Annotated in this window: 40 protein-coding genes and 1 pseudogene (2 of these 41 running past the window's edge); 28 read left to right on the forward strand and 13 right to left on the reverse strand. The window is 32.4% G+C overall.

The window, feature by feature from the left end; genetic code table 11:
* From A6J74_RS00860 to folE, 11 genes are all read left to right on the forward strand, one after another.
* A protein-coding gene (locus A6J74_RS00860) for a DUF5591 domain-containing protein (protein ID WP_001246017.1) crosses the window boundary here: on the forward strand, positions 1 to 122 show its final stretch. It extends 637 nt beyond the left edge of the window; only the last 122 of its 759 coding nucleotides appear in the window; its start codon lies off the left edge, out of view; its stop codon occupies positions 120 to 122.
* Positions 88 to 867 carry a glycosyltransferase family 2 protein gene (locus tag A6J74_RS00865; RefSeq protein WP_000933535.1) on the forward strand — a complete coding sequence of 260 codons (780 nt, stop codon included), beginning with the start codon at positions 88 to 90 and terminating at the stop codon, positions 865 to 867. The genes A6J74_RS00860 and A6J74_RS00865 overlap by 35 nt, the downstream gene beginning before the upstream one ends.
* Positions 868 to 878: 11 nt before the next feature.
* Positions 879 to 1679, forward strand: coding sequence for a class I SAM-dependent methyltransferase (locus A6J74_RS00870; protein WP_001187390.1), 801 nt, complete (start codon positions 879 to 881; stop codon positions 1677 to 1679).
* Positions 1680 to 1804: 125 nt separating this feature from the next.
* Entirely contained in the window at positions 1805 to 2461 is a 657-nt protein-coding gene (locus tag A6J74_RS00875) for a PIG-L deacetylase family protein (RefSeq protein WP_000652093.1), read from the forward strand.
* 17 nt (positions 2462 to 2478) lie between these two features.
* Entirely contained in the window at positions 2479 to 3477 is a 999-nt protein-coding gene (locus A6J74_RS00880; protein WP_000351265.1) for an ABC transporter ATP-binding protein, read from the forward strand.
* Entirely contained in the window at positions 3474 to 4265 is a 792-nt protein-coding gene (locus A6J74_RS00885; protein ID WP_000760371.1) for an ABC transporter permease, read from the forward strand. Before A6J74_RS00880 ends, A6J74_RS00885 begins: the two co-directional genes overlap by 4 nt.
* A gap of 2 nt (positions 4266 to 4267) precedes the next feature.
* The gene (locus A6J74_RS00890; protein ID WP_000621952.1) at positions 4268 to 5056 is read left to right on the forward strand and encodes an ABC transporter permease; all 789 of its coding nucleotides are present in this window, start codon (positions 4268 to 4270) and stop codon (positions 5054 to 5056) included.
* 12 nt (positions 5057 to 5068) lie between these two features.
* Positions 5069 to 5734, forward strand: a complete 666-nt coding sequence (gene queC, locus A6J74_RS00895) for a 7-cyano-7-deazaguanine synthase QueC (RefSeq protein WP_000287174.1) — start codon at positions 5069 to 5071, stop codon at positions 5732 to 5734.
* The gene (queD, locus tag A6J74_RS00900; RefSeq protein ID WP_000426938.1) at positions 5734 to 6225 is read left to right on the forward strand and encodes a 6-carboxytetrahydropterin synthase QueD; all 492 of its coding nucleotides are present in this window, start codon (positions 5734 to 5736) and stop codon (positions 6223 to 6225) included. The genes queC and queD overlap by 1 nt, the downstream gene beginning before the upstream one ends.
* On the forward strand, positions 6218 to 6934 hold the full coding sequence (gene queE / locus A6J74_RS00905) for a 7-carboxy-7-deazaguanine synthase QueE (protein WP_000086945.1): 717 nt from the start codon (positions 6218 to 6220) through the stop codon (positions 6932 to 6934). Before queD ends, queE begins: the two co-directional genes overlap by 8 nt.
* Before the next feature lie 43 nt (positions 6935 to 6977).
* Positions 6978 to 7565: a GTP cyclohydrolase I FolE gene (folE, locus tag A6J74_RS00910; RefSeq protein WP_000054142.1), complete on the forward strand. Its 588-nt coding sequence runs from the start codon at positions 6978 to 6980 to the stop codon at positions 7563 to 7565.
* A gap of 127 nt (positions 7566 to 7692) precedes the next feature.
* Here the strand turns inward: folE and A6J74_RS00915 are convergent, their stop codons facing one another.
* Positions 7693 to 8853, reverse strand: coding sequence for a tyrosine-type recombinase/integrase (locus tag A6J74_RS00915; RefSeq protein WP_000667335.1), 1161 nt, complete (start codon positions 8851 to 8853; stop codon positions 7693 to 7695).
* A 355-nt stretch (positions 8854 to 9208) separates the two neighbouring features.
* Between A6J74_RS00915 and A6J74_RS00925 the strand changes: the two genes are divergently transcribed.
* From A6J74_RS00925 to A6J74_RS00935, 3 genes are all read left to right on the forward strand, one after another.
* Entirely contained in the window at positions 9209 to 10192 is a 984-nt protein-coding gene (locus A6J74_RS00925; protein ID WP_080609181.1) for a DNA-binding protein, read from the forward strand.
* A gap of 356 nt (positions 10193 to 10548) precedes the next feature.
* Positions 10549 to 10752, forward strand: coding sequence for a hypothetical protein (locus tag A6J74_RS30255; RefSeq protein ID WP_255410427.1), 204 nt, complete (start codon positions 10549 to 10551; stop codon positions 10750 to 10752).
* 12 nt (positions 10753 to 10764) lie between these two features.
* Positions 10765 to 11550: a hypothetical protein gene (locus tag A6J74_RS00935; RefSeq protein ID WP_080609183.1), complete on the forward strand. Its 786-nt coding sequence runs from the start codon at positions 10765 to 10767 to the stop codon at positions 11548 to 11550.
* Positions 11551 to 11820: 270 nt separating this feature from the next.
* Here A6J74_RS00935 and A6J74_RS00940 read toward each other — a convergent pair whose 3' ends face one another.
* Positions 11821 to 12237 (reverse strand): very short patch repair endonuclease, encoded by a 417-nt coding sequence (locus A6J74_RS00940; RefSeq protein WP_080609185.1) that lies wholly within the window; start codon positions 12235 to 12237, stop codon positions 11821 to 11823.
* 501 nt (positions 12238 to 12738) lie between these two features.
* On the opposite strand from A6J74_RS00940, the gene A6J74_RS00945 reads away from it, so the two are divergent.
* The 7 genes from A6J74_RS00945 to xerS all read left to right on the forward strand — a co-directional run bounded on the left by A6J74_RS00945 (position 12739) and on the right by xerS (position 23543).
* Positions 12739 to 13719, forward strand: coding sequence for a hypothetical protein (locus A6J74_RS00945; protein WP_080609188.1), 981 nt, complete (start codon positions 12739 to 12741; stop codon positions 13717 to 13719).
* A 5-nt stretch (positions 13720 to 13724) separates the two neighbouring features.
* Positions 13725 to 15248 carry a hypothetical protein gene (locus A6J74_RS00950; protein ID WP_080609190.1) on the forward strand — a complete coding sequence of 508 codons (1524 nt, stop codon included), beginning with the start codon at positions 13725 to 13727 and terminating at the stop codon, positions 15246 to 15248.
* A gap of 19 nt (positions 15249 to 15267) precedes the next feature.
* Positions 15268 to 18786, forward strand: coding sequence for a helicase-related protein (locus A6J74_RS00955; RefSeq protein WP_080609192.1), 3519 nt, complete (start codon positions 15268 to 15270; stop codon positions 18784 to 18786).
* The gene (gene drmB, locus A6J74_RS00960; RefSeq protein ID WP_080609194.1) at positions 18783 to 20681 is read left to right on the forward strand and encodes a DUF1998 domain-containing protein; all 1899 of its coding nucleotides are present in this window, start codon (positions 18783 to 18785) and stop codon (positions 20679 to 20681) included. Before A6J74_RS00955 ends, drmB begins: the two co-directional genes overlap by 4 nt.
* 68 nt (positions 20682 to 20749) lie before the next feature.
* On the forward strand, positions 20750 to 20968 hold the full coding sequence (locus tag A6J74_RS00965) for a hypothetical protein (protein ID WP_080609196.1): 219 nt from the start codon (positions 20750 to 20752) through the stop codon (positions 20966 to 20968).
* A 312-nt stretch (positions 20969 to 21280) separates the two neighbouring features.
* Positions 21281 to 21466: a Bsp6I family type II restriction endonuclease gene (locus A6J74_RS00970; RefSeq protein ID WP_080609198.1), complete on the forward strand. Its 186-nt coding sequence runs from the start codon at positions 21281 to 21283 to the stop codon at positions 21464 to 21466.
* Positions 21467 to 22466: 1000 nt separating this feature from the next.
* Positions 22467 to 23543: a tyrosine recombinase XerS gene (xerS, locus tag A6J74_RS00975; RefSeq protein ID WP_080609202.1), complete on the forward strand. Its 1077-nt coding sequence runs from the start codon at positions 22467 to 22469 to the stop codon at positions 23541 to 23543.
* A gap of 393 nt (positions 23544 to 23936) precedes the next feature.
* Here the strand turns inward: xerS and A6J74_RS00980 are convergent, their stop codons facing one another.
* The 3 genes from A6J74_RS00980 to A6J74_RS00990 all read right to left on the reverse strand — a co-directional run bounded on the left by A6J74_RS00980 (position 23937) and on the right by A6J74_RS00990 (position 28001).
* Positions 23937 to 24974 carry a serine hydrolase domain-containing protein gene (locus tag A6J74_RS00980; RefSeq protein ID WP_080609232.1) on the reverse strand — a complete coding sequence of 346 codons (1038 nt, stop codon included), beginning with the start codon at positions 24972 to 24974 and terminating at the stop codon, positions 23937 to 23939.
* Positions 24975 to 25615: 641 nt separating this feature from the next.
* Positions 25616 to 27406, reverse strand: coding sequence for a helix-turn-helix transcriptional regulator (locus A6J74_RS00985; RefSeq protein WP_080609204.1), 1791 nt, complete (start codon positions 27404 to 27406; stop codon positions 25616 to 25618).
* Positions 27407 to 27410: 4 nt separating this feature from the next.
* Positions 27411 to 28001 (reverse strand): sensor domain-containing protein, encoded by a 591-nt coding sequence (locus A6J74_RS00990; RefSeq protein ID WP_000158811.1) that lies wholly within the window; start codon positions 27999 to 28001, stop codon positions 27411 to 27413.
* Between the two features lie 278 nt (positions 28002 to 28279).
* Here A6J74_RS00990 and A6J74_RS00995 point away from each other — a divergent pair, with 278 nt between their 5' ends.
* Entirely contained in the window at positions 28280 to 30310 is a 2031-nt protein-coding gene (locus A6J74_RS00995) for a serine hydrolase domain-containing protein (protein ID WP_000806257.1), read from the forward strand.
* Between the two features lie 226 nt (positions 30311 to 30536).
* Here A6J74_RS00995 and A6J74_RS01000 read toward each other — a convergent pair whose 3' ends face one another.
* A complete protein-coding gene (locus A6J74_RS01000; RefSeq protein WP_080609206.1) occupies positions 30537 to 31403 on the reverse strand; it encodes a LysR family transcriptional regulator in 867 nt (288 codons plus the stop codon).
* A 314-nt stretch (positions 31404 to 31717) separates the two neighbouring features.
* On the opposite strand from A6J74_RS01000, the gene A6J74_RS01005 reads away from it, so the two are divergent.
* Entirely contained in the window at positions 31718 to 32884 is a 1167-nt protein-coding gene (locus A6J74_RS01005; protein ID WP_080609208.1) for an MFS transporter, read from the forward strand.
* A 650-nt stretch (positions 32885 to 33534) separates the two neighbouring features.
* Here the strand turns inward: A6J74_RS01005 and nheC are convergent.
* The 4 genes from nheC to A6J74_RS01025 form a co-directional block, all read right to left on the reverse strand.
* A complete protein-coding gene (nheC, locus tag A6J74_RS01010; RefSeq protein ID WP_001039031.1) occupies positions 33535 to 34623 on the reverse strand; it encodes a non-hemolytic enterotoxin subunit C in 1089 nt (362 codons plus the stop codon).
* 276 nt (positions 34624 to 34899) lie between these two features.
* The gene (gene nheB / locus A6J74_RS01015) at positions 34900 to 36027 is read right to left on the reverse strand and encodes a non-hemolytic enterotoxin subunit B (RefSeq protein WP_002154947.1); all 1128 of its coding nucleotides are present in this window, start codon (positions 36025 to 36027) and stop codon (positions 34900 to 34902) included.
* 54 nt (positions 36028 to 36081) lie between these two features.
* The gene (gene nheA, locus A6J74_RS01020) at positions 36082 to 37242 is read right to left on the reverse strand and encodes a non-hemolytic enterotoxin subunit A (RefSeq protein ID WP_000709943.1); all 1161 of its coding nucleotides are present in this window, start codon (positions 37240 to 37242) and stop codon (positions 36082 to 36084) included.
* Between the two features lie 583 nt (positions 37243 to 37825).
* The gene (locus A6J74_RS01025) at positions 37826 to 38266 is read right to left on the reverse strand and encodes a hypothetical protein (protein ID WP_000289511.1); all 441 of its coding nucleotides are present in this window, start codon (positions 38264 to 38266) and stop codon (positions 37826 to 37828) included.
* Positions 38267 to 38493: 227 nt separating this feature from the next.
* On the opposite strand from A6J74_RS01025, the gene A6J74_RS01030 reads away from it, so the two are divergent.
* Complete coding sequence (locus tag A6J74_RS01030) at positions 38494 to 39117, forward strand: recombinase family protein (protein WP_098155624.1); 624 nt, start codon at positions 38494 to 38496, stop codon at positions 39115 to 39117.
* Positions 39118 to 39289: 172 nt separating this feature from the next.
* On the opposite strand, the gene A6J74_RS30585 is transcribed toward A6J74_RS01030, so the two are convergent.
* A complete protein-coding gene (locus A6J74_RS30585; RefSeq protein ID WP_080609212.1) occupies positions 39290 to 39580 on the reverse strand; it encodes a hypothetical protein in 291 nt (96 codons plus the stop codon).
* 44 nt (positions 39581 to 39624) lie between these two features.
* Positions 39625 to 40059: pseudogene (locus A6J74_RS01040) on the reverse strand (RHS repeat-associated core domain-containing protein); the annotation flags it as partial.
* 809 nt (positions 40060 to 40868) lie between these two features.
* Between A6J74_RS01040 and A6J74_RS01045 the strand changes: the two are divergent.
* Complete coding sequence (locus A6J74_RS01045; protein ID WP_000899496.1) at positions 40869 to 43304, forward strand: PAS domain S-box protein; 2436 nt, start codon at positions 40869 to 40871, stop codon at positions 43302 to 43304.
* A gap of 187 nt (positions 43305 to 43491) precedes the next feature.
* Here the strand turns inward: A6J74_RS01045 and A6J74_RS01050 are convergent, their stop codons facing one another.
* A complete protein-coding gene (locus tag A6J74_RS01050) occupies positions 43492 to 50292 on the reverse strand; it encodes a Cna B-type domain-containing protein (protein ID WP_151458023.1) in 6801 nt (2266 codons plus the stop codon).
* A 2128-nt stretch (positions 50293 to 52420) separates the two neighbouring features.
* On the opposite strand from A6J74_RS01050, the gene A6J74_RS01055 reads away from it, so the two are divergent.
* From A6J74_RS01055 to A6J74_RS01070, 3 genes are all read left to right on the forward strand, one after another.
* On the forward strand, positions 52421 to 53212 hold the full coding sequence (locus tag A6J74_RS01055; protein ID WP_080609216.1) for a carbonic anhydrase: 792 nt from the start codon (positions 52421 to 52423) through the stop codon (positions 53210 to 53212).
* A 3320-nt stretch (positions 53213 to 56532) separates the two neighbouring features.
* Entirely contained in the window at positions 56533 to 57222 is a 690-nt protein-coding gene (locus A6J74_RS01065; RefSeq protein ID WP_000207753.1) for a response regulator transcription factor, read from the forward strand.
* Positions 57223 to 57416: 194 nt separating this feature from the next.
* Positions 57417 to 57671: the 5' portion of a hypothetical protein gene (locus A6J74_RS01070; protein WP_000806404.1), read on the forward strand. It continues 156 nt past the right edge of the window; only the first 255 of its 411 coding nucleotides appear in the window; its start codon is at positions 57417 to 57419; its stop codon lies off the right edge, out of view.

Below are 57671 nucleotides of genomic sequence, written 5' to 3' on the forward strand. Positions count from 1 at the left end.
TAGTCGAGTTAAAGGATTCAGGAGAATTTTATTGTTTAGATGAAGTTTTGAGTAGTATGGATAATTGTTTAAATAAGGTGAGTAGATATGTTGAATCTATCAATTGTAATACCGGCTTATAATGATGTTAGATTGGAAAAGTGTTTAAAAAGTATTGATGAAAATGTAGAGGTTGTCGTTGTCTTAAATGGTGCAACAGAAGAAGTAAAAAAAATCGCTTATTCTAGCAATGCAGTAATTGGGGAATTACCTACACCTAATTTAGCAAAAGCTTATAATTATGGAATTGAAATTTCTAGTAAAGATAATGTGTTAATTATGGATTCAGATTGTGTTTTTATGCCAGGTACCATCAATAAGTTATTCAAATTATTAGATGCAGGACCTTTGGCTAAAGGAAGGGTGATGTTTTCCTTTAACAGTAAAATTGGAAAAATCATTGCACGCGCAAGACATATACATACTTGCAAAAAAAATGCATATTCACCTCCATTGGCATTTAATAAAGCAATCTTAGCGAAGGTAAATGGATATTATTTTGATGAGAATTTATCTTGGACAGAGGATTATGATTTTGATATTAGAGTTAAATCTGCAAATCTTAAGATTTTATATGATGATAAAGCAAGAATTATTCATCCAGAGTTAAGCATTAAGCAAGATTTGAAAAGTTCATTTAATTATGGTGTAGGTCATGCACGTGGGGTTTTACACAAAAAAGATGGTTATTATGAACCTAAAAATAAAACGAAGTCCATTATTAACTCATATAAGTATATTAAAAAAAAATACGGTTATTTAACTGCTTTCTATCTCATATTTTGGCAGCTTGCCTTTTATAGGGGATATAAAAAAGAAATGCATTAAGGAGGAAAACAATGCAGCAACAATACGATGAAATTTCTGAATTATACGACATTATTATCCCAGAACCTGATGGTATTTTTGATTTTTACAGTGGTTTGGTAAAAGCAAATGATGAAGTTTTAGATTTGGGGTGCGGTACTGGTAGATTATCTTTTATTCTTGCTGAAAAAGGCGCGAATGTAACTAGTGTTGATATATCAGCAGGAATGATTGAAAAAGCCAGTAAGAAGTTAGATGAGATGCCAAATATTAAGGATAAAATAGAATTTAAGGTTTCTTCTGCTACAGATTTTAAGTCTGAAAGAAAATTTGATTTTATATTTATGTCTGGTGGTGTATTTGAATATTTACTTACATCGTCACAACAAAAATTAGCTCTTAGGAACATTAAATTACTATTAAAAGAAGACGGGATTTTTGTTTTCGATATTATTACACCTCCAACTATTCTTCCTTATTCTAAGAGAGTGAGTGATGGAGGAAATAGTCCTATTAAAGGGGAGAATTTTAAAAAATATAAAATTAAATCATGGGATGTCGTAAAAGCAGATCATTATAAGCAAATAGTTGAAACCACTTGTTATTTTGAGGTTTATGACATAACAGATAATTTTTTAAGTGAAAAAAATTTTAGATTTCTTGCAAAATATACTTTACCATCCGAAATGCAGTATCTCTTAGAAATAGAAGGATTCAGTATAAAAAATTTTTATGGTGATTACAATAAAAATCCTTTTGGGAGGAATAGTGAATTTATGGTGTACGAATGTAGGAAGCAAGGGGGAAATTTTAATGATATACAGTGTGAATAGACGCTCTTAAAAAGTATATTTTTCTAGTGAAAATAAAATGTATCCAGTTAGTATACTCCAGAGTAAATAATTTTTAATTAAAATAATAGGTAAATGATTTACCTATTCAATAAAGGTGATGCTGAATGAAGGATATTGTAAAAAAACATTTAGTTATAGCGCCACACCATGACGATGAAGTCATTGGCTGTGGTGGAACAATTGCTCAAGCTATTAGTAAGGGTGAACATATAAAAGTAATAATAATTACAAAAGGAGATTTATCTGGAGGAGTAGGAGATTTAAATGAAATTATTTCAAATAGAGAGAACGAGTGTATAAATGCTTGTAATACATTAGGGATAGAAAAAGGAGATATTAAATTTTTAAAGAAACCAGACAGATCACTTGTGTATTCTTTAGATTTTGTGGAAGAAATTATTCATGAAATCTCAAAATATAAGCCTAATTTTATTTATTTCCCCCATGATATGGAAAGTGATAGGGATCATCGAATAGTAAATGAAGTTGTATCAGAAGCAATATTCCTGTGTCAATCGGGGTTCTTAAAAGAGAATTTTGCTCCGATGTGTTTACAGTATGAAGTATGGACTCCCATGAAAAACTATCAGGTTGTAAAAGATATTACCAGGTTTATTGAACTGAAAAAAGCATCAATTAAAAAATATGAATCCCAACTTAAAACATTAAATTTGGTTGATGGAGTTTTGGGGCTGAATGCTTATAGGGGTATGCAGGCAGGAGTGCAATTTGCAGAAGTTTTTAGGGTGGTAAGTAAGTAGTAAAAAGGAGAGAGAAGATGGATATCATTGAAATTGAAAATGTATCAAAAACTTTTGAAAGAGTAAAAATTGAAGAAGGATTAATAAACTCTTTCAAGAGTTTATTTAAAAGAGAAAAGGTCACGGTTACTGCTTTAAGTGATGTGTCATTCAAAATAAAAGAAGGTAAAATAATAGGGCTTATTGGCGCGAATGGTGCTGGTAAGTCTACCCTAATGAAAGCCATGGTTGGGTTAATTAAACCAACTTCCGGGAGAATCTTGATAAATGGATTTAACCCTCATGATAAGAAGAAAGATTTTTTAAAGTCTATTGGCGTTGTTTTAGGACAAAAAAATCAGCTATGGTGGGATCTTTCCCCTTACGAAACATTTTTATTACATAAAGAAATATATGAGCTGTCTGATACAGAGTTCAGAAAGAATGTAGATGAATTAGCTAAAAATCTCGGGGTATCAGAAATTCTTAAATCGCCAGTAAGGAATCTATCGTTAGGAGAGAGAATGAAATGTGAGTTGATTGCTTCAATATTACACTCACCTAAAATATTATTTTTAGATGAACCGACTATTGGATTGGATTTTCTTGCTCAAAAGAATATCAGGAATTTCCTCAAAAATTATTGCAAAGAAAGAAATACAACAGTTGTAATAACTAGCCATTATTTCCCGGATATATATGAGCTATGTGAAGAATTAATAATATTGAAGAATGGAGAAGTTGTTTTTAATAACAATTTCAAAAAAATAAAAGAAGAAATTAAGAGTTATAAATATATATATCTTAGCTTTGAAAATGAAATAAATTCTCAAGATCTTAAGAAATATGGAGAAGTTAAAGAGTCGGATAAATTTAGTGTAACAATAAAAGTTCAAGATAAGTTAGTGAACGAGACCATATCTAGCATATTAAAAGAATTCAATGTTATTGACTACAATTTGACTGAAATGTCATCACAAGACCTCATTGAAGATATTTATTCAATGGAATCGACTGGAGTGAAAATAACAGTATGAAGAAGTATTTAAAACCAATGATGCTTTCATTTCAAGCAGTTTTTCAGTATCGCATGAATGTTGTATTATATATGATTTTTGGTTTAATACCGCTTGTGGCTTTAATACTATTGTGGCATTCTCTCTTTGAAACACAAAGCAATATTCAGGGTTATACTCTTGAAATGATGATTACTTATGTAATAATTGCTAAGTTAATTGAACTTTTACTAATTCCTGAAATGCACTGGTCGATAAATGAGGAAATACAATCCGGTGAATTATCAAAATATCTTATAAAACCATTTTCATATTTTGGATACTGGTTTAGCCATAATTTAGGTAACAAAATTATTCATTTACTGATGTCAGTGATACCGATAATACCGATAATATTCCTGAACAGGGATTATTTCCTTTTGCCTACTTTAAAATATACTTTCCTGTTCATTCTTTCAATAGTAGGAGCATCAATACTATATTATATGGTTTATTATTTGATATCACTCTTCTCATTTTACTTTGTAGAGATATCATCCTTTTTCTTTACTGTAGATATAGTATTAGAATTATTATCTGGATCGCTTATTCCGCTTGAATTTTTACCAGCTCCATTAAATACAATAACTCGTTTTTTACCTTTTTCATACTTAATTCACTTTCCGGTAAATGTATATTTAGGAAAGTTAAGTGGCACTGAAATTGTAAATGGATTAATTTCACAAGTGATATGGTCTTTAGTTTTCTATGTCCTTATTAGAATACTTTGGAAGAAGGGGTTAAATAAATATGAATCTGTTGGTGCATAAATATGATTAGATATTTAAAAATGTTAAAAGCAATTCTTAAAATTAATTTAAGTAATATTATGATGTATAGAGTTAACTTTTTTTTAAATATATTAGATAGCGTTGTTTGGTTCATTGTTACTTTAGTATTTTTTAATAGTATATTTGATAGTTTTGGTAATATTAATGGTTGGAATACAAATGATATTTATTTGTTAATTGGAACAAGTGAGTTGATAAAATCTTTGATGTTTACTCTTTTTATTAATAATCTACCGTATATACCGAGTTTAGTTAACCAAGGAAGTTTAGATCAGATATTGTTTAAACCTATTAATAGTCAGTTTCTAGTTTCATTAAGAAAGCTTGATTTAGGCAACTTAGGGAACTGTTTACCAGCCGTATTGTTAATTAGTTATGCATTATTACAAAAGGGAGAGAGTGTTAGTATTGTAAATGGATTTTCTTTCTTGGGTCTATTGTTTTTAGGGATTATACTCTCGTATTCTCTGTGGTTTATTTTAATGACTTTATCTATATGGTTAACCAAGGTTGAAGGTATGCATGAGTTATTTCTTGGTACTATGACATTACTTAGATACCCATCTTCCTTATATAAAGGAATAAGTCGATTTGTTTTTTTATTTGTTTTTCCTATTGTTATTGTTAGTAATATTCCAACTTATGCTTTAATTGGTCGATTAGAACTAAACGATGTATTCGTTTTATTGGGTTATTCTATTGGATTTTTTATTATTTCAATTTATTTTTGGAAGTTTGCCTTAAGATATTATAACAGTGCAAGTAGTTAAGGGGAGAATAAAATGTACTCTAATGATAAAGCAATAGTTGTTTTTAGTGGTGGACAAGATAGCACAACATGTTTATTTTGGGCAATGCAACAATTTGCAGAGGTGGAAGCTGTAACATTTAACTACAATCAACGTCATAAGTTAGAAATTGATTGTGCAGCGAAAATTGCGAACGAGCTTCGCATTAAACATAAAGTGATAGATATGAGCTTACTAAATCAGCTAGCCCCAAATGCGTTAACCAGAATAGATATGGAGATTACACATGAAGAAGGGGAATTACCATCGACATTTGTAGATGGGCGGAATTTACTATTCTTATCATTTGCTGCTGTATTAGCAAAACAAGTTGGAGCACGTCATATTGTAACGGGTGTATGTGAAACTGATTTTAGTGGTTATCCAGATTGCCGTGACGTGTTTGTGAAATCGTTAAACGTTACATTAAATTTATCTATGGATTATCCATTTGTCATCCATACACCACTTATGTGGATTGATAAAGCAGACACATGGAAATTATCTGATGAACTTGGCGCATTCGAGTTTGTTAGAGAAAAAACATTAACATGTTATAACGGAATCATTGGTGATGGTTGCGGTGAATGTCCAGCATGTCAACTTCGTAAAGTAGGATTAGATACGTACCTACAAGAACGCAAAGGGGAGAATGAATAATGGAAAATTTTTTCGGGTTTCACATTGTAGAAAATTTACAAAAAATGGACAAGGATATTCAGCTTGAGCAATTAAAATACCATAATAAAAGAGTAATGGTTAGCAAGGAATTTACATTTGATGCAGCACACCATTTGCACTGTTATGAAGGGAAATGCAAAAATTTACATGGTCATACATACAAAGTTGTATTTGGTATTAGTGGATATGTAAATGACATTGGACTTGTAATTGACTTTGGAGATATAAAAGAAATTTGGAAAAACGAAATAGAGATTTATTTGGATCATCGCTATTTAAATGAGACATTACCAGTGATGAATACGACTGCGGAAAATATGGTTGTCTGGATTTATGAAAAGATGGTAGAAGCATTAATAAAAGGGAATCGAGCAGAAGAATATAAAGGAGCTCGTGTCGAATTCGTACGTCTCTTTGAAACACCAACGAGTTATGCAGAAGTAAGACGGGAGTGGATACTTGATGAGTAGGATTCCTGTGTTGGAGATATTTGGCCCAACCATTCAAGGAGAAGGAATGGTTATCGGACAAAAAACGATGTTCATTCGCACAGCAGGTTGTGACTATAGCTGCTCTTGGTGCGATTCAGCCTTTACATGGGATGGCTCAGCAAAAGAACAAGTTAGACAAATGGCACCAGAAGAAATTTGGAATGAACTTGTTGGAATTGGTGGAGAAAATTTTTCTCACGTTACAATTTCAGGTGGAAATCCCGTTTTGCTGAAAAATATTCAGTTTCTTCTTACTGTATTAAAAGAGAATGGAATTCGTACAGCGATTGAGACGCAAGGGAGTAAGTGGCAAGAATGGTTGCTTCAAATTGAAGAAGTGACAATTTCGCCAAAACCACCAAGTTCGAAGATGAAAACAGATTTTACAATGCTAGATTCTGTTATCCATAAATTAGAAAGAAAAAATTTTAGTTTAAAAGTAGTTGTATTTGAAGATTACGATTTTGAATATGCAGTAAAGGTGCACAAGCGATATCCGCAAGTACCATTTTTCTTACAAGTTGGGAACGATGATACGAAAACGGTGGATGATGCAGCGCTTATTAAAAACTTATTACAGAAATATGAACGGTTGATTGAAAAAGTTGTACAGTGTAAAGAAATGAATGATGCAAAAGTATTACCTCAACTTCATGCTTTAGTATGGGGAAATAAACGAGGCGTATAAATAAGGGCATTTTATGAATAAATTAATAAGGTGGAGATAATATATGAGCTTAAAAACAATCCAAAGTGTAGAGATAGATACTGACAAAATTGAAGTAGCAGTAAAAATGATTCTTGAAGCAATTGGAGAAGATATTAATAGGGAGGGTATTTTGGAAACCCCAAAGCGAGTAGCAAAAATGTATAAGGAAGTTTTTCAAGGTTTAGGTCAAAACCCTTCTGAACATTTGTTAAAAATATTTAATGAAAATCATGAAGAATTGGTATTAGTTAAAGAAATTCCGTTCTATTCTATGTGTGAACATCATTTGGTACCTTTTTTTGGAATAGCTCACATAGGTTATATTCCTAATAATGGAAAAGTAACTGGGTTAAGCAAATTAGCTAGAGCTTTAGAAACCATATGCAAAAGACCACAGTTACAGGAAAGAATAACCAATGAATTAGCAAATGTAATTTTTGAAACTTTAGAGCCAAAAGGTGTAATTGTAGTAATTGAAGCTGAGCATATGTGTATGACAATGAGAGGTGTGAAAAAACCTGGTTCAATGACTATAACTTCATCATATAAAGGAATATTTAAAGATAATAGTACACTTCGAAGTGAAACCTTAAATTTGATAGAGAGATAGAATTATATTATTGATTGAAGTCTATGCAGTATAAATATTTAAAACAATTCAAACGGACAAGGTAAGGTGAAACGGGATATTTGTTTAACCTTGCCCTATTTCAATTTTATTATATGTTAATTACACATTAAAATTCATCATCACCAATTAAGTTACCTACATCATTATCCTTTGTAAGTCTTTGCTTCAAGTAATTTTCTTTTGTAGTTCTATCATTTTTATGCCCAACTGCAGCCGCTATGACATGAGGTGCTAGCCCCTTATAATCATATAAGTACTGTACATAAAAATGTCTAAAGAAGTGAGGGGTAATTCGTATATTCTCTGTAAAAGGTAACTTGGTGTCCTTTATAATTTTAGAAATATATTGTGACAAATAATTCTCTCTATAAGCAGTATGGTTCTTTGTTTGAAATATAGTCCCACCATTTTTATTCCCAATGTTTACAGGTAACCTTCTCCGGATTCGAAATGCAACAATACGGTTAAAAATGTCCTTATTAATAGAAACAATCCGTTCATTATCTCCCTTTGTATCAACTGTTAAATAGTAACGTCCACGTATAGCGTCATACTCAAGATCTTCCCATTTGGCATGAGCGACTTCTGCAACACGTAATCCGGTAGTAGCCAGGACCGATAATAAAGCGTAATTGATTTCATTGTCCTTATAGTAATGTAGCAGATGCTTCACTTCCTCATATGATAACTCGCGTTTGGGTTTATGTTGTTTATTAACGGTCGTACTTAGAATCTCTATATGAAGAGGTTCCCGGATATATTGAATTTCATACAACCATTTCAAGTAAGAGCGGATTACACCAAGTTTTCTACTAATCGTAGATGCTTTGTACTTTTCTTTTGATTGATAGGAGAATGCCTCCTGGGATAACCACTTTTGGTAGTTTCTGATATGTCGTTTTCTTAAATTCCTCCAAACTTGGCCAATTACATAATCTTTAACATCTTGCTGCAGAAATTCTGTACTTTGTTTGATAAAAAAATAGAACTGGCTTAGATCACGTGCATATAGAGTCCTGGATGCATCCTTTATACGTTTTTCTTGGTCAAAATGTGTTTGCCGATTTAAGTAGTAGTACAAAATTTCTTCATCTGAAAATCCCTCATATGTATATGAATCTTCTCTTTCGTTATTTTCCTTTTTAAATTCAGCTTCATTTATATAATCACGATTCCATAATGCAATTATGTTTGCGAAATTTTGTTTTTGTTTCTCTATATTTTCTAAAGAATTTCCACTATGAATTGTAATTAATTCAAATTTCATTGTTATTCAACTCCTTATTAATTTCTTTTGTATTTACTATTATACCTGAATTACATTCAAAATTATTTACATAGCAAAATTAAACTTTATAAAAATGAAAGTGTCATATAACCATAGAAAAACGCCCATTTTCTATGGTTATTATAAGTTTATTTTTATTAGTTCTTATTCATTTGTTTTATACCATAGTAAAAATGAATTTAATTATAAATTATATAACATTATTAGATATTACTTTAAATAATTATCTTTTTATTTATGTTATAATAAATTTAAATTTTCTATTTTATAAATTATAATTCACATAATAATATTATTTCTTATATATATAAATGGAAGTTTAGGAGGAACATAAATGCTTAGTACATATGAAATAAATATGACCACGAATGAAGTAAAAGAGTACTTAGATATTAGTCACTTCACATTTAATAATTTGATGAAACAGGGGCAACTAAATCCAATTAATAAGGATACATGGCGTTTAGATGGAAGTTTTTTATTTAAAAGAGAAGGGGTAGAGAAGTTAAAAGAAGAACTTGAGATAGAAGGAATTACTCTATATCAAGCAAGTAAAGCGAATCATATCAGTATGTATCAAATCGAAAAATGGATAGAAGAAGGAGAGTTAACTTGTACTATACAGGAGCATCGTAATCGTAAAACAAAATTTGTAAAAGAAGATGATATCCGTGAATTAGTACAACAAATAGAGCAAAAAAATACGATCTATACATACTCACAAAAGCATAATGTAGTATTCTTACAAAGGTTTATGAAAGGGAATACGTTAGCACGTATTATTTCGATTCCAAAACGTGGAGATATCATACTTCGTGATGAATTTGGGAATGACATGACGTTAGGGGATGCAATAAAAGTAGGATATGAGCCTGCCTATGTTTTATCTGATCAACCGCGAAGTCATCATCAAAGATTTGTGAAATTTCGATTTCCTAAATCTGATCAATTACGAAGTGATATTTTTCGATTTATCGATCTTATATTACAGTATGTGTCACCAAGAAACTTAAAAATATCAATAGAAGATGAATTTTGGTATTTTGATATTCGTCAATCTCTAGTATCTTTACCATCTGGAATGCAGACCGAATGGCTGGATAGTTTAGCACCCTATATAATAGAAGGAAAACTGATACAACGTGTTAATCATAGTGTATATTTAGATAGTAATACCGTAACAAAGCCGGTAACTCTCACACGTAACGAGTATAAATCTATAACAAAAATTGTAGAAGAAACAAACAGTTCCATCGAAGAATTTATTAAAGATGCAATTCGGGATAAAATTAATCAACACTTACTTAATCAAAAATAAAAAGGTTCCATTTGAACAAATTTTTCTTTTCTATGCGGATCACGCACCCTTTCTAGAGTAATCGTATCAGTATTTCCAAGGTTTATAGATTCATTGTAATTATCCTGAAGTTTTTGCACCAGAGCCAATCTTTTTATGAATTAAGAGGATTTATTTGTGAAAATATAAACTTTTCACAGGAGATTTTGATCTTGTAACTCAGTAACAAGGGCGCCACCTTGATAGGGAAACATTAGCATGTTGAAGGATTCTTCCCTTATAATCGCCACTCTGATGAAAAGGAACCGTTTATTTTAGTGCTTCCAGATGGGACAGAGATTGATGCAAAGGTATGCCAGTCAGGTGGAAAAGGGGTTATGTCTAATCCAAATCAATTATTAGGATATTGGATTCTTCGAACTATTCTACAAATTCCTATTGGTCAGCCAGTCACATACGGGAATCTAGATCACGTGGGGATAGATTCAGTACTAATCACTAAAGTAGGGGATTACCGTTTTAAGATTAACTTTGCAAGTAAAGGCTCATATACAGAATTCGAGGAAAAATATAAAAATTAGGGAGAATTCATTATGTCTATGAAAGTAAACAAACTTCGACAAACAACCGATAATGAGGGCAACAATATTTATAAATACACAAATCCTTTCTACTTTGCTAATTATGGAACACTTAAATATGAATATACAATTGCTAGTTATGCCTTTGCTTATGCGATGAGTTTTTCTGAAGAAGGACACCATAGAAGGACACGTTCTGGCGGAAGTAATAATAGGCGGAATGTTGAAGTGTTCTGTGATACCTTTTTAGGGAAATTAGGAGAATTTGCAGTTTATCAATACTTCAGACAACATGGAATTACAATTGATTATCCAGATGTTAGCATCATGGGTGTAGGTCTATGGGATAGTTATGATTTTGTTTATAAACGTAGAAAAATTGGAGTAAAAACAACAAAGAGTTTTGGTAATTTAATACTTCTTGAAACAAAAGATTGGAATCAAAATGCACAATATATTCCTAACCTAAATAGGGGCAGTGCAGACTATGACGATATGTTATTTGTGCGGGTTACTACTGACATAGTGGCTAACCTAAAATCACAAAAACTTTATTATCAAGATAATATTGACAAAAATGTTTTACAACAGGAGTTTAACAAAGGGAGATATCAGTATGATGTTTCTCATGTGCCAATTGATTTAATAAAACTGGCCATACAAAATAAATTAATTATTAATAAAAGTGATTATTTACAATCAAAAGAAACAAAAATGGATGCCCAGAATTATTACATTCAATCAAATGATATGTATGCTATTCAAGGATATATTAATTATCTAAAATCAATCCAGTAATTAGGGGCAGCCAAAATTGAACATATGTGATACAATAAAAAATATATCATGGATACGAGAACATATATTCTATTTTTGTGGGATGCCATATACAGTAGCATCTTTATTTGCCGGTATAGGTGGAATAGACAAAGGGTTTGAACAAGCAGGAAATGCAGTAAGTGTCCCTGTCATTAAAAGACTTGCTACAAATATGATAGCAGCACTTGATAGTGTATATGAAAGTACTGCAGTCAAAACAAGTAAAAAGAGATCCTTTGGGATCTCTTTTTACTTGTTTTGGGCGTCTTTTATAAACTCGGCTACCTCTTCTACAATCCTTTCCAAGTCATCTTTTACTTCATGTTCCCAAATTCGTTTTATATTCCAATTATTCTTTTTATAGTATTCATCAACTTCCTTGTCCCGCTCAATATTCCGCCCAAGTTTCTTAGACCAGTAATCAGTATTGCTCTTAGGCATATTCCCGTGGAAAGGACACTGATGCCAAAAACACGAGTCAATAAATATCACAACTCTATATTTTTTTATAGAAATGTCTGGTTTCCCAAATAATTCTTTTGAATTTCTTCTGAAGCGAAAACCATTCTTCCACAATTCTTTCGAAACAATGCTTTCCAGTTTGGATATTGATTTTATAGCCTGCATGTTTTTTCTTCTTTGTTCTTTTGTCATCATATCTGTCATATTAATGAACCTCCATTCGTAATTAATTATTACCTGTAAAAAATCTTTTACAAACTAAAATAATTTAGGAAGGTGTATTTTTGTAAAAGTCACATGAGCGATAATTCTAATAAAACACATAAAAAAAGAGACGCCTGAAAAATCAGGCGTCTCTTGTCATTTTTTTGTAAACAACCAAAAGTGAAGTGTAACAGGAGTATCTAGATAAGAACTTACTCAAAAGGATAAATACTCAATCCTTAGTTCTGCCCCAAAATATTGATGGATAAAATTATCTACATCTAATAATGGCCTCACTATTTCATAAACATGCCATCTTGTAAAAAAGTTGATCAGAAAGTTATTATCCAAGGGTAATCTATTTTCAATGTGTCAAATGTACTATATATAGTATCGGAAAAAGAATAAGTGTGGAAAATGATAAATTTTTTGTCAAATAATGTGATAAAATTACTAGCATAAGATAATGAACTATTTTGGGTTATGAAAGTGGTGAATGGAATGACCATTAAGAATTTAAAAGTTCTTAGTAGAAGGGGCCCCATAGATATACCTGATTGGATCAATTTTGCATTCGAATTAGGCGCTTATATAAACGACCATGGAATTAAGTATAAAAAGTCTATTAACCTTATACTATCTCTTCCCAGTGAACAGTTCTTTTCATTATTAATTGCAATGGGAATAGTAGACAAAACGTTTTCTAAAAATAAACAAATGCGGTCTATAAGAAAAACAGTAATTAATTTAGAAAAGGGCAGCCGAATTATTTATCAGGATGAACAATCTGCGAGAAAAGCATCAGTTATCTCTGTAGAACCTAGCCCTGTTTTTGAAAACGAAATGATACTTAAGATAAAAGACGGAAAGATTGAAAGAGGAATTCCTGAAAGATATTGGATTGATAGAGTTATTCTTTTAGATGAAGAATTTGATGAAATTAAAAGAACACGAAAGGTAAGTAAAAAGCAACAGGTAGGTCTAGATAATAGTCGATTGTTGAGGGTTTTGTATACATCAGACCAATTAAATAAAGTTGAGTTTTATCCAGGAGACTCACTTTATTTGGTTGGAAATGCGGGTCAAATTAATGAATTTATAGGTAATGAAATTTTTATTTATGAGGGTGTAAAGGGAACAATAAAAGACTTCCTTTATTTTGATAACAGCAATAGTTATACAAATGGGAAATTCTTTTCATCTCAGATGAAAAGAATTGACGTAGAAATTAATGATGAAGTTCCAGTTATTTATTCGGATTTATTTAGTTTTATTAAACAAGACAAGCAATTCACTAAAAACCCTAAAATTATTTTATCAAGCAGAACTGACAACGAAAATCGACTGCATGAGGTGAAGGAAGAATTAAGAAGAGAATTATTGCAGGGTGACCAAAAAATAGTTACTGAAGAAGTTGTCGACTATTTAAATTCCAATGAGGTTCAAATACCAATTGGAATTGAGTTCCTTGCCTGGAGGTAATGGTGATGAACTTTAATAATTTATTAGACTTATATAGTTTGGGTGATAAGACTGTTTTATTTAAGCATGTGGAAAGTAATGAATTATTGCTATTTGCTAACAGCATTGAAAAGTTTAGATTAGAGATTCAAAATAGATATGAGAATGACGATCATCTGTTAGAAGTTCTAAACCTGCTAAAGAAAGTGTTTTTTAAGTTAGCAAGTAGTTTACTTCCTTATAATGCAGTAATTAACAAGGATATTGAAGACCAGATCCTTTCAAACTTTATTCAGATTAAAAAGAGTTATCCTGAATTATTCACAAATGTTGTATTACAAATGGCAAAATCATTTAAGCAAGTGATAGAAGGTACAAATAATAATTTGTATGATTACCTATGCAATTATATTAATAGCAGGGCGGTAGCAGGTTTAAAAATAGCAATTGTTACAAAAAGGGCAATAACAATTGAGGAAAGATTTTTAATCATAGATGGGTTGAAATCATTCTTAAAGGAAAGTTTTTTTACTGAGAACAGTTTTAGGAAAGATATTGAAACCTTTGATGAAGTTGTTTTTGTAGGTAATGCCACTTATTTTGGCGAGTATGTTAAAAATACTTTTAAAGGTAAGACTGTTGCTTTTATATCCTATGATATTTTTACCAATTCCATAAGCCCTAACAAGATATTTGAGGATATAGACAAGAAAGGTGTGTATAGCACAATATTTGATAATATTTCCTTTGGAGAGCCCGTACAAAAGAAAAGTAATATTACTTTAGAACAAGCAGAGTTGGTAAATACAGCAGTAAGTAAGTTCCTAGAGGAACAGAAAAATGCATTAGAGGTAAACTCCCAGGATGGTGTTGAAGCGAGCATAGTTTATCTGGAGAATGGTCGTTTCTTATTTGCACCAAAAGATTCAAAAATCCGAGTTTTTTCCCCTAATGAAAAAAGTAATTTTATCAAACAACTTAATTTTAAGGATATAGAAGAAGATGACTTTATTGTAATGAGAAATGATAGAGATACCAAATTAATTGCGGAAGTTGCTGATCATGATGTTCTAAAGAAAAACGCTGAGAAATATCGCCTTCTTCAAAATGAGTGGAAGAATAAATTACGCTTTAATGTAAAGAAAAGAGGAATTAGAAAAGTAAGTGAAATATTGATTAACAAATATAATATTAACACTGCTTCTATGGCATCATTAAGGTCATGGTGTAATGAAGATTCAATTTGCCCAACTGAACTTCCGAAAATACTGAAGGCATTAAAGTATGATGATGAAATAATAAAAGAAATATATAATACTATGAAGATTATCCAACTTGCCCATAGACAAGCAGGAAGAATTATTTCTGAAAAATTAATGAGCGAACTTTCAAATGATATCTTAAAAGAATTACAAGAAAAAGGCTTCTACACGTTTATGTCAAAAGAGTTTAATGGGGCTTCTTTTAATATTGAAAGAATTGTATCAATAGATCGTTCAAGACATTTAATAGCACCATACAACCTTATGAAGCCAATGAATATAGATTAGTAGGGAAGGGATAATTGCTATGGCTATCTCATTAGATAAATCACTTAATAATCGTCAAAAAGTAATGAATAATGTCAAAGAAGAAATAATTGGTCCCGGTCAAATTAGGGACCATTATATAAAATTTAATCATATCGGTACTACAACATTTGAATCAAGAGATGAATTGTACAAACCTTATTATTGGGAAGTTGGTGGAATTAAAGAGGAGATTCTCCAAAGAGAAACACCAACTCAAAGATATGTAAGTGGCCATTTGTTTCCATTAGGTACAAGTGAAAATGGTGAAGTTTCCCTTGAAACCCCAATTGGTGAAGAACCTAATGAAGTACTTGAAGACGATAAAATAGATAAATTGTTTGAGCGTAAAGAAGGTATAGAAACGACTGAGGACGATGGTGAAGTAGAATTATTTCCGCAAAAAAATGACTTTATGCCTTCAACTATGGGGTTAACATTTTGTGTTAATAAAGATCTTCCTGAATTAAAAGTTAGAATAGAAGGCGGAACATATACTCCGCACAATGTAAAAGTTAAGGGTGAAAGTAACAGTGTACAATGGTGGCTGAGGGAAACTATAGAAGGAATATGGAATTTACCTTTAAGCGAACTTATTAGCCAAGGACAAATGGAAAAACAAGTTGAAATGAAAAATAAAAAAGACGAGAAAATCTCCCATTATCATATTCAATTTCAGGCTCGTCTTCGTGAAGTAAAGGATAAGTATATTATCACCATAAGTGTAACAAACCGTTCTTCGGTTCCGAAGTTTAATAGACAACAATTAATATTGTTTCAAGCAATCATGACTATAAGTACACCAGTTAAGTACTCTTTTTCTGTTTACCCAAAACAGTATGAAATGAAAAAGTTGATGAGTGATGAAGAGGCTTCAACTGAACTTCTTTATCGAAACGAAGGAGTATATGCATTTGGTCATGGATGCGCTGCAGACTGGGAGCAAAATTCAAAGAACGTCCAGCAATTATCTACAACTTTTATGCCGGAGTATGAAGCGCTAAGTATGACTCCAAACGTCTTCGTTAATCAAGATGGGAAAAAGGTTGAACTAGAAATTAAAATGAGTGATCTTGCCGGTCTTTCTAGTAATGAATCCCCTGAAAAAATACTAAATCCTTTAATTGAAGGTTATAGGGAATGGATAGAAAATAAATCAACAGAGGGTGATAATGTCCCAGTATTGTTGCAACCGGTTGCCGGAAAGCATTTAGAACTTTGTAAAGAAAGCCTAGATAGAATGGAAAAGGGTCTTAAATTGCTTAAGGATCCACAAATTTTAGAAGCATTTCGTTTAGCGAATACGGCAATACTCCTTCAACAAGTTAATGGTAAAGATAGACGTTTTGGGCGTATCGAGGATAAACAAATTATTTTTAATAAACCTTTTAAAGAAAGTGTTAATGATGAAACTAAACTTAAGAATGCTAGTAATACTTGGAGGGCATTCCAAATTGCTTTTATATTAATGTCTATTGAGTCATTAGTCTACGAAAAGTGCGATTCAAGAGAAATTGTTGATTTAATTTGGTTCCCTACAGGGGGAGGTAAAACGGAGGCATATTTAGGTGTTGCAGCCTTTCAAATGATACTAAGACGTCTAAAAAATCCATTGGATGCTGGTGTTGACGTTATGATGAGGTACACACTAAGACTTTTAACTGCTGACCAATTCCAACGATCTTCAAGGCTTATTTGTGCTATAGAGTATCTAAGAAGCAGAAACAGTAAAAAATTAGGTGATACACCGTTTTCTATAGGAATTTGGGTGGGCTCAAACACGACGCCTAATAGTAACAAGTCTGCAAAGACTTCTCTAAATAAACTTCAGAAAAACGAAAAAAATGCACAGCAATTTATTGTTAATAGTTGTTCATGGTGTGGAGCAAATTTAGGTTACTACGATGAAAAAGGCAGCAAGAAAAAGTACTACTTCGGGTACAAAATTAACAATGATAAGTTAGTTGTCCATTGTCCAGATAAAAATTGTCATTTCCACGATGAATTGCCTATTTATATTGTTGATGAAACTATATATGAGAAACGCCCAACTTTCTTAATTGGAACAGTTGACAAGTTTGTACAATTAGTATGGCAGCCCAAGGCAAGAGCGCTATTTGGTATCGACTCAAACGGAGAAAGGTTTATTAGTCCTCCATCATTAATAGTGCAAGATGAGTTACATTTAATTTCTGGGCCATTAGGAACATTAACAGGGCTATTTGAGACCTTAATTGAAGAATTATGTTTAAAGAATGTAGACGGAAAAGTAATCAAACCAAAAATTATTGCAGCAACTGCAACAATTAAACAATTTGAAGAACAAGCCCTTGCTTTATTCGGAAGAGAAAATTCAAGATTATTTCCAAGTCCGGGACTTGAAAATGAAGATTCCTTTTTTGCAACTCCAGCAATAAATAAGGAAACAGGCAAGCCGATGCCGGGACGGAAATATGTAGGAGTTTATACTACAACTGTTCGTATTATGATGTCACAGGTTATGGCGTTTTCATCTATTCTTCAATCTACTGCTGAAATTAATGAGCAGGAAAAAGACCCTTACTGGACCTTACTTACGTTCTATAATACGTTACGGGAATTAGGCGGTGGTCTGACATTAACTCAAACAGACATACCTCAATATTCAAGTTCAATGGCGATGAGAAAGGGACTTCAAAAGGATATAAGGTATATAAATAATATTCTTGAATTAACATCTAGAAAGCAAAGCCATGAAATCTCCAAAACTATTGATGATTTGAAAATAGAATATAGACCTAATAAAGATAAAAAAGATTTAAATTCAACAATTGATTTATGTCTGGCATCTAACATTATTGAGGTTGGAGTAGATATTGATCGTTTATCGGTAATGGCCATAGTAGGGCAACCAAAAATGACAGCGCAATATATTCAGGTCAGTGGTCGTGTTGGACGTCGCTGGCAGGAAAGACCGGGACTAATATTCACCTTATATTCAAACACAAAATCAAGAGACAAATCCCATTTTGAACATTTTAGAGAATACCATCAAAAATTATATGCTCAGGTAGAACCTACAAGTGTTACGCCTTTTTCTGATTCATGTTTAGATAGAGGTTTGCATGCACTTGTTGTTGGTTTTTTGCGCCAAGCATTAAATGATGATATTGCTAGAACTCCGGATTGGAAAGAAATCCAGAAGAATCTAAATAAAAAAATAGTCCCTTTTTATAATCGCTTAATAGAAAGAGCGACACTTGTTGATCCAGAACAAGTTGAAGAATTGAAAAGCAGGTTTATGGAGATATTGAAACGACTAGAAAAAGGAAATTATACTGCATGGAGAGTAGACCCTAAGGTAAATGGTTATATGTATTCGGCAGGTACTACGATTCCCCATACATTAAAAGTAAATGCCGAGTCGATGATTAATTCAATGAGAAATGTAGATTCAGAATGTAGAGGGCTTATTGCGACAATATATAACTCTAATAATAATGAGAATAATGAAAGTGGTTGGGAGGCTTTGTTTTCATGAAAGATTTACCTTTAAGAAGAGGGCAACTTGTTACAACATTTGGTCCCGGTGCTCTTGTTATTAGTCCTGAAGGGGAATCAGCAATGATTGGTGCCCTTGATAAATGGTATCATGACAAAAATGAATATCGTATTGAAACATTTGATGAATATGAAATACAAGAACCTAGATTAAGATCATTATTAAAGGTAAAACAATTACTGATGCCTCCAGATTTTAGACCGAGTTATCAATACAAAAATGCAGGAGGTGCGATAACTCAAACAAATACGGATTTGTATATCCCGTTGTTACGTTTTCCTACTTGGCACTATTGTCCAAAATGCAAAACATTACATCAAACTTCTATGTCATCAAGAACAAGTTGGTTAGATTGTAAAGAATGTAAAAAGCAAATGAAGATGATTCAAGTCCCATTTGTAATGGTCTGTAGTCAAGGTCACATATCTGATTTTCCATGGAGAGAATGGGTTCATGGTGACGAAAATACCGCTTGTGACGGGCAAATAAAACTTCTTTCAACAGGAGGGGCAACTCTCGATTCTCTCAAAGTTAAGTGTACTTGTAATAAAGAACGACCACTTAGAGGAATAATGTCCAGAAAAACTACTTCCGATTTGGATGAGGATCGAGTAAGTGAATTAAGTAAAATGCTAAATAAAAATGAAAAAAAGTTATACCAATGTCCTGGTCATAGACCATGGTTTGGTTCTGAAAATGATAAGGAAAGTTGCTCTTCTTATCCAATAGCAGTATTAAAAAATTCTATAAATGTGTATTACCCTAATACGATAAGTGCAATTCATTTACCGGGGGAAAATCCTGAAGCGGAAAAACTTATAGATATGTTTGAAAAAAATGGGGTTACCTCATCTTGGCTAGAAATGGCTGATAATATGGATGGGAAAATTAAGACAGTGAAAAAATTATGCCCGCCTGAAATACAAGAATATAATCAATCAGATATTGAACTTGCTATTTTGTACATCGAGGGAGGGATAGAGGAAGAGCAAACTCCTGAAAGAGTGAGTACTAGGAATGCAGAAAAGGAATTAAGGAAAAAGGAATTTGAAACACTAACACAAGAAATTGATACAAAAAACCTAAAGGTAAAAAAAGAATGGATTTGCGATGAAGTAAATGAAGAAGATACAACTACTTTCTTTAGCATGATAAATAGAGTAACTAAATTAAAAGAGACAATTGCTTTAACCGGATTTAATAGACTATCAACCAATGATGAAGAGGTTGCAAAGAACCAAATTACTAAAGGTAAACATTTATTATTTAAAGACCCAAATTTACCGGAAAATAATTGGTTACCGGCTTATAAGGTATATGGAGAAGGTATTTTCTTTACTATTAATTTTGAAAAATTGCAGTTATGGGAACAAAGAGGCGATGTTCAACATTATTTCAATAAGTTGCTTACTCGTGCTGAGAATAGAGGAACAAATGTTGATGAGGATATTTTAAAGCCAAGGAATGTTCTTCTTCATACACTGTCACACATTATTATTGATGAGTTGGCTTTAACATGTGGCTATAATTCCACTTCTATTCGTGAACGGCTATATCTAAATGAAGAGCAATGCGGGATATTAATCTATACGTCTTCGGGTGATATAGATGGTACGTTTGGAGGTCTTGTAAGAATGGGGAGACAAGAAAATTTCTTCCCGGTGGTCTATAAAGCAATTGATAAAGTACGCTGGTGCAGTTCTGACCCTGTTTGTTCGGAAATTGGAAAATCTTCAGGTCAAGGTGTTAATAACCTTAATGGTGCTGCATGCCATAGTTGTTCGTATCTGCCTGAAACCTCATGTGAATTAGGAAATCTCTTTTTAGATAGAACATTACTCATTGATCCGAAATTAGGGTTCTTCAATAATTAACTTTTGTATCTAAATATTGGGCCAAAAATAAATGCTGGCTCATATTTTATTGAAAAGGGGAATCCATTATGCGAGAAGAAGAGTTTGCTAAATTTCTTATCAATGACAATCAAATAAACAGCAAAGATAAGGCGGTTAGATCGAGAATTAGTAAAGGAAGACTTGTAGAAGATAGGTTCAATGTTAATCTAGACCAGATAGTAAAAGACGATAAAAAGGTTTATAATTTGCTGAATCGGATTAAGGAAGAACTTAGTGATAGTAATGGGCTATTCAAAATTCAGTAAGAAAATATTATATATTTGTAAATAAAACTGCATTTCCAATCTTATCAAGGTATGAGAAAACTAACTTAAGATAGACTGTTCGTAAAACGCTAAAATCAATTGATTTTAGCGTTTTTCTCTATAGAAAGATATCATGAATGGTCCTGACTGCTATGGCATAGCGAGTTATACTTAAAGTGAGAAATAAAAACTGTGAGGTAATGATTCCGTGAGAAAATTAATTTTTTCTCAAAAATTTAAAAATCGCTATAATTCTATTTTATTTTATTATTAAGTTAAAATATTAATAGTTTAGGAAGCACACATACATAAATGGCATTACACGATTTTGTAAAAATAGATAAATCTAGATTTGAAGATGCTGTAAAAGCATATTTTCTTTGGAAAGAGTTAAATGTTCTTATCAAAAACAGTCACAATAGAGGAATTAATTTTCCTGAAACTATTTCAGAGACACTTTTATGTGCAGCAATGGGTTTTGTTTGTTTGAACTTATAAACTTAAATAACTTTATTGTTATTTTGTAGCTATCTCTATAAGTTTTAAAATAATTAGTTTACATAACCTTTATTATAAGTATTAGTAAAAAACGAGTGGAATAAATCTCAAAATAAAAAGAATACTTATATCATTGAAACGGAAAGAGCAATTTAGAAGTTATATTTTGAAATCTGTATTAAAATCACATTTAGTGGAATGCTCAACTAAACCAAGTACAATAAAAAAAGATTAAAGGAAAAACTCTATTGCGACATCACAACAAATAAGTTTTATGAAAAACAAAACCTATTTAATCCTAAGGGGTTAAAGTTAACCGTTTGGTTTTAAAATGTTATATACTGGCTATCTCTTAGAAACAACCATGTAATCGATATTAATATATAGTCGAATGTATATGGAATTATAAGATATTCATACTTACGAAAGGGAAGTGAATGATGAATTTATAAAGAGGAACAAACAAACACTTCAAAACTTCGCACGAAATACCAATTTTACGAACAATAATAGGGTTAAATAAAACTCTAATACAGTATTTAGGGGGGGTTGAGCTCAATTGTATTAATCTTAGCGTATTGATATGTACCTATAAAATTCATACTTTATATAGAAATTATTAAATACTGAGTTACTCGTTAATAATGTTTATAGTATATTACATTTTAATTTATAAAATCTTTTCTTATGTTGATCTAATAAAATCCTCATAATCATGATTAGAATAATCAATTCATATTTGATAACGACTTTTAAACAGTTTCCACATATTGATTTTTGTATGAAGAACCCTTTATTTTATCTACATTCACATGTAATTTTTATTTATCAATTGGTTATCTATAATTTTCAATAGAATGATTACACTATCCTTATTCAATTTCGGGTACATTCTAGTAACCATAATTTAATTATGTAAATAAGTATGTGTAAAAATTGAATTTAACGCGAACTTGTGTTCGAGTATTTTTTCTGTTATAGTGTATATGAGGTGATTTTTATGGATTACAGCAAGCAACGTCAAAAATCCGTACATCGTAAAAAATTATACGAGAATTTAAATGAAATGCCCTTTTACATAGAAGAATTTGTGGAGTACAAAGAATTGCATGATGCCTCTCCCTCCACCCTACTGAATTATGTATATGATTTTAGAGTCTTCTTTAACTGGCTATTATCTGAACAAATTATTGAATTAAAGCCCATTAAAGACATATCCTTCTCTGATTTGGAGAATTTAAAGAAAAAAGATGTTGAGAACTTTATGAGGTTTCTAAAACTACAACAAAATATGCAGAATTCCTCCGTTAACAGAAAAATTTCAGCCTTAAAGTCTTTATTCAAGTACCTTACCTCCCTATCAGAAAATGATGAAGGAGAATGTTATTTTTATAGAAATGTAATGGCCAAAATTGAAATACATAAAGATAAAGAAACATTAAATGCCCGTGCAAAACGTATGAGATCTAAAATATTTCATAATGATGATGATCAAGAATTTTTGAATTACGTGACGTACGAACATGAGAAATCGTTAACAAAACACCAACTTTTCTATTTTCTAAGAGACAAAGATCGTGATGTAGCTATTCTTTCCCTATTTCTTGGTAGTGGTATTCGTGTAAGTGAATTGGCCGATCTTCGTATGGAAGATATAAACTTAAAAGAAAGATTAATTGATGTAATCCGAAAAGGAAACAAAGAAGATTCGGTATGGATTACACCAATTGCATTGAACGACCTTGAAAAGTATATGGAAATTAGAGATAACAAATACGCTCCAGGGAAAGAATTAAAAAATGTGTTTTTATCGAAGTATAAACATACTGCACAGCCTCTTTCGGTTAGAGCTATCCAGGATATAGTAGAAAAATATACGAAGGCCTATGGCAAAAAAATGTCTCCTCATAAATTAAGACACACACTGGCGAATAAGCTATACATGAAGGAAAAAGACTCGTTACAAGTCATGCAACAACTTGGGCATACCAGTCAAGATACAGCCTTGTTATACACTCAACTTGGAGAAACAACTATCAAAGATAGTTTGGGGCGAATTGGAAAAAATAAAGAATAAAAGTTCAGCGACACATCTATTGCTGAACTTTTATTCTTTTCTCATCATCTTTGATTTTATTATATAAAAAATACATAGTTTAAATTCTACTTTAATTAGTATATAAAAATTCCCTTGTTAGAGAGATGAGAAAAACAGAGAAATCTAGATTCTCATATTTGTTGTTTAAATAAAATCATAATATAAATAATACTTGAATAGATAGGAGTTCCCCACTTCTCTTATCTTGTACAATGTAGGGAGACATGCAAATGGATATTAACATTTAAATTCATTTTAATACCCAAAAAGGCAGGCATAAATTTATGCTTGCCTTCCGTTCTCAAAATTAAATACATCTAAAACAACGTGAGATAAAGCAAATCTAAATACTGACTTCTACCCTCTATTTTTTTACTTTTCTAAAACAATTTCTACTATTTTATTAGCATATTTTTTAGAGTCAAATCCATCATAATTACTTAGGACTACAACGGACAAATATTCTTTTGGAAACCGCATAAAGTGTGAACGATAACCCGCCCAACTTCCTGAATGTTCCAAGTACCGATAGTTAAAACCTTCAGCAAGCCTTAGCCCAAAAGCATAATCTTCATTGTCAATAATTGTATCCCCAGTTGGAGAAATTTCCGGACCTATTTCGCTCATTCTTTTAACAAGATTTTTTCCACCAACGGTACCTGTGTTTAAATTTTCTCCCCACTTTACCAGGTCTTCAACTGTTGTATGAACTGCCCCATCCCCTGTATGTTCCCAAGGGCTCTCATAGATTTTATATGTTCCTTGCTCATTCCTCGAATATCCATTAGCAACTGATATAGTAGTTGGGTAGCAATCCACAATTGTTGTGTCTTTCATGTGTAAAGGATCAAAAATACGTTCCTTTGCAAACTGACGTAGAGACTTGCCACTTACCTTCTCTACCGCTAGTGACAATAAAAAATATCCTGTATTGCTATACTCAAATTTTGTTCCAACCGGGAACCTTGCAATTTGATGACTTTTAAGGTGTTCTAGCGATTCTTTTACAGTTAATGTGTCCGTATATTTAATATTTGCTGCTTCAGCCAATTCCATATAATCAACTAGTCCACCCGTGTGATGAATTAGATGTTTCAATGTTACAGGTTCAGCATATGCACCTATAGAAGGGACAAATTTTACAATTGAATCATCTAAACTCAATTTCCTCTCTTGTTCTAAGAGTAATATAGAAAATGCTGTGAATTGTTTAGAAACTGAGGCTATATTAAAAACGGTTTTGGTAGTTATGGGTAGATTTTTCTCTATAGAAGCTAAGCCAACTGCACCTTTATAAGTTACGCCGCTATCGAAACTAGAAATATATGCAAATCCAGGAGCTTTTGATGAAAACTTTTTTAATAATTGTTTAATCGATGTATGCGTCTTTTCATTATACGAATTATTCACCTCAATCACATACCCTTCCCTTTAAATGATTAGAAATATATTAACCTGTTATCTTTTCCAATTACACATCTTACTTCAACTCAAAACGACATATGTTATATTTAACTACAATCTAGCACCATCACACTAATTTCTTTAGTTTCTAAATTCTTCTCTTTATAGAGAGCTTTAATTTAGTGAGTATTATTATCCCGAAATTTACGAAAGTCCCTCTTTCAATTCTAAAATTACTCAGGGCAACTTAATAGATATTTTCTAAATTGGGTCAATAACATCTAAATCAAAGATGTTATTGACCCAAATACCTATTTTACTTTTAGATTTAGGACCGATGTACTAACGAATATGAAAACTATTTACCAGTCCTCTGTAAAGATAGGTTTCAATAAAACATTCATCTATCCTAAACCTTATTTCAAATTTAGTTATAGTCTACAAATTTTATGGTCTTCGTCTATAGTATTTTACTTTTTCGATATGAGAATCCAAATAACCTCTTTAAACAACTTGGTTCACAAAAAAGCAGAGGCGTTCCAAATCTTTATTTTTCATTGTAGTTTCAAATGTGGGATTGGGTAGCGATGTCCTGCATCATCTGTAAGTTCCCCATTAACTTCAGCTAACTAGTTCAAGTGGGAGAGTCATGAAAGTAATCCTATATCTTTTGCCTTTTGTACGGCTTCTTCTCGATTTTTAACTCCTAGCTTCTCATAGAGATTGGAGGCGTAATTTCTTACCGTTCCGTTTGACAAGTAAAGTGTCGAAGCTATTGTTTTATAACGGCTTCCTTGTGATAGTAGTTCCAAAATCTCTACTTCTCGTTTTGTTAATCCATACTCTATTCCATCTGATCGTGATTCAAATAATCCTGTTTCTTCTTTTTCTTCCCACATCCTATGGAACAAGTCATGAGTAATCATCGTGCCTCCTCGATAGACTAGACGAATTGATTCAGCTAGTTCACGCGAATCTATGGATTTCAATACATAACCATCCGCACCATTTCGTATGATTTCTTTTGCTCTTTCTGTATTCTGGAAGGTTGACAGAATGAGTACACGAATGTCCGGCCATTTTTTCTTAATCATTTTAGTTGCATGAATCCCATCCAGATTTGGCATCTCTAAATCCATTAATACTACATCTGGTTTTAGTCTCTCGCACAATTCCAAAGCCCGTTCTCCATCTTCAGCCATTCCCACTACTTGTAAATCCTCCAGTCCACCCAAAATTGTATGAAGACTTTCTCGGATAAAAGAATGATCATCGACAATACACAGGCGAATTTGTTCGTTAGCCAGTTGTACTTGTTTCGGTAAAACACATGAAATTAATGTCCCTTCCCCTTTTTTGGAATAAACAATGACTCTTCCTTGTGACTGACTTACACGCTCTTTCATTGCAGTTAATCCAAAGCCATCCTTCCACTCTTCTACCCCACAGCCATTATCCTCTACATCCAATCTTATCTGTTGTGGTTCAAAATGAAGTGACACAATGATTTCTGTGGAATGCCCATGGCGAACAGCATTTGTTAGTGATTCCTGCAAGCTCCGATATAGTGTCATTTTTGATTGTTTGGAGACCATATACTCTTCTCCTATTATTCGAGTACGTACATTTACTTTTGCATGTTTCTTAAATTCCTCTGTCAATTGTTGTAGTGTGGTAGCTAAGGGAAGCGACTCTTGTGATAAATCTAATTGGTGTAAATACAGTCTTACTTCTTCCATACTGTTACGGGCCAATTGTAATAATGAATCTAGCTGTTGCTCTCCTTCTTTAGACTTTAATTCCACACGCAATGTTTCCATCCCCATAATAATTGAAGTATAAGAATGCCCCATCGTATCGTGTAAGTCTTTTGAGAGCCTATCACGTTCCTCCAGTAATGTAATCCGCTCAACTTGGGATACGTATTGTTCCAATACATGTTTCTGGTTCCGAATAATTTCACTTTGACGGTAATTAATAGCCAGTAAACGAAAGAAAGAGCCCATAGCAAAAGCTAAACTGAGTTGTAGGATGATTACCCATAAATCTGTCACTTCGGAAAATATCGCAATGAGCAACGGGAACAAAATAATTGTGATAGGACCCGACCAGCGGTAAGATTTATGAACGCTATTTGCCGCAATCATAAAAGTTGGCATTAAAAAAGCAAGATACGCTAACGGAAATAATAAAGTTAAATAGAAACAAACTCCGCCAAATAATATTATTTCAGTAAATAAATAATAGCGATAACTGAACATTAAACAAATCCAAGGTACTGAAAATGAAACGACTTCCCAAAGGATTATGATCCAAAGTGGTACTGTCAAATAATCTTGTTGTTGGATAGTCGTTGATATCAATGATAGCCAAACAATAAAGCGTATACAAAGTAAGGCCCAATCATACCAAAACCATAGTTTTAAAGTCTTAAACAAATTATCACTCCTTTATAGCTTTAAACATGAAACGCGTGTACATTCCAATAATTCGAACTAAGTCGTTTCCAATAAGATTATGTATCCAGATGAGAATGAAACCAACAATCATGACAAAAATTGCTGTCTCCCATGAATTCACAGCAATGCCCAATAAGTATATATTAAAATATTGAAAAAGTAAGGGGGTAACGATACATACTATTGGCATTACATACAGTAAAACAGCACATATAAGACTCATTATTCCGACAAAAATTTTCTGCATGAGCCAAAAAATAGCCCTCCAGTTGCTATTATTAAGGATTGTATCTCTCGCTTTAATCCATTTATCTCCCTCCTCTTTTTTTTGTGGTTCGAATAACTCTATCGATATATCTGTATAAACCTTCGTCTGAATACGTTCATACTGAACAAACGTGTGAGTTGTTTGTAGCACCCAAGCCAACAAGGGAATACCCAAAAAGATAATCGTCATTACTAATGCAAATGTAATGCTGACCAGATAGAAACAAAAGTAAAAGAATCCGGATACAAAGGTAAATAACAAGAAATAAAAATCTTGCAAAGTTTTTTGAGCTGATGCTTTTGTCATTAAAATCTCTCCTCCTCATTCATTGCTAATGTGTTAAAAGCTACTTTTTGATTCTAAGTATTTTTCTGTCACATACGGTAGTGTCAAAATGTCATGGTTTCTATGACATAGCTATTAATACAGCCGGATCCCACTCAATTTTTGTTGTTCTTTATAAATATGACAAAAGTTCACTATCGACTATGACTCGCCGCTTGCTACACTCTGTTCATACACTAACGAGCCACTAACTCGTTGTGCTAACAAAAAATCCTAATCAAATAAAGGAGCGTACAAAAATGAAACAAGCAATTAACAAATTGGGGATCGTTGCAATTCTTCTTTCTTCTTCAACCATGATTTCTGCGTGTTCCCAACAATCATTAGAAGCTGGAAAATCAAAATCCTCGGCAGTCACGACCGATGTTCAAATGATGAAAGCACCCAATAATAAAAAAGAAGTAGAATCTTTTGCTGATCCGTTATTTGAGGAAAAAATGAAGAAGTACAATGTAAACGGTTCTAGTTTTGTCGTCGTTCATGATGGAAAGGTCGTCGTCAATAAAGGGTATGGGTATGCTGATATAGAAAAGAAAATTCCCGTCACTAAGGACACGGTCTTTCAAATCGCTTCAGTCTCAAAAACTTTTACTGCCTTAGCTGTGATGCAGCAAGTTGATAAAGGAAAGCTTAAACTAGATCAAGATGTACAACAATATCTAGGTGGATTGAAAATACCTAATAAAACAGGAAAACCCCTTACCTTGTTTGATATGCTCACTTATACCAGCGGGATAGATTTTCCCGATCTCACAACAATAACTGGACCTGAATACGTTCATAATAGTATACCGATGAATGAATTTTTCTCTAAACATATGCCAACGGTGGTGCGGCCACCAGGGGAAGCTTATACGTATGACAATGTCTCATTTGCGCTCGCAGGGTTTGCAGTAGAAAATGTTACTAGCACCCCTTTCTCAAAATACATGGAAAAGAACATTTTCAAACCATTAGATATGAAATCTACAAGTATGAGCTTTACGTCTGATCTTCTCAAAAGAATGGCTACACCTTATGGTCCCGCCGGCGATCCGATCCCAATAAGTGGGAGCGGTTTAAGGGATGCACCACAAGGAGGCATTTTATCTACTGCGGAAGACATGTCAAAATACATGATTATGCAACTACAGAAAGGAAAGTTTAAAGACAAAGAAATTGTAAGTGAAAAAAGCATGGATATGATGCATGCCTATCAGGTATTTGATGATAAGACGATTCCTATTGCGACAATTGGATTTGAAACGCCTTTTAATGAATTTGCTAACGGTCAACACGTTGTAATAAAAGGGGGAAGCATGCCTGGACAGCAATCATTGTTGATTTTAGTGCCTGAGCAAAAAACAGCATTCTTCATGTCTTACAATAATGATTCAATGATGAGCATAGACGTGTATGAAGCTCTTATGGATCACTATTTCCCTGCTAAGAAGAATGAAGTAAAAACAAGTTATCTCCCGTTAGAGGAGAAAGAATCCCATAAATATTTGGGTTTGTACCAAAACACACGTTTAGCTGCAATTCGCACCCACTTTACCTATGAAAATGGGAATTTGGTCATGGAAGGTGGAACAACTGGAAAACAAGTTCTCAAAATGATTCATCCATTGTTATTTGAAGATTCGGAAGGCAACAAAGTTGCTTTCAAAAAGAATTCGGCTGGAGAAATCGCATATTTTCACTACAACTCTCCTAAAAATCTAGGTTTTATGGCTGATGCACAAAAAATTCACACCAAACCGTCTTTAGCGGATGTCCCGCAAAAAAGTAACTATAGAAGCCATATCAATAATCTTTACGCTTTAAACATCATGGATGCTAAAAATGGTAATTTATTTGATCCAATGGGCACTATGACACAAGGAGAATTTGCTGATTCCTTGTTGCGTGCACATGGATGGGGTAGTTTGCCAGATGAATCCAAAGAGGCCAAAGATAAAATTACAATAGGCATTCATGGGTATGACCGTACGGCTCCGATTACCCGACAGATCGCAGCAACCATGATTCAAAACGTAAAGCAAATTCAAGACTTGAAACCGATTCAACCTGATAAAGCTATTAAAGTTAAATTACTTGATGCCGCAGATGACTGGGCAGTCCAATCGATTCAAGCACTTGCCTCCCAAGGAATTCTAGACCCTGATACTTCCATCAATGCTGACGGATCCTTTAACTTCCGTCCGAAGGATTTGTTACTGCGTCAAGAAGCAAGTGCCTTGCTGGATCTAGCTTTTGGCTATTCTACATTGCCTATTAAACGACAATAGATATTCATTCTAATTTGAATCATAAAAAAATTGGGAACCTATTAGGAAATATGATAGGTTCCTATTTTGTTATATAAATAATTTCAACTTTGATATAAGGGTTTAATAATGCCAATTAACCGAGAAATATATCCACTTCCCTACCTTAAAATCATTCTAGAATTGTGAAATAAACCGATTCAAAAACAATTACTTTTGGACGATTAGGATAAAAATAGCAAGGAACTTATTTTAAGTTCCTTGCTATTTTTATGAATTCCTGAACATAATAACCTTCTGCTTGTTTTAATTCTGTAGAAGGTTTATAAGATATGTATATATTTCTATAATGTCGCTCCGGTAGTTCATATATTTTTATATTATCACATGATTTTAAGAAAAGCCTTGGTCCTATTGAAATACCTATTCCTAAATCAATCATTTTCACTATCGTATTGCAGTCACTTATATATGAATGAATCTTAGGCTCTATACTTTGCTGATTAAAAAATTTCTCAACTTGATTTCTGTATGGTGCTACTGGCATAATAATATTATTTTGATCAAAGAAATCCTTTAAAGGGCAATCTACTGGAATTAACTTTAAGTCCTTTGGTGTTGCTATAACTAACTCATCTTCTAAAAATAGTACTGACTCACATCCGAATCCCTCGTTAATTGTAAAGCCAAGGTCAATTACTTTATTTATAATCCATTCTTGGATTTCATCATAAGTCCCCTCAAACACTATAATTTCAAGAAACGGATACAATTTATTAAATTCTTTCATAATTGGAGGTAATATATGCTTTTTTACACTTGTAAAGGCCCCAATCTTCAGTGTTTTAGGCAATAATTCATTATTAAAACTAGTCTCTATTAATTTACGGTTTATTTTTAATATCTGACCAATATACTCATAAGCTTTAGTGCCATGAGGAGTTAAAGTAATTGTCCGACCAGTTCTTAGGAATAAAGACGTTCCTAATTCCTTTTCTAAGCTAGAAATTGCATGGCTTACTGCAGATTGCGTCATGTTTAATTTTTCGGCAGCCTTTGTAAAACTCCCCGTTTTAATTACTGATTCAAAAATTTCATACTTAATAATACTCATGAGTTTTATTCATCCCTTGCATTAATATTATTCATTTTATTTAATCCCAGTCATTAAGTATACTAATATTAACATATTGAAGCTAGACGAGTAATGATTATCAAATGTTATATTACCTTAATTTAATCTGTAGATTTTTTAATTACTAAGCATTCTTCAATAATTTATATATAACTTAATTATTATAATCGGAAATAATATCTGTATAGATATACATATAAATATATTAATTCTGTATCGTTATAGACCTAGCATCTATGGTGTATAAGATTGATAATTTATTTTATTCTTAACAATGTAAAGGTGGAAAAACTATGAAAAAGGTTGTTTTTTTAGCTATTGGTATGTTTGCCTTGGGATTTGATGCTTATATTATTGCTGGGCTTGTCCCTGGAATTAGTGATACCTATCAAAAAAGTGCATCTCAAGTTGGGCAAGCGGTAAGTATATTTACATTATGTTATGCAATATCCGCTCCACTATTTGCTTCTCTCTTAGCAGGTAAACCTATAAAAAAAGTTCTATTGACTTCAATAATTATATTTGGTCTTGCAAATGCATTAACTGCAGTATCTCCAAACTTTTCGGTATTCTTAATATCAAGGGCAATTGCTGGTGTTGGTGCTGGATTATTTTCTCCTTTAGCTGTTGCAGGCTCAACTATGTTAGTGCCTGTAGAAAAGAAAGGACGCGCACTTGGCTTAATAATCGGTGGCATGAGTATGGGAACTGTATTAGGTGTTCCTATAGGTCTTTATATCGCGGACAAGTTTGATTGGCAATCAGCAATATGGTTTGTTGTACTACTTAGTTTAATTGCTGCTATTAGTATTCTTAAGTTTCTACCACATGTTCCAGTCACAGCACCACCTGCTATGAAAGAAAGACTTGCAATGTTTTTAGATAGAAGAGTTACTATCACTGTTTTAATAACATTTTTTGCAAGTATTTCAAGTTTAGGTTTATATACCTATCTATCGCCATTATTACAAGATCTTGATAACTCAAGTGATTTAACAATTTATTTATGGGCTTGGGGATTGGGTGGATTATTTGGAAGTATAACAATTGGATATTTAATTGATTACTTCAAAAAACCAAAAACTTTAATGGCTCTTATTTTAATTATCTTAACTGTCTCAGTTGTATGTATTCCTATAATGATTAATCTAACAATTATAAAGTACTTACCATTTTTCATATGGGGAGCAATGGGATGGGCATCAGGAGCACCACAGCAACATATTTTATTATCCTATCAACCTAAACACGGAAGTACAGCTGTGGCCCTTAATAGTTCGATTAACTATCTAGGGAGTTCAGTAGGTGCCATATTAGGTGGAGTAGTAATTTCTCTTGGAATGGGGACTATGGCTCTAATCTACTTTGCGATAATTTCTATGATTATTTCATTATGCCTACAATTTTATAGCATGAGAAATAATGTCTTTAAAATAACTACTACTAAAAAAGCTGTTTAAAATAAGTCTATTACAATTATAAAACATAGAAATGGCATTAATTATTCTGTATCTTTTTATAGAGAAACAAAAAGAAGGCGGTTCTTTTAAAACCGTCTTCTTAAAATAGTAATACCATCTTTCATATAGCTAGTTATTTAATGTTTTCTTTTATTAGATATTTAGGTTAAACAATTTATATTTCTATCATTCTCTATTATTTCATATTCATCTGAAATAATATTTTTATTCCATCGCACTTGTAAAATAATACCATTTTTACATTAAATTCAATATTTTATCTAGTCACCCTCAAAAAACAGACCCTCAGATTCGCATGTATCAGGTTTTAAACAACAAACCAATAAAAATACATACAAAACAACTTAAAGGCCTAATTCAAGTTGTTGAGGTACTTAAAAATAAATCTACTGTTTTCATCCGGTTTTGTTAAGCAATTTCTATATACTATATGCTAATCTCTCAATTTTTTATCTTGGATCTCTTCTAAGTCCTTTTTGTATCCCTTTTCTTTTGCTACATGATTCATTATTAATAATGTCTCCTACATTTCAAAAACCTGAAACAACTAAACTATCTTTTCTATATAACGTATATTTTGTAATTTTACACGTATTCAGTAGCAATCCGGTCCTTCCTATTTGTACAATCTATTTATTTTGTGCAATCTTAGCACCTTCATATAATTTATCCGTATAATTTTTAAGGTCCTGCCAATTATCCTTCGCTGTATTCAGATCTGCTCTTATAATCTCATCAAACAAGTCTAGACTAATGTTGTCAACACTGTCAATCAATGATTTATATTTTTTCCCCACTGTCCCCCACTGAGTCTTTATATTTTCAAGAGCAGTAACAGCTGTACCGACTGTTGCGGCCATATGTTCCGTTTTATTTTTGGCATCAGTCAAAATAACTACTTCTGCCTCTGCTCCAGAAATTCTGGACTTTAATTGTTCTATTTCTTGTTGTGCAGATGCGATATTCTTGTCAGTAGTGACAATCAATGGTATACCAATCGGAGGCATAAATACAGATAAAGCTATATAGCCACCACGTTTATCGTAGTTTTCTTTAATTGTATTATTATAATTCTCAATTCGTTGTTGTAGAAGCGGAATACCAGCGTTCGTACTTTCTAGAATATCCTCCAATTGATTGAAATCTTCCTTGAAATTTCTTGTATCTTCTGCTATTTCACCTTGAAAATTCTTCAATTTTTCTAAAAGTACATCTAACTTTTGACTATTGTACAAAATACTATTGTACAAATTTTCTAGTTCATATTTTAATTTCTCTGTATCTTTTTGCTCTATAGCAGTTAGTAAAAGCTTATAACTTGCTTGAAACGTATCATTATAACTTACAATATTCTGATGCGTGTACATAATACGAGTTTTAAAATACATGAACCAAAAATCGGCATTTTCTATTGCATCCCGCTGATGCTTAATCATGTTTGCTTGTAAATCACCATTTATAGAACTTATTTTACTTAAATCTGTCAGCTGTTGATTACTGATTGTATTGGCATATGAATCCATTGTAAGGATATTTGCCACCATTTGTCCCATTACTTCTTTAAATTCACCAGGACCAAGGGAATAGTTCTTCAAACTTTCTTGCTGTTGGGACACAGTTTGTTCTGCTGCCAAAGTATGAAGTGGAATCACATTACTCGCTGCCATTCCCGTAATGATTGTTGACAAAATAATTTTCTTATATAAATTCTTATTCATCTTTTTCACCTACTTTTTCACATGTATCACATATTTTATTAAATTCATAAGCTTCTATTCTTTACTTCAAATAAATTACGATGATTTCAAATAAAACAACATATTAAAATAGAGATTCTCGTACTTTCTTATTCTATACTCTTTATTAAGTTTCATAACTATATAGGAAGTCTCCTGCTCAAACTTGAACAGGAGACTCACATTATGTGTTCTTCAAAATGGAAACTGAGTATATTATATTTTTCATTACTTCGGCAATTTCTTGCTGTAATTTTATTATTTCAAGAACGAAATCTCACTACTTTGAATATTATCAGCATACTTTCTAATCTGTTCCCAATGATCCTTCGCTGTATCCAGATCTGCTGTTATATCCATAGCAAGGAATTCTGGGTCAACAGCTTTAGCACTCTTAATCAATGAGTCATATTTTGTTCCCATTCCATCCCACGCAGTCTTTATATTTTCAAGAGAAACAATAGCTTTATCAATTGTATCTGTTAAATTTTTAATATCACTTTGCACTATCGTTAACCTAGCTGACTGTAGTTGCGCCATTGAAATATTTTGTGTTAGCGTTATAATTTCTTCTTGTGCCTTGATTATCTGCTGCTGCGATGAAACTACTCCGTATATCCCGCCTCCTAATATAGGTGCACCAAGGGGCGCAAAAGGTGAAAGAACTAAATATGCACCAGCAGCAGTTGCAACCGACGATGCAATATAAATTTTGTTATTCTCATCGATTAATGCTTTATTTGTTTCGATTTGTTTCTGAAACAGTGGAATTCCAGCTTCTTGACCAGTTAAAATATTTACGATTTCTTCAGAATTCCCTTTTAAATTTTGTGTATCTTTTTCTAATTTGCCGCGAAAGCTTTTTAAATCCTCCACTAATTTGGTCACTTGATCTTTATTCTGTGAAATTTCACCATTCAATTTTGTAAGCAAAGCTGTTAGTTTGACTGGATCATTTTTATATTGTAATAAATAACCAGAATAATTTTGGAATTTTGTATCATAACTGATAATATTTTGATTCGTCGTAACTATCCCTGATTTCAAATTATTTAACCAGTATGTTGCATTTTCTCTAGTAAGCTTTTGGTTGGCTTTAATGGCTGTTTTTAAATTATCGCCAACTGAAGGTAAACCATCCAAATTAATATCTGCTTGTTTAAGAATAGTTAAAGCATACAGGTCCATTACCAACATATTGGATTTAGTATCCTTCATCGCATTATCAAGCCCTGTTGGTCCAAGGTAATAACTAGGGTATTTAAGGTCTTGATTTGCATAAATAGGTGCTGGTTCCGCTGCCGAAGCATATGATGGCATAATGCCACCCGCTACGATTGTTGCTATTAATGTAGATAAAGCCATTACTTTATAAGGTTTTTTCATCACATTTTTCTCTCCTTACATTATTAAGAATTTCATTTCTGAATTTTGCAAATTTTATCCTGTTACTTTTATTTTTGTAACACTCTCTTGATATTCCGTTGTTTGTTTTTTCAGTTCATCCGTAAACTGTTTAAGCTCTTTTAATCGTGCTTGTAATGAATTTGAATCTATTTTTGCATCAGTATTAAGACTTGTCCCCGTTTCAATCATTATGATATTAAAGGTGTCCCAACTACTTACTAGATTGTCAAAACTCTGAGTTTGCTTTTTAACTGTTCTTGTAAAGTTATTTAATTGCTGCTCAATAAGTGTCATTTGAGTTGCTTGCACTTCAATATTCGATAAATTTTGTACCAATTGAATTAGTTTCTGTTGCTTTTGAGCAATAGCTTTATTCAGTTCTGTTACTTTATCATTTGTGAGTTGTCCATATTGGTTATAAATCGCTTCCAAATTAGACACGTCTACAGTTTTATCCTTAACTCCGTCTTTCAAAATATTAATAACCGACTTTGTAATATTTAAAGAACCGTCTAGATTTTCTTTTGGTAGAGCTAGAAGTTTTTCAAAATCTTCTTGAATGCCTGCATTAAGTTGTCCCATTTCCGTTCTTAATTTTTCAATGTCTCCGTCGGAACCCTTATAAGATTCAAACGCTTTGCTAACTTTACTAGAAAATTTATTACTATCTTCAACCAATTCGTTTTTAGAATCGTTTAAGTCTTCTGAAGTTATTTTCATATTATACTGAATTTTTTGAACGTCACCTTGAAGTAAGTTAAAAATACGTACAAATAATGCTCTTGCTTCCGGATCTTCATTCATCTTTCCAGATAATTCAACTAATTTATTGTAGTAATTTGTAAATCTTATTCCGAAACTCTGTATCTCTTGATTTACAACGGATAATTTGTGGTTATTTACATCCAGGCAGTCTCGAACATGGTTTCTTACAGTGCCTTGATCAGTTGTTATTCCATATATAGTACTTACATCAAGATCTGGTTGCTGTAATATGATTAGCCCATATCCTTGAATTAATGGCGTCTGTGATCCTAAGTTCGTAATCGAATTTGATAACCTATCCATAGCGGGTCCAAGTATACTACTTGGTTGTAAATAAGTTGTATTACTTTCTGCATAAGTATTTACAGGTGAGAAGCAACTTGTAGATACTGCTGTAACTAATAACCCTGCGACTAACGCTTTTTTCATGGTGATCCCTCCCATTTATTGGTGCCTTTTGATAAAATAGTTGGACTAAATTTTAATTAATCTGAAATCTAACATTGTAAATATTAATCTATATAGATTATTTTAAAGATGAGTTTTTAGGAATATAAATATAGATTGTAAACATTTGTACATAATGCCCTACTATAAACTTATTTCCTAAGTCATTACATAAAAGGCATATACGAAGATAATCTTGATTTTATATGTCTTAAAATGTAACTAACATCTTGTGCCCTTATTAAAACATCAAATTTTCATTGCGTATATAGTAAAATTTTGTTGATTTTTGTATAATTTTGTCCTTTTTTGTTTTTTTATCTTAATTATTTGATATGTGTAGAAATTAAAATACTATACTTCTAAAATTGCTATGCAACTTCACTACTATAATTAAAATAATTATAATTTAATAGTACTAATAAAAAGGTACTTAATTTAATTTAACTAGGTGAATTTTCATTCCAGAAAAATTATTTCAGTATAACTTTTCAATACTTTTCGCTTATTTCTTCCTCTATATGGATATGTAAAATTGCATATCTATATAGAGGGAAGTTAACTATTATATATACATAGTCATAAGGGTTCTGTTGCAAAGTTTTTGGAGCTGAGCTAGATCAATTTTCAGAATCATTTCCTTTTTTGTCTTTTTAGGTTCTGGAGTTGGGGATAATAATTTTTCTTTTAAATTCTTTAAAACCTTCTCTCTCTTCTCTTTTAATTCAGGCTCTCTCCACCAACGTTTTAAATCTGATTTATTATCAATAATATTAATTGCTTTTTCTTTAACCAGAGGTTCCAGTCTTCCCATTTCCCATTGGATTGCCGCTAAGGCAATCCAAAAAACATTTTCTTCATATTTTCTTAATGATGGAACATATTTGCTTATCAATATACTAGTAGCTTCCTCTAAACTATATCCATCACTTATTAAATTTTGAAAATCAAACTTTATATCTTCAGATAAATCATCTTCAAAGATACCTACTCCTGATACATACATTTTCTAGCCTCCTCTATTTCCTTTTAACCATGAATTGTGTAGCTTATTCCATTTCTTTTTAACATCTTTAACACTTTTTTAGAAGCACCTACTTTTCCAGTTCGAGCACTTTTATAAAAGTGCCAATGCGCTCTCCCTTAACAGGTATATTTTTATTTCTTACTAGCATTCTATCTTTTAAAATTTGTTTCCTCACAAATTTACTATTTTTAACGTAACCTACCTTAATAAGAAAATTCTTTTATATTAGAGTAAGTAGTAAAGATCAATCTATTAAGGGACAATTTGCAACCGCAACAGAGATAAGTATTCCTGAAGAATACATCTTTATAGAAAGAGCAAGTGGAAAAGATTTTAAACGTCCTGAATATCAACTTATGAAGCGTATGTTGAGAAATGGAGATATTTTATATATTCAATCACTAGATCGTTTGGGAAGAAATAAACAAATGATTTTAGACGAATGGCAAGAATTAATTGAGGAAAAAGAAATTGATATCGTTGTGTTAGATATGCCCCTTCTTAACACCATGAAATATAAAGATTTAAATGGAATTGAAACCCTTATTTCAGATTTAATTTTGCAGTTATTAAGTTATATGGCTGAAGATGAAAGAAAAAGGATTCGTGAACGACAAAAAGAGGGAATTACAATTGCACTTCAAAAAGGTGTTAAATTTGGCCGCAAAAAAGTTGAAATTGATGATAATTTTATAGAAACTTATCAAGAATGGAAAAATCATAAAATTACTGCAGTAGAAGCAATGCAAAGAGTAGGAATGAAGAGTAATACATTTTATAGAAGAGTCAAAGAATACGAATATAACTTAGAAAAAAGCAAGCTTCCTTAAAAGGCAAGCTTGCTTTTTTTCTAATTCCCCCTTTTCAAAGGGATGGGATAAGCACCATAGTTGAATTCTAGTTAGTGACAAATCTCTAATCTAGTTGGATGTTACAAAACTTAGCAACATAATTTTTATAACCATACAATAGTATAGTGTTCCACTTCTAGTTCTACGTTATTTAATTACGGGATAACTCATAATCAAATATAAAACAATAAATTATCGTAAAGATTACTAAACTAACATACTGTACTGTGAGAGGAATATCTGTTAGTACTGATGTTAAAATATTTGTAAAAGTAACAATAATAAGTAAAGCGAGTACGGATACCATAAGTACTGCTGATAAAAAGAGTCTTTGCTTTATACACTTAAGAATCAAACCTAACCCTGCTAATATTAAAATTATCCGTATTGGATATTTTAATATTAGTGGAAACAAATTGTCTATAACATAAATATTTATCATTTATATTTACCCTATCACTTTCTTCACTTAGATTTTTTATTATTTTAACGATAACTTTTATACGCTTTTTTATATCCCTTATATGCCGCCGATCCAAAAGTATAAGCATCTTCTATTAACCCAACGCCCCAAAACACTTTAAATCCTACTTTAAGTCCAGCCTTTCTAGCAGCTTTATTTACGTAGGCTTTATTATAAGCTGGCCTGTTCTGTTTTTTATATTGAAATTTCCCTTTAGAATATCCAATAGAGAACCCCACTGATAAGGATAAGGCCTTCCCAATACTAGCATAACTTTGATAAACAGCCTTAGCACCTGCTTTAGCACCGGCCTTCGTTGCATACCAAATACGTTTTCCTTTCTTTTTCCATGCTTTATGCCCATCCGGATCAATCTTCATTACAGGATTATTATCTGCATACGTATATCCATTTTGTGTAACAGGATCATCTTCATCACCCGGATCTGGATCTACTGATTTCGCAAATGTTACAAAATCCATTCAGTACATTTTAATAAGAAACTTTTCATATATTAACGTAAAAGATTTATTTAGCAGTTAATTTGATGTCGAATTTATCAGAATTTTGTATTTTTTTGTTGTTTTATCTTGTTATTGATGTTAAACTTATACTTACAAAGAAAGAGATTAAATAGGAAACTTCGCTTTATAAATTTTCTGATTTTTCAGTCTTTACCTATTTTACTCCACTCCGTTAGATTGGCATGTTTGTGTATTCCTTCCCTACTCTTTCTTTGTTGTACCCTTCATAAGAAAACAATTTGTTCCTATCCAAGTTGTTTTCTTTTTTTTATACTTAGTTTATTATTTTTATTAATACAGAAAATATTTCGGACTAATCACCACTTAACATTCTAGTTCAATGTTTGAAGTGGGAGATTGTTAGGTACTGAAAACTTATTGGTTTCTAGTTCATTAGGCTATTCCCGTAGTTCCTACGGCCAGGAGACGACTGTCCCCCATCTTTTAAGCAATTACTATTTCTTATCGCCTATTTAAATAGATACAAAACTTATACACATTATTTACTAACATGGGTTGTAGATGCCCTGATTATATATCCTTATTAGCATTCATTTCCTATCTAAAATTAATGTTTCTTACATTTAATATTTTAGTGAAGGATCTATTGTTGGAAAAAGATAAAAAAGAACTGAATTTTTATCAATACTCATTTCCCTTTTCCAAATAACAAGTCTAATCACCGCATAATTCATAGAATTTCCTTTCTATTTTTCAATATATTTACTAAGGGGGAATATGGCATGCTTTTTACAGGGTTCATCATTAATCTATCTATTTTTGCATTCTTAGTTAGTACATCTATTTTTATTCAAGTATTTATAAGTAAAGTAGATTCTAAATCATTTCGTTTATTTTGTGGTATTTACGCAGGTATCATAGCTGCCATTTTAATGATTTTTAATTTTAAGCACATGGGATTGTTTTACGACCTGCGAGTCGTTCCACTAATTATTTCTTTTATTTATTTTGGTCGTACAGCTGGTTGGATTACATTAATGTTTATTTTATTTATGCGTATTTTCTACCTTGGTGGTGATTGGGGACCAGCTTTAATAGCATCTTTAGGAATAGCTATTATATATACTATATTCAAAACATATCTAAAAAATATCCATCCTTTTAAAAGCGTTTTTCTTTATCTAGCTGCTTATCTAGTTATAATTCATGTTGTATTTGGATTCTTTTTTCCTTCTATACCACTTATACTTCTTAACATCCAAGGTACATTTTTTATATCATGCGGACTCTTAATTGGTATTTTTCTTATGGAGTCGTATCAAAAGTTATATGTTTTAACACAAAATTTAGCCAAAGCGAATGAAACATTACTAGAATCAAAGCGAGAATTAAAGGATACTGTACACCAATTGCAAGGAGGTATTTTTAAATTCGAAAAAGTAGGGGGGAATTTTGTCCATACTCTATGTGATGGACAATTATTTTATCAAAACGGGTTTCACTCTCAGCAAGTCGTAGGTAAATGTTTATCTAATATAGATGCTTCAATTATTCCATTTCATTTAATTCCTCGACTATTAAAATATTATCAACAGGCATGGGATGGTGAAGAAGTAACTTTTGAACTACCATGGCCAAATGATGAGGCTACGATACTTTTCTCTCTTAGACCTGTTAAAAGAGGGGGAACAGTGGTTGAGGTAGTTGGTTCTACTGTTGATATAACGAAAAGAATAAATGCGGAAAATGAACTGAAGGTTACCAAAGAGCGACTAGAATCATTTATTAACCATAATGTAGATGCTATCACTATATTTGATTTAGATGGGCATATGTTACAAGCGAATAAAGCTTATGAGAGAATATTTGGTTGGTCAGAAAAAGAATCTGTAGGAAAAAAATTACCTTGCGTGCCTGAATTTTTAATAGATCAAACTTTAGAATATATAAACCACATTAAAAATACCAATATGAATGACCCAATTCTTACCCGTTTTGAAACTGTTAGACAAAGAAAAGATAAAACTTTAATTGATGTAAGCCTGACAATTTCGCCTATTTTAGATTTTAGAGGTAATGTAATTGCTTTATCAGGAATTTGTAGAGACATTTCTGAAAGGAAACAAGCAGAAAGAAAACTGCATCAATTACACCAGCAATTAAGTGACAGTGAAATGAAATACCGTGCACTCATCGAACAAGCAACTGATGCAGTATATGTAGTGGAACTGAATGATAATGAATTACCAACTCGCTTTATCGAAGTAAATCCTGTTGCGTGTAAAAGATTTGGATATAGTAGAGAAGAACTTCTTTCGATGTCTTTCCCTAGTAACGTTCTACCAGATTCTCCAATGGTCCAAAGAATCATAGAAAAAATTAGAGAAGGGCAAACATCTTTTACATTACAAGATGAATTTGTTTTTCCTAGAGGAAAAACCCTGACAATTGAATTTTCTATTCGTGTGTTTAACTTGAATGGCAAAAAAGTTTTCTTAAGCATCTCTCGAGACATCACTGAACGGCTAAAAACAGAGGAATTATTACGAAAATCGGAGAAACTTGCTGTAGTAGGTCAATTATCCACTGCAATTGCTCATGAAATTAAAAATCCTTTAACAGCAATGAAAGGATTCATGCAGTTATTACAATCACTGGGAAATAAGGATACCGAGCATTACATAGATATAGTGTTATCAGAGATTGAACGTATAGATAGTATTACTAGCGAATTTATGACATTAGCAAAACCTGAGGCATTAGAAATTAAAACTAATGACCTGAATGTATTAATGAAGCAAGTTGTAATGTTACTTGAACCTCAAGCGACAATGAATTGCATACAAATTAAAACTCAGTTTACATCTGATACTTCATTCATACTTTGTGAATGTAATCAATTAAAGCAAGTTTTTATAAATATCTTAAAAAATGCAATTGAGGCAACTTCAATGGGAGGGGAAATATTGATTCAAATCGAATATGCACCTGATCAAAATCAAGTAAACATTCGATTTACTGATTATGGGTGTGGAATTGAACAGGAACGTATACCTTACCTAGGAGAACCATTCTATAGTCTCAAAGAAAATGGTATCGGTTTAGGATTAATGATCTGTTATAAAATTATTGAGAAGCACCAAGGAAAGATATTTATTGAAAGTGAAGTAGGTAAAGGAACAACAGTCAATATAGATCTACCTATATCTACTCTCTGAGGGTGGATTAAATGAAAGTAAACACAAAAAACACAATTAATTATACAAACTTAAGAGATCTAAAATTAAGACCCACACATTTTGATTAAACTTTTTTCAAAATGTGTGGGTCTCCTCTATTTATAAAATCTATATTTACAGCAACACTTTGATCAAGCTATAATTCAAACCAACATAACCAGTCTTTTTATCTCATTCGTTGACGAACTAATACGAATCCACCTAAAGCCAATAACAACATTCCAGCAATATATGAAATCATATCCATTGATGTTCCACCTGTTTTAGGAAGCCATACTGATGTCGTAGAATTTTCTTGAGTAGGTGGATTTTTTGAATCTGTACTTGGATCTTTTGGATCTGTACTTGGATCTTTTGGATTCGTACTTGGATCTTTTGGATCTGTACTTGGATCTTTTGGATTCGTACTTGGATCTTTTGGATCCGTACTTGGATCTTTTATATTCGTGATGTCATAACCATGTACTTCTGATTTATATCCATTCACTGGTTGTTCTTTCACTTCATACTTATATGCATTTCCTTCGGCATCATATGCCGCTAAGTCTGTAAATGCATATTTCCATTCATCTGCTGCGCTCACTTCTTTTGTCGCGATCACTTTGCCATTTTGTAGTAGATCTACCTTGATCATTGTCGGACGGTCTTTCGCATTGTCATCCTTCCATGTCTTCGTTCCTTCTACTTTTGTTTCGCCTACTTTTGTATTTGTAATGTCATAACCTTTTACCTCTGATTTATATCCATCCACTGGTTGTTCTTTCACTTCATACTTGTATGCATTTCCTTCGGCATCATATGCAGCTAAATCTGTAAACGCATATTTCCATTCATCTGCTGCGCTCACTTCTTTTGTTGCGATCACTTTGCCATTTTGTAGTAGATCAATCTTGATCATTTCCGGACGGTTTTTTACATTTCCATCCTTCCATGTCTTCGTTCCTTCTACTTTTGTTTCGCCTACTTTTGTATTCGTAATGTCATAACCTTTTACCTCTGATTTATATCCATCTACTGGCTGTTCTTTTACTTCATACTTGTATGCATTTCCTTCGGCATCATATGCAGCTAAATCTGTAAACACGTACTTCCATTCACTTGCTTTACTTACCTCTTGTGTTGCAATTACTTTGCCATTTTGTAGTAAGTCTACTTTGATTATTTCCGGACGATCTTTCGCATTTCCGTCTTTCCATGTCTTCGTTCCTTCTACCTTTGTTTGGCCTACTTTTGTATTTGTGATGTCAGTACCACTTACTTTTGATTCATATCCTGGTACTGCTTGCTCTTTCACTTCATACTTGTATGCTTTACCTTCTGCATCGTATGCTTTGAGGTTTTCAAATGTGTACTTCCATTCTGTTGCCGCTGTTACTTCTTTTGTATCTACTACTTTACCGTTTTGTAGTAAGTCTACTTTGATCATTTCCGGACGATCTTTCGCATTTCCGTCTTTCCATGTCTTCGTTCCTTCTACTTTTGTTTGACCTATTTTTGTATTTGTGATGTCAGTACCACTTACTTTTGATTCATATCCTGGTACTGCTTGCTCTTTCACTTCATACTTGTATGCTTTACCTTCTGTATCATACGCTGCTAAATCTTTGAATTCGTATTTCCAGCCTGTTACTTTGCTTACTTCTTGCGTCGAAATCACTGTACCATTTTGTAAAAGGTCTACTGTAATCATTTCCGGACGATCTTTCGCGTTATCGTCTTTCCATGTCTTCGTTCCTTCTACCTTTGTTTGGCCTACTTTTGTATTTGTGATGTCGTAACCATTTACTTTTGGTTCATATCCTGGTACTGCTTGCTCTTTCACTTCATACTTGTATGCTTTACCTTCTGTATCATACGCTGCTAAATCTTTGAATTCGTATTTCCAGCCTGTTACTTTGCTTACTTCTTGCGTCGAAATCACTGTACCATTTTGTAAAAGGTCTACTGTAATCATTTCCGGACGATCTTTCGCGTTATCGTCTTTCCATGTCTTCGTTCCTTCTACCTTTGTTTGGCCTACTTTTGTATTTGTGATGTCGTAACCATTTACTTTTGGTTCATATCCAGCTATTGGCTGTTCTTTTACTTCATACTTGTACGCTACTCCATTCGCATCGTATGCTTGTAGCTTTTCAAACGTATACTTCCATTCTGTTGCCGCTGTTACTTCTTTTGTATCTACTACTTTACCGTTTTGTAGTAAGTCTACTTTGATCGAGCTTGGACGATCTGTTGCGTTATCGTCTTTCCATGTTTTCGTTCCTTCTACTTTTGTTTCGCCTACTTTTGTATTTGTGATGTCATAACCGTGTACGTCAGATTGGTATCCCGCTACTGGCTGTTCCTTCACTTCATACTTGTATGCTACTCCATTTGCGTCATATGCTTCTACATCCGCAAATGCATATTTCCAGTTTGTTGCCGCTGTTGCTTCTTTTGTATCTACTACTTTACCGTTTTGTAGTAAGTCTACTTTAATCGAGCTTGGACGATCTGTTGCGTTGTTATCGTTCCACGTTTTTGTTCCTTCTACTGTTAAGTTCGCTACTTTTGTATTCGTAATGTCATAACCATGAACCTCTGATTTATATCCATCCACCGGTTGTTCTTTTACTTCATACTTATATGCATTTCCTTCGGCATCATATGCCGCTAAATCTGTAAACGCATATTTCCATTCGCCCGCTGCGCTCACTTCTTTTGTATCAATCACTTTGCCATTTTGTAGTAAGTCCACTTTGATCATTTCTGGACGATTTGTTGCGTTTCCGTCCTTCCACGTCTTCGTTCCTTCTACTTTTGTTTGTGCCACTTTTGTATTTGTAATGTCATAACCTTTTACTTCGGATTTATATCCATCTACTGGTTGTTCTTTTACTTCATACTTGTACGCATTTCCTTCGGCATCATATGCCGCTAAATCTGTAAACGCATATTTCCATTCGCCCGCTGCGCTCACTTCTTTTGTATCAATCACTTTGCCATTTTGTAGTAAGTCCACTTTGATCATTTCTGGACGATTTGTTGCGTTTCCGTCCTTCCACGTCTTCGTTCCTTCTACTGTTGTTTGCGCTACTTTTGTATTCGTAATGTCATAACCATGAACCTCTGATTTATATCCATCTACTGGTTGTTCTTTTACTTCATACTTGTACGCATTTCCTTCGGCATCATATGCCGCTAAGTCTGTAAACGCATATTTCCATTCGCCCGCTGCGCTCACTTCTTTTGTGTCAATTACTTTACCATTTTGTAGTAAGTCTACCATGATTGTTGTCGGACGGTTTGTCGCATTTCCATCTTTCCACGTCTTCGTTCCTTCTACTGTTGTTTGCGCTACTTTTGTATTTGTAATGTCATAACCATGAACCTCTGATTTATATCCATCTACTGGTTGTTCTTTTACTTCATACTTATATGCATTTCCTTCGGCATCATATGCCGCTAAATCTGTAAACGCATATTTCCATTCGCCCGCTGCGCTCACTTCTTTTGTGTCAATTACTTTACCATTTTGTAGTAAGTCTACCTTGATTGTTGTTGGACGATTTGTTGCGTTTCCGTCCTTCCACGTCTTCGTTCCTTCTACTTTTGTTTGTGCCACTTTTGTATTTGTAATGTCATAACCTTTTACTTCGGATTTATATCCATCTACCGGTTGTTCTTTTACTTCATACTTGTACACATTTCCTTCGGCATCATATGCCGCTAAGTCTGTAAACGCATATTTCCATTCGCTCGCTGCGCTTACTTCTTTTGTATCAATTACTTTACCATTCTGTAGTAAGTCCACTTTGATCATTTCTGGACGATTTGTTGCGTTTCCGTCCTTCCACGTCTTCGTTCCTTCTACTTTTGTTTGTGCCACTTTTGTATTTGTAATGTCATAACCTTTTACTTCGGATTTATATCCATCTACCGGTTGTTCTTTTACTTCATACTTGTACACATTTCCTTCGGCATCATATGCCGCTAAGTCTGTAAACGCATATTTCCATTCGCTCGCTGCGCTTACTTCTTTTGTATCAATTACTTTACCATTCTGTAGTAAGTCCACTTTGATCATTTCTGGACGATTTGTTGCGTTTCCGTCTTTCCATGTCTTTGTTCCTTCTACCGTTGTTTGTGCCACTTTTGTATTCGTAATATCATAACCGCTTATCTCTGATTTGTATCCCGCTACTAGGTGTTCTTTCACTTCATATTGATAAGCTACTCCATTCGCATCGTATGCTTCTAAATCTGCAAATATATATTTCCAACCTATTGCTGCTAGTACGTCTTGTGTTTTGATCACATTTCCATTTTGTAGTAAGTCTACTTTGATCATTGTCGGACGATCTATTGCATTTCCATCTTTCCACGCTTTTGTTCCTGCTACTGTCATTTTCGCTACTTTTGTATTTGTAATGTTGTAGCCATTTACTTCTGATTTGTATCCCGCTACCGGTTTTTCTTTTACTGTATACGTATAAGCAACACCATTTGCATCATATTGCGCTAGGTCTACAAAAGTATAATTCCAACCGTTCGCTGCTGTTACTTCTTTTGTTTGGATTATGTTTCCATTTTGCAATAAGTCTATTTGGATTGAGCTTGGACGATTTGTTGCATTTCCATCATTCCATGTTTTCGTTCCTAAAACAGATGTTTTTGCATCTTTTGTATTGGTAATGTCATAACCGTTTACTTCTGTTTTATATCCATCCACCGGTTGTTCTTTTACTTCATACTTGTACGCATTTCCTTCGGCATCATATGCTGCTAAGTCTTTGAATCCATATTTCCAGCCTGTTGCTTCACTTACTTCTTGCGTCGCAACTACTTGACCATTTTGTAGTAAGTCTACCTTGATTGTTGTCGGACGATTTGTTGCGTTTCCGTCCTTCCACGTTTTTGTTCCTTCTACCGTTGTTTGGCCTACTTTTGTATTTGTAATGTCATAACCGTTTATTTCTGATTTGTATCCCGCTACTGGTCGTTCTTTTACTGTATACGTATAGGCACTACCATTCACATCATATGATTCTACATTTGTAAATGAATATTTCCAATCATTTGCCGCTGCTACTTCTTGTGTTTGGATTACATTTCCGTTTTGTAGTAAATCTACTTGGATTGAGCTTGGACGATCTGTTGCATTTCCGTCTTTCCACTTCTTCGTTCCTTCTACTGTCATTTTCGCTACTTTTGTATTTGTGATGTTGTAGCCATTTACTTCTGATTTGTATCCCACTACCGGTTGCTCTTTTACTGTATACGTATAAGCAACACCGTTCATATCGTATTGTGCTAAGTCTGCAAATGTATAATTCCAACTATTTGCTGCTGTTACTTCTTTTGTTTGGATTACGTTCCCATTTTGCAATAAGTCTACTTGGATTGAGCTTGGACGATCTGTTGCATTTCCGTCTTTCCATGTTTTCGTTCCTGAAACAGATGTCTTTGCATCTTTTGTATTTGTAATGTTGTAGCCATTCACTTCTGATTTGTATCCCGCTACTGGTTGCTCTTTTATTGTATACGTATAAGCATTACCATCATTATCATATGCAGGTAAATCTGCAAACGTATAGTTCCAGCTATTCACTGCTGTTACTTCTTGTGTTTTGATTGAATTTCCATTTTGCAGTAACTCTACTTGAATTGAGCTTGGACGATCTGTTGCATTGTTGTCATTCCATGTTTTCGTTCCTGAAACAGATGTCGTTTTTACTTTATTCGGAATAGTAAGCTTTACACCTTTATCAGCATTGGCATCAATGGTAAAAGGTACTTTTACTTGAGGATCAAAATCCAAATAGTTTGGACCTGCAATCTCCTGTACATAGTAATTACCTGGGTCTAAATTAGGAACCTCGACCATACCTTGTTGATCGGTTGTATACGTACTACCAATTTGCTGACCTGACTCCGTATACAAGTTAAATGAAACATTTGGTATAAATTTTGTCTCATTACCGGCAATGTGCTTCACAATTCTTAACGTTCCCTTAGGAGGTAAATCGCCTTGCGCACCGCCGCCCTGATCTATATTTTTAACACTGACACTATCTGATTTAGATACTTTCTCTTCACCTGTAACCTTGTAGTCTACGTTATAATTATTATAAAATGCTTCTAATTTCTTTCCACTATCAGTTATATTTGCTTTATATTCAAAAACAAAAGTAAGACCATTGGCTTTATCTTTATTGATAACAGCTTTAAATCCATTATCACCAATAAATGTAACCGTGCCATAACCTTGTGCTTGGAATTCTTGTGGTGTCATTGGAGCTGCAAATCCTCCAATACGGAGACTATCTTGATTTAGCGTTTGCCCTTCTTGTAAAGTATCAACCAAAACAATATCACTATCTAAATTTTGTTTTGAAGTATTTGCATTTAAAACCCATTGTACTTCATTAGTGTTTTCTGGTTGAATGCTACCCGTTTTGTATGAAAATGGTGAAGATCCGCCACCTCCACCACCAGTCGGGCCGATAATCGTTACCGTTTTCTTTTCTAATTGTGTACCTAAATTCGTTTCAGTTGTTACCGTTTGTCCTTGTGCAACATCAATTGCTTTAACTTGGAAATAAAAATTCCCTCTAATATTTTTAAGTTTCTCAACCGTATCACTAAATGTACATACAACATTAGTTGTCTTTATTTGACAAGTACCAAAATTAACACCTGCATCATTATTTAATGGAATAGTTCCACTATATCCTTTCAATTCTGAAGGTAATGTTAATGTTAATGTATCTCCAGCTTTCATTTGATTCCCAGATTTATCACTAAACTGTACTGCCATTCTTGTCGTTTCTCCGGAGTTAAGCGTCGTTTTATCGATTGTAAAACTATCAACAAATCCTGTTGTATTTAACTCCTGTGCATTTGCTATTATCGATGTGAAACTCTGACCTATAGTAAATATAAAAAGCATTAGAATCGAAAAAATCGAAGTTACTTTCTTGATCATGTCATTCTCCTATCAGTTATAATTAGATGGCTCTAATATGAATATGCAATGACAATGACTTTATAGGCTGATGGTATTCCATTTCTTTTAATCGTTATACACATAAAGCTTGAAAACAAATTTCTATAAATAATTCTCTTGTACTCTACTAAACTTCATTTTTTAAATGTAACATTACTTTCACTAAGTTTAATATTTACAAGTTAAACAATTTTCGATATAATTGTAACTGGCGAAGTTACGTTTTTCATCATTCCTATAAAATCCCGAGATTTTATATCATATCTACCGTCTTATTTTGAGCATACATTTCTGATTAATAATGCTTTTATTTCAACGCTATTAGTTTATTGATATTACCTTTTATTGTCTTTATATTCACAATATTAATATATTCAGTTTTTTAATCGCGTTTTTAAATGATTTATAACATTATTCACCAGAATCTTTTTCCCCCTCCTATAGGCATTCTTTCATGCTCCCATCCGTAATATAGGGCTTTTTAAATGCCAAAGATAGTTTTTGTAGTTTTTGTAATTGATTTTGTAATTAAAGAAACCAAACGTAAATTAATATCCCTCTTGAGATAAGATCCTTATTTTATACTCCCTCCTATATACACCAAAATATTGTCCTTAAATTATTGTTCTACACCACTACCTAATTCTTGATTCATTTAGTAAAAATATAAATCACAAATAATTTTGTTTATTCAAATGTCACTTAAAAATCATTTCTCAGATTTTTAATTAGATAGTCTTATAATTTTCAAAAAGATCATCAAAAACGTTTATCAATTTCGGTCTACTTATGCATTTAGAATCTTAATTAAAATCTGCATGAATGATAAACTCCATGGCTAAATCTCGTTATACCGAATCTTCAATGAAATTCTCAGTTTGTTGACTAGATTCATAATTATTTGTAGCTGTTTATTTACTTGTATGAACTCACATTTTTCATTGCTAGATTGAAAAAAACGTCTCAATTCTCTCTACAAATATTTGTAATAAGTATGTTATTCATTAAGATGTCATACAAACAACAGAATACTTATCCTCTACTTTTACCGAATAATTACATTCCATTCACCCCGCTATCTATACATAATGTTCAATATCATATATAAAATAAAACAAAGAAAGAGTAGTAAACATGAGTATTATTCATTTAATAATTAGACTGAATCTTCAGTCTTTTCTGTTCGGATGGAGATATTTTCGGCTACTCTTTCTTTGTATTATGAGTTTAGCACTAAATATAAAGTATCACAAGACAAAAAATCACAAAATTCTCACAAATTCGACATTTTTTTCACAAACTAATATTACCACTAACTAGTAGAGGTCACCCTATCTCTCCATCAACTTAAAAATTTTATGACGCACTTAAAACAAAATTGTACATTTTCATCTTGAGAATTCAATCTTTTTATATTTGGGTTGTTTTTTAGCTTGATGTTGATGGAAGGTAGATCCAATTAAACTGATTTCTCTATTTCGTAGATTTAGGAAAATAACTTATTGTTGAAAACTCTTCAACATAACCAGAAATACATAGTATCACATCAAAGAATATAAATCTATATTGATTTTTTTTTAATAATTTATATATAATTATAATAAATATAAAATGAAAGTCAATATCAATTAGGAATGAGGATGATGAATATAAGAATGATAAAACATCCATGCTTCGGAATGAATACAGGAATGCCAACTAAATATGACCAGGTTAAGTAATTTGAATCATAATTAGATTACATAATCGATTTTGGGTATGGGTATGGGTAAGAAGTTATTCTATTTAGTACTACATGAAGACAAATAGAACGATAGAAATGTAATATGCTCTTACTTCCATTTCTCATAGTATTTAAAAATTATCGCCTGCAACCTGACTTTGTATAAAGATTTTCTAACTTGGGTAAGAAGCATAGTTATTCCTTTTCGCGTAAATTAACTGTATAGTTTCCGTATTCCATTTTTCTATTTAATAACTTAAATTGCATAACAATCGAGGAATGCTTCTCTAAATTCTTAATATTTTTGGCGAATTTGTAACAGAACCTTTAGTTACAAGCAATATTCTTTAAATACAATGTTTTATCAACTAAGGAGGAAACAGTATGAAAGGCTTAAAGTTTGTTTATAAAACTCCCCTTATATTAACAATGAGTGTAGTATTGATGGGATGTAACACAGCAAAACAAGAGGCTCCGCAAAAACAATCTACGAAGGAAAATACGCAGTGGTCATATAAAGGGACTACTGGTCCAGAGCACTGGGGAGAATTGAAACCAGAATACAATATGTGTTTAAATGGGCAAGAACAATCTCCGATAGATATCCAAACAGAACAAATAAAATCAACAGTTGATAATAATCTTTTGCAAATAAACTATCAACCAATATCATTTTCTATTAAAAATAATGGGCATAGTATTGAGGGAAAAGCAAATAGTTCTGATGATTATCTCACGCTAGGAGAAAATCGTTACACATTAAAACAATTCCATTTTCATACACCAAGTGAGCACCAATTTGAAGGAAAACATGCAGATATGGAATTACATCTAGTCCATCAAAATGATCAAGGTCAGTTAGCAGTAGTTGGTATTATGATCAAAGAAGGACAAAAAAACGAAGGTTTTGCAGCTATGTGGCAAAATCTCCCGCACAGAAAAAATATAAAGGCCGATGTGCAACATACCATTGATATAAAACAGATTCTTCCTTCTGATCATTCATCCTTCCGTTACATGGGGTCTTTGACCACACCTCCTTGTACTGAAAATGTCCAATGGATTGTGATGAAACAGACAATAGAGATGTCCAAAAAACAAATTAAAGTGTTCCATAAATTATTCCCAACGAATAACCGACCAGTTCAACCAATTAATGGACGAGCAGTATTATAAAAATCAGTAGTGCGAACCAATACCTTGATCTATATTACCGATTTATGTATGTTTATTATACGAGAATCATAGCGAAGTTTTGAAACCCAGACAATTTAAATAATGATTCTCTTGCTCAATGAAATTATTAATTTTTTTGCACCAGTATAGAAAAAAGTTGTTGTCCTTTAGGACAGCAACTTTTTGTTCCTTAAAAAAGAAAAAGATAACATACTAGATATATTATATATATAAATCATTAGTAAAAATCTCTTTTTAAAATAAAACCCTATAATTATTATATAATAATTATAGGATAAATAAACAATGAACATTATAATTCATAGTACATGTCTTGCTAAAACAAATACCTTAAAATAATAAAATAAATTATATTTTTACAAAAAGAAAACAACCTGTATAAAACAGATTGTTTTCATTTAAGGGTAAAACAAAGAAAGAATGGCAAAAAGACACAAACTTATAAAGCACAAAAAGTAGATCGATTAGATAGAACTAAGAATTCTGATATCATACTAGTTAGGGTTTCTGTTTACTCTTTCTTTGTTATTATGAATATAGCATCAAAAAGACATATATCAACAAAAGGTAACATAATTGTTACTTTTTCGGCATTTAATCATAACCCCTTACAAACCATATCCTAATAATGAAAAAAGTGACGTACTTCTTTCATTACTTTCAGTATAGACAGTGATATTATTTTTTGTACCAGTACGACAAAAACTGCTGTCCTAATGGGACAACAGCCTTTTCATTATACTGCATTTTCCTTTTGTCCCTTTTGTAAGGTATTATTTTTTTAACCGTAATTGAAGTAAACTACAAGTCTAATTATAAAACATATTGCAAAGCCACTCCATGTTTTTGCTGGACGTTATAACGCAAAAAAAAACAACCTGTATAAAAACAGATTGTTTTCTTATGTAGGGTGAACAAAGAAAGAGTGGAAAAAAATGCACAAACTTCTTCGACACAAGAAGTACATAGGTAGAGAAAACTAAAAATTCTGAAATATCACTTGATAAGGGTTTTTTGTTTACTCTTTCTTTGTTGTTATGAATATAACATTCAAATCGACAAATATCAACAAAAAGTAACAAAGTTGTTACCTTTTCAGCATTTAATCATAATTCTCCCATTCGGAACATATTTTGTATTTGATATGAAATGCATACATGCTTATTTTCAGCAATTGCAATATAAACTTTATCATTTTCTTCCAGAAGACTCCCCCTCAAAAATATGAAGGTGTGAAACAACACTTTTAGGTGGGAGCTGAATGTAAGTTCGCATAGGCCAACATGTTTGCTGGCATTTACTTGTACAGATTGCTCTTCGAAAACTGAAGATATGAGGTTGGTTGCAGAAAGACTTTGCAACCGTAAAATCTTCAACGTTCTATCGCCCCACGCTTGCCGAAGTTGCGAAAACCAAGCTAAAGTAGGGAGTGTGGTGCGTCAACGTACAAAATACTTATGTTCTCACCGTAGGGACTACGGGTAGAGCCTGCTAAGATAACCGGTGGATACATCGGTTTTCGCAGGAATCTCCCACTTTAAACAATCCGTTAGGACGTTAAGTGGTGAGTAGTTCAATTAAAGGTAACAAATGATTACAAATAAGGTTTCATCATTTACTTATCGAAAAATAAATGTTTTAATTTTGGATGTAAGGTCCTTACATTCTATAAGATACAAAAGAAGTAAATTTCAGTTTTTTTGTATCTATAATTTAAGCTTAGTAAATATTTAATAAGTATGTATGTGTTGTAGATTATTCGATAAGTGAAAAAGCAAAAAGTATCATCTGTGGTATTACCTCAAACCAAACAAGTAACACCTCTTCAATATACAATTAGATTTTATTGTGTTTTGAAATTCATGGGGTACAGTGAAGCAAAAAAATATTTAGAAACACTATGGAAGAACCTTTATTTAAGTTCCTATTATGGAATTATTGGAGTTCTTTATTAAAACTTGTCATGCTTAACGTTTAAATAATTCTGGAGCGCAAAATTTCACCAAAAAAAGTCAATAAAAAGAGTGACACCTTGTCAATCAGCATGAATTTCTGCAAAAGTCTAAGGTATGAGATGCAATTTAAAGTTAAAACAGATATGACAATTTATACTCACTATCTTTGGCTCATATAGTGGGTATAAATTGGTTGGTTTTAGTGTTAAAGGTGTATTGAAAATTGAAGTAAGTTAGGGATTTTAAAATAAGTTTGGGACAAATATCTCTTGAAGCGAAGAATAAGCAGTATCTCAAAAATGTAATCTCGCTAATGACTCTGATTCCAAATATTCGTAGCAGTGTTATATCAAGTAAATACACCCTAGAACCTACTCTGATGGCTACAAAATCTGTAAACAAACAGCGAATTTAAATTTATATAATTCAGGAAAGTTGAAGCAAAGAATACAGCTACTACAATATCCTTTGCTTTTACAGGCTCACTTAAACGGGTAATATAAATTTAATTCATTCAGATATGTAAAAAAAGTCAAAATGTAAGGCCCCTAATCCTTTAAAGTGTTTATATAAAAATGACGTAGAATATGTTCTACGTCATTTTTATATATATGAGAGGTATCCACCTCTTCAGAATAATGGTGTCGCTTTTAAATAAAGTCACGATGCTTTGAAAAAAGATGCGATGTTTATAATAAGGCCACGAAGGTTTGAAGACATGTCTTATGAGTTGTAAAACATGATCCTTTCAGATTATAAAACCTAAGTCTTTTGTGAGTTCTTCCAAAATAGAATGAGTTAAATGTCTTCGCAGATCTTCAGCAAATACTGGTAATCCCTCTTAAATCAAAAGATTCATAAAAAACGTTATTCTTTCTAATAATCTTGTTTAGAAAGAATAACGTTTTTTTATTAGGTTCTTAGGTTGATAGACATATATGGTACCCGCTAGAAGGTAATACATATAGAAAACAACAGTAGCAAAATAATAATAGAGTATTGGTTCAGGGTGTTCAGGATGCAATTGATTAAATAAAGTTTTTGTGTAATTCCACAAAAGTGAGATGTATTTTTCTCCCTTCTTAACAATGAAAAAACGTTTTGAACACTCTATACTCTAATTACATTGAACTACTCAACGTTTTTTTATACTGATACAGATAAAACGTGGCTTGAAGTTTATACCTTTGATCATAAGGAATGGCCAAAGATCAAAAATTATGAAGCGGCAGTTAAAACAAGAGAGCATGTATATGAAATTCCACAAAAACTCCAACTACCAGAATCCTAAATCTTTTATCAAATCCATGGCTGATTATCAACGAAAATAAAGGAGCAGAGAGTATGACAACAATTTTAGTATTAGATGATGAGATAACAATTCGTAGTTTTATTACTTTAAAGATGAAGCATGCTGGTTTCAATGTTCTAGAAACCGATACAGGTGAAAAAGCTCTTGATCTTCTAGAAAATCATAATGTTGATATTATAATACTTGATGTTATGTTACCAGGAATAGATGGTTTTCAGGTATGCAAACAAATACGAAAAAACAACGAGAAGATTGGTATTATCATGTTAACGTCACGTGTGCAAGGTAAAGATCAGGTTCACGGTTTGACAATTGGGGCAGATGATTATATTAAAAAGCCATTTAGTATAAATGAATTAGTAGCACGTGTACAATCATTGCTAAGAAGAGTAAAAGAAACTAAAAAGGATATGGCATCGATTCACTCAGAACCATTTAAATTAAATATTCTGCAAGAAAAATTATATAAGGATGGGATAAAAATTGACTTAACTCCAACAGAGTATATTATTTTACGATATTTAATGGAAAATTCCATAAAACCAATTCCACGTGATGAACTCTTAAATAAAATATGGGGTATAAATTGTTTAAGTGACACAAAAGTAGTAGATGTGAATATCAGTCGTCTTCGTCAGAAGATCGAACCTAGTCCTTCGAATCCTCAATTTCTCCTTACTGTATGGGGAAAGGGATATAGGTGGAATGGAAGAAAACAATGAGGAGAAAATGTATCACCTGGTTACTACTACTAGTGATAAACAAAAACAGTTAGAAGCATTATCAGGAATCGTTTTATTAGTAAGTAGGAGATTAGCTAACCTTTTTATTCTTGATAAAACTTCCACTGTAATAATATAAAAACATATTAATTATTTATAATTTTATATACAGGTTCATTAGGAGGTGTAAAAAGATGAAACAAGCCAATTTAACTATAACCCTAACACTCATTCAACTATTCACTTTAGTAACTACCCTATTTATTTGCTCCACAAATGTGCCATTTTTTCCTTGGTTTATTAAAAAAGGATTTGGGTGGATTGGAATCTTTATTACTGCCCCTGTACTATTAATTATAGGCACAATTATGACATATTATGATAAGAAAAAAACAAATTCTATCAAACGAATGAGACAAAGTATTCCTTTCATTACTGTAATTTTCTTC

Source organism: Bacillus sp. FDAARGOS_235 (genome assembly GCF_002073415.2).
Taxonomy (GTDB): domain Bacteria; phylum Bacillota; class Bacilli; order Bacillales; family Bacillaceae_G; genus Bacillus_A; species Bacillus_A toyonensis.

Excerpts from the sequence above, each read along its gene's own strand:
- A6J74_RS00865 (WP_000933535.1), top strand. The coding sequence starts at position 88 with ATGTTGAATCTATCAATTGTAATACCGGCTTATAATGATGTTAGATTG.
- A6J74_RS00870 (WP_001187390.1), top strand. The coding sequence starts at position 879 with ATGCAGCAACAATACGATGAAATTTCTGAATTATACGACATTATTATC.
- A6J74_RS00875 (WP_000652093.1), top strand. The coding sequence starts at position 1,805 with ATGAAGGATATTGTAAAAAAACATTTAGTTATAGCGCCACACCATGAC.
- A6J74_RS00880 (WP_000351265.1), top strand. The coding sequence starts at position 2,479 with ATGGATATCATTGAAATTGAAAATGTATCAAAAACTTTTGAAAGAGTA.
- A6J74_RS00885 (WP_000760371.1), top strand. The coding sequence starts at position 3,474 with ATGAAGAAGTATTTAAAACCAATGATGCTTTCATTTCAAGCAGTTTTT.
- A6J74_RS00890 (WP_000621952.1), top strand. The coding sequence starts at position 4,268 with ATGATTAGATATTTAAAAATGTTAAAAGCAATTCTTAAAATTAATTTA.
- queC (WP_000287174.1), top strand. The coding sequence starts at position 5,069 with ATGTACTCTAATGATAAAGCAATAGTTGTTTTTAGTGGTGGACAAGAT.
- queD (WP_000426938.1), top strand. The coding sequence starts at position 5,734 with ATGGAAAATTTTTTCGGGTTTCACATTGTAGAAAATTTACAAAAAATG.
- queE (WP_000086945.1), top strand. The coding sequence starts at position 6,218 with ATGAGTAGGATTCCTGTGTTGGAGATATTTGGCCCAACCATTCAAGGA.
- folE (WP_000054142.1), top strand. The coding sequence starts at position 6,978 with ATGAGCTTAAAAACAATCCAAAGTGTAGAGATAGATACTGACAAAATT.
- A6J74_RS00915 (WP_000667335.1), bottom strand. The coding sequence starts at position 8,853 with ATGAAATTTGAATTAATTACAATTCATAGTGGAAATTCTTTAGAAAAT.
- A6J74_RS00925 (WP_080609181.1), top strand. The coding sequence starts at position 9,209 with ATGCTTAGTACATATGAAATAAATATGACCACGAATGAAGTAAAAGAG.
- A6J74_RS30255 (WP_255410427.1), top strand. The coding sequence starts at position 10,549 with ATGTCTAATCCAAATCAATTATTAGGATATTGGATTCTTCGAACTATT.
- A6J74_RS00935 (WP_080609183.1), top strand. The coding sequence starts at position 10,765 with ATGTCTATGAAAGTAAACAAACTTCGACAAACAACCGATAATGAGGGC.
- A6J74_RS00940 (WP_080609185.1), bottom strand. The coding sequence starts at position 12,237 with ATGACAGATATGATGACAAAAGAACAAAGAAGAAAAAACATGCAGGCT.
- A6J74_RS00945 (WP_080609188.1), top strand. The coding sequence starts at position 12,739 with ATGACCATTAAGAATTTAAAAGTTCTTAGTAGAAGGGGCCCCATAGAT.
- A6J74_RS00950 (WP_080609190.1), top strand. The coding sequence starts at position 13,725 with ATGAACTTTAATAATTTATTAGACTTATATAGTTTGGGTGATAAGACT.
- A6J74_RS00955 (WP_080609192.1), top strand. The coding sequence starts at position 15,268 with ATGGCTATCTCATTAGATAAATCACTTAATAATCGTCAAAAAGTAATG.
- drmB (WP_080609194.1), top strand. The coding sequence starts at position 18,783 with ATGAAAGATTTACCTTTAAGAAGAGGGCAACTTGTTACAACATTTGGT.
- A6J74_RS00965 (WP_080609196.1), top strand. The coding sequence starts at position 20,750 with ATGCGAGAAGAAGAGTTTGCTAAATTTCTTATCAATGACAATCAAATA.
- A6J74_RS00970 (WP_080609198.1), top strand. The coding sequence starts at position 21,281 with ATGGCATTACACGATTTTGTAAAAATAGATAAATCTAGATTTGAAGAT.
- xerS (WP_080609202.1), top strand. The coding sequence starts at position 22,467 with ATGGATTACAGCAAGCAACGTCAAAAATCCGTACATCGTAAAAAATTA.
- A6J74_RS00990 (WP_000158811.1), bottom strand. The coding sequence starts at position 28,001 with ATGACAAAAGCATCAGCTCAAAAAACTTTGCAAGATTTTTATTTCTTG.
- A6J74_RS00995 (WP_000806257.1), top strand. The coding sequence starts at position 28,280 with ATGAAACAAGCAATTAACAAATTGGGGATCGTTGCAATTCTTCTTTCT.
- A6J74_RS01000 (WP_080609206.1), bottom strand. The coding sequence starts at position 31,403 with ATGAGTATTATTAAGTATGAAATTTTTGAATCAGTAATTAAAACGGGG.
- A6J74_RS01005 (WP_080609208.1), top strand. The coding sequence starts at position 31,718 with ATGAAAAAGGTTGTTTTTTTAGCTATTGGTATGTTTGCCTTGGGATTT.
- nheC (WP_001039031.1), bottom strand. The coding sequence starts at position 34,623 with ATGAATAAGAATTTATATAAGAAAATTATTTTGTCAACAATCATTACG.
- nheB (WP_002154947.1), bottom strand. The coding sequence starts at position 36,027 with ATGAAAAAACCTTATAAAGTAATGGCTTTATCTACATTAATAGCAACA.
- nheA (WP_000709943.1), bottom strand. The coding sequence starts at position 37,242 with ATGAAAAAAGCGTTAGTCGCAGGGTTATTAGTTACAGCAGTATCTACA.
- A6J74_RS01025 (WP_000289511.1), bottom strand. The coding sequence starts at position 38,266 with ATGTATGTATCAGGAGTAGGTATCTTTGAAGATGATTTATCTGAAGAT.
- A6J74_RS30585 (WP_080609212.1), bottom strand. The coding sequence starts at position 39,580 with ATGATAAATATTTATGTTATAGACAATTTGTTTCCACTAATATTAAAA.
- A6J74_RS01045 (WP_000899496.1), top strand. The coding sequence starts at position 40,869 with ATGCTTTTTACAGGGTTCATCATTAATCTATCTATTTTTGCATTCTTA.
- A6J74_RS01050 (WP_151458023.1), bottom strand. The coding sequence starts at position 50,292 with ATGATCAAGAAAGTAACTTCGATTTTTTCGATTCTAATGCTTTTTATA.
- A6J74_RS01055 (WP_080609216.1), top strand. The coding sequence starts at position 52,421 with ATGAAAGGCTTAAAGTTTGTTTATAAAACTCCCCTTATATTAACAATG.
- A6J74_RS01065 (WP_000207753.1), top strand. The coding sequence starts at position 56,533 with ATGACAACAATTTTAGTATTAGATGATGAGATAACAATTCGTAGTTTT.